This is a genomic window from Variovorax sp. V213 (assembly GCF_041154455.1).
GTDB lineage: Bacteria > Pseudomonadota > Gammaproteobacteria > Burkholderiales > Burkholderiaceae_C > Variovorax.
This window is the reverse complement of the sequence record NZ_AP028664.1, coordinates 4,926,479-4,983,039: the sequence shown is the minus strand read 5'-3', so window position 1 is coordinate 4,983,039 and position 56,561 is coordinate 4,926,479. Positions and strand designations below refer to the sequence as shown.

Below are 56,561 nucleotides of genomic sequence, written 5' to 3'. Positions count from 1 at the left end.
GCCGGCGCGTCGATGAGCCTGCGGCAAGTCGAGGCACTGCTCGATTCGAGCAAGGCCGACCAGATCGATTACCCGGGCGGCATCGGCCGACTGCGGGAAGCGGCGCGCCGCGCGCAGGAAAAAGCGGCAGCGCCGGTGATGGCATTGCATGCGGCGCTGGAGTTGCTGCAGCGGATTCGCGAGACCTCGGAGCGCGCGCTGGGGCAAAGCTGGGCGCCTGACTTCTCGCGCCTCGAACGTTCGCTTCGCACCGTGGTCCAGCTGCTGCCCGAGCAGGCGCAGCCGGCGCCGGCCGAAGCATCGCAGGCCGAGGGCGGCAACAAGCCGGCGCAAGCGGCCGCATCGGGACAAGGTATCGCGGACTCCCCGAACGGCGCGTCGGGCCAGCGGGTAGCAAGCATTAAAGATATTGAAATATCGAATCGTGATGATGTGCAGGTGTTGCTGGAAAAGGCGTGCCAATACATGGAGCGCACCGAGCCCAGCCACCCGGCACCGATGCTCATCCGAAGAGCGCAAAGACTGCTGGACCTCAACTTCTTCCAGATCATCGAAGAACTCGTACCCGAGGGCTTGCAGAAGATAGAAAGCCTGGCGGGACGTTCGCTCGGCAGCGGCACGGCCGAGTAGCGAGGCAGGCGCCAGCGCGAGAGCACAAGGACAGACAGTCAGGGCAGGTCCGACCCACACGCACAGAGATTCAAGAGGAAGCTTATGGCAGACAACCGTGTCAGAAACAGTGGTCAGAAGTTCATCGCGCGCAACCGGGCGCCGCGCGTGCAGATCGAGTACGACGTCGAGATCTACGGCAGCGAACGAAAGATCCAGCTGCCCTTCGTGATGGGCGTGATCGCCGATCTCGCGGGCAAGCAGGTCGACCCGATGCCCGACCTCGCCGATCGCGATTTCATGGCCGTGGACATCGACAACTTCGACGACCGCATGAAGTCGATCAAGCCGCGCGTGGCCTTCCAGGTGCCCAACACCCTCACGGGCGAGGGGCAGATGAATGTCGACATCACCTTCGACAGCATGGACGACTTCTCGCCCGCGCGCATTGCACGCCAGGTGGGCGCGCTGCAGCACTTGCTCGAAGCCCGCACCGAGCTTTCGAACCTGCTGTCCTACATGGACGGCAAGAACGGCGCCGAGCAGCTGATTGCCCAGGCGCTGCAGAACCCGGAGCTGCTCAAGTCGCTCGCGTCCGCACCCAATCCCGCCGTGGCCAAGGCGGTGGAAGCGGCGAACGAAAAGTCGGGCGCTCCCGGCACCTCTTCCGAGTAAGCCGACAGGACCTCCACCATGAGCACCGCATCCAAACAGACAGCAGCGCGCGCGCAGACCGCCACCATCGAGGCGCTCGAGCCCAACGAGTTCTCCGACCTGCTGCAGCGAGAGTTCAAGCCCAAGACCGACCAGGCCCGCGAGGCGGTGCAGAGCGCCGTCAAGACGCTGGCGGTACAGGCGCTCGAAAGCACCGTCACCATCTCGAACGACGCCTACCGCACCGTGCAGGCGATCATCACCGAGATCGACCGCAAGCTCTCCGAGCAGATCAACCAGATCCTGCATCACGAGGACTTTCAGCAGCTCGAAGGCGCATGGCGCGGCCTGCACTACCTGGTCAACAACACCGAGACCGACGAGCAGCTCAAGATCCGCGTGATGTGCGCCTCCAAGCGCGAAGTGGCGCGCTCGCTGAAGCGCCACAAGGGCATCGGCTGGGACCAGAGCCCGCTGTTCAAGAAGATCTACGAGCACGAGTACGGCCAGTTCGGCGGCGAGCCCTTCGGCGCGCTGATCGGCGACTTCCACTTCGACCACAGCCCGCCCGATGTGGAGATGCTCGGCGAGATGGCGAAGATCGCCGCGGCCGCGCATTGCCCCTTCATTGCCGGCGCGTCGCCCACCGTGATGCAGATGGACTCGTGGCAGGAACTGTCGAACCCGCGCGACCTGACCAAGATCTTCCAGAACACCGAGCACACCGCATGGCGTTCGCTGCGCGAGTCGGAAGATGCGCGCTACATCGGCCTGGCCATGCCGCGCTTCCTGGCACGCCTGCCGTACGGCGCGCGCACCAATCCGGTCGACGAGTTCGAGTTCGAGGAAGAAACCGACTCGGCCCTGCACAACCGCTACACCTGGGCCAACTCGGCCTACGCCATGGGCGTGAACATCAACCGCTCGTTCAAGCAGTACGGATGGTGCACTTCCATTCGCGGCGTGGAGTCGGGCGGTGCGGTCGAGAACCTGCCCACGCACACCTTCCCGACCGACGACGGCGGCGTGGACATGAAGTGCCCGACCGAGATCGCCATCAGCGATCGCCGCGAAGCCGAGCTGGCCAAGAACGGCTTCATGCCGCTGGTGCACCGCAAGAACTCCGACTTCGCGGCCTTCATCGGCGCGCAGTCGCTGCAGCAGCCGGCCGAGTACTACGACGCCGACGCCACGGCCAACGCCAACCTGGCGGCGCGCCTGCCGTACCTGTTTGCATGCTGCCGCTTCGCGCACTACCTGAAGTGCATCGTGCGCGACAAGATCGGTTCGTTCCGCGAGCGCGAGGACATGGAGCGCTGGCTCAACGACTGGATCATGAATTACGTGGACGGCAGCCCGGGCACGTCGTCCCAGGACACGAAGGCAATGAAGCCGCTGGCGGCGGCGGAGGTCCAGGTGGAAGCCATCGAGGACAACCCGGGCTATTACGCCGCCAAGTTTTTTCTCCGGCCGCACTATCAGCTCGAAGGGCTGACGGTGTCGTTGCGGCTGGTTTCGAAGCTGCCATCCAACAAGAAGGACAGCAGCTAGTTCAACGGTGTCCCGCAATCGGGCATATATAACTTTGGGGGTTAATCATGGCAGTAGACATGTTCATGCGCGTCGAGGGCGCAAACGGCGAATCCAAGGACTCGAACCACAAGGACTGGACGGATATCAAGTCGTTTGCATGGGGAGCGACGCAGCCTGGAAACATGGTCAGCGGCGGTGGCGGCGGTGTGGGCAAGGCGAGCTTCAACGACCTGCAGGTTCTTGCGCGCATCGACAAGGCGGCGCCGTCCGTGATGAAGAACTGCGCCAGCGGCAAGCACCTGAGCAAGGTGGAGGTGTCGGTGTGCAAGGCGGGGGGCTCGCAGATCGAATACACGCGCGTCACGCTGGAAGAAGTGCTGGTGACCTCGGTGCAGTACTCGGCCGAGCAGGGCGGCGATGCGGTGCTGGTGCAGTTCGCGTTCCAGGCCGCCAAGGTGAAGCAGCAGTACTGGGAGCAGACGGACAAGGGCGGCAAGGGTGCCGAGACCGTGCTGGCCTGGAACATCAAGGAAAACCGGGAAGCCTGATTCCCGCGAGTCCCGGCCGGACCCGCGCGCGCCGCTCTTGCGGCGTGCCGCGGGCCGGTCACCCGCAGATAGTCACCGGCGGCTTCGGGCCGTGCGCGAGTCAATGAGGAAGTTTCATGGGCGATGGGTTTGCAGTGCTGGGCGAGCGCTCCGTGGCCGAGCACACCGAATGGGTACAGCGGCAGATTCGCGCGAGTCCCCAGAACGCCAGCCTGCGGCTAGCCCTCTGCCACTTTCTTGCGCTCCGGGGCGAGTGGCAGCGGGCTGAAGACCAGCTCAAGCTGGCCGCGAGGATCGATCCTTCTTTCGCTCCTGCCAGCGCCACCTGCGCGATGGCGCTGGCAGCCGAGCGTCACCGAACCGAATTCTGGAGTGGCGGCCGTGCGCCGGCCATCATTGCCGGCGAGGCCGACTGGGTCGCGGGGCTGATGGCCGCCGCGGCGCTGCCGTTCGAGCGCGCCACGGAAGCGGCCGACCTGCGCGAGGCCGCGCGGCAGGCCGCGCCCGCATTGCAAGGCACCCTGAGCTGCGTCGACCGTTCGGATTCGCGCACTCTGCAGGCCATCGATGGCGAGCCAGTGGAAAGCAGCGAGTTCGCCTGGCTTTGCGACGGCGACGTGCGCATCGGCGCCGTGCTCGAACTCCTCACGCCTTCGGGCTATGCGTGGCTGCCGCTGCCGGCGGTGCGGCGCCTCAAGTTTTCCCGTCCGCAGCATCTGGTCGACCTGCTCTGGGCGCCGGCCGAGATCGAGCTGCATGACGGCCGCGGACTCAATGGCCTGGTGCCGGTGCGCTACCCCGGCGCGCTCGACGCGCTCGACGATGAAACGGCGCTGGGCCGCCGCACCGACTGGCAGCCGCTGGCCGGTGAAGAGCAGTACGCCGGCGTCGGCCAGCGCACGTTGATCAGCGAAGCCGGCGACCATTCGCTGCTCGATATCCGGCTCGTGGAGTTCGCTCCTGCAGAGAGTGCCGCGCAGTGAGTTCCGTTTTGCCCGCCAGCCGCCCGACCATGGAGGTCGACGGCGACCAGCAAGAAAGCGTTGCACGCGACCGCCTGCAGCCGGTGCTGCTCGACCGCCTGACCGACAAGCAGCCGCAAAGCCGCCAGGAGCGCGCGGGGGCGTTCCTTATGAGCGGCAAGCTGCTGCGCGATTCGGTGCTGCGCGATTTGCAGTGGCTGCTCAACACCACCAACTTCGGCGCCGGCCACACCATCAACGCCATGCCGCGCGCGCGGCGCTCGGTCGTCAACTACGGCGTACGCGGCTGGGCCGGCGGGCGCATGTCGGAGGTCGACTTCGCGGATGTGGAGGCGGCCATTCGCACCTCCATCATCGATTTCGAACCGCGCATCATGAAGGACAGCATCGACGTGCGCTGCGTCACCGATGCCACCGACCTGGAGCACCACAACCTGCTCGCGCTCGAGATCCGCGGGACGCTGTGGTCGGTGCCCTATCCCATCGAGTTCATCCTGCGTTCCGAGCTCGACCTCGAAAGCGGCCACATGGTCCTTCGCCCGACAGGGGGGCTCTGAATGGACGCCAGGCTGCTGGACTATTACAACCGCGAGCTCACCTACATGCACGAGCTCGGTGCCGAGTTCGCGCAGCGCTACCCGAAGATCGCGGGCCGGCTGGGCATGCGCGGCATCGAGGTCAGCGACCCCTACGTGGAGCGCCTGCTCGAAGGCTTCAGCTTTCTCACGGCGCGCATCCAGCTCAAGATGGACGCGGAGTTTCCGCGTTTCTCGCAGCGCCTGCTGGAGGTGGTGTACCCGAACTTTCTCGCGCCGCTGCCGGCCATGGCCGTGGTGCAGATCGACGGCAACCTCAACGAAGGTTCGCTGAAGGCCGGCTACGAACTGCCGCGCCACACCATCCTGCGCGGCCGCATGATCAAGGGCGAGCAGACGGCCTGCGAATTTCGCACCGGGCATGCGGTCACGCTGTGGCCCGTCAAGATCACCGAGGCGGGCATCGGTCCCGTGCCCGCCGAGATCGCGCATGCGATGCCGGCCGTTGCGCGGCAGGCCAAGAGCGCGATCACCATCAAGCTCGAAGCCGTGGGCGGCGCCAGGTTTGCGGACATGCCCCTCGACCGGCTCGAATTCTTTCTTTCGGGCGCCGAGCTCCATGCGTTGCGCGTGCTCGAACTGGCGGTGCACCACAGCGTGGGCACCGTGTGCCGCAACGGCCCCGGCAGCACTGCGCGCATCGTGCCGCTCGGCGATGAGGCGATTCGCCACGAAGGCTTCGACCCCGAGCAAGCGCTGCTGCCCTACGACGCGCGTTCGTTCCAGGGCTACCGGCTGCTGCACGAATACTTCGCTTTTCCCGACCGCTACCTGTTCTTCAGCGTGAAGAACCTGCGCGCGGCGGCCGCGGCCATGGGCGGCACCACGATGGAAATCGTGATCCTGCTCGACCGTGCCGAGAGCGATCTGGAGCGGCTCGTCGATGCGCGGCATTTCTCGCTCTTCTGCACGCCCATCATCAACCTGGTGCCGCGCCGCAGCGACCGCATTCCGGTCGGGCCCGGACAGCACGAGCATCATGCGGTGATCGACCGCACGCGTCCGCGCGACTTCGAAATCTTCACCGTCGAGCGCGTCACGGGCCACATGAGCAGCGGCTCGGAAGAGCGCGAGTTCAGGCCGTTCCTGGGGTCGTTCGCGGCCGACGACGGCGACTTCGGTTCTTACTTCTCTCTGCGCCGCGAGCCGCGCCTGGTGTCCGACCGTGCGCGCGCGCAGGGCACCCGCACCAGCTACACCGGCAGCGAGGTGTATGTGTCGCTGGTCGACCAGCACGACGCCCCCTTTCCGCACAGCCTGCGGCACATCACGATCGATGCGCTGTGCACCAACCGCGACCTGCCGCTCTTGCTGCCCACCGGGCTGGAGTCTGATTTCACCTTGCGCGTGTCGGCGCCCGTGCGCGCCGTGCGCATCTTGCGCGGGCCGTCGCGGCCGTATCCCGCGTTGGCGGAAGGCGCGCTCACCTGGCGCCTCATCAGCCATCTGGGGCTCAACTACCTCAGCCTGACCGACGTCGACGCGGCGCAGGGTGCCGCCGCGCTGCGCGAGATGCTCGACCTGTACGGCAACCTGGCCGACCCGGCGGTGCGCCGGCAGATCCAGGGTGTGCGCTCGATGGCGCTGGCGCCCGTGTTCCGCCGCCTGCCCGAACCCGGGCCCATCGTCTTCGGGCGCGGCGTGGAAATTGCGCTGAAGATCGACGAGGTCGCCTTCTCGGGTTCGAGCCCCTATCTTTTCGGTGCCGTGCTGGAGCAGTTCTTCAGCCGGCATGTGTCGCTCAACGCGTTCACCGAATTCGCGCTCTCCAGCCTGCAGCGCGGAGAAATCGCACGCTGGATGCCGCGCATCGGACGCCGCCCCGCCGTATGAGTGCAGTCGATGTCACCGGCGATTCGCCGGCGCTGCAAGCGGTGCCGGATGTGCCGGCCGCCATCACGGCCTCTGCGCGGCGCGGCGCTTCCGAGGCCGACCCGGTCTTGTGGGCCGGCCTGATCGACCAGCCTTTCGAGCATGACCTGTTCATGCTGCTGCGCCGGCTCGATGCGCAGGGCGGCCACCCGCTGCTGGGCCGCGCGCCGCGCCCCCTCGACGAGCCGCTGCGCCTCGGACAGGAGCCCTCGATGGCGTTTGCGCCGTCGAACGTTTCCGGCGTCGATGTCGACGGCGACGGACCGCCGCGCATCTCGATCTACGGCTTCGGCCTGTTCGGCCCCAACGGGCCGCTGCCGTTGCACCTGACCGAGTACGCGCGCGAGCGCAAGCGGCACCACAGCGACGACACGCTGAGCGCATTCGCCGACCTGTTTCATCACCGGTTGATCCTGCTGTTCTATCGGGCCTGGGCCGACGCGCAGTCGGTCAACAGCCTGGACCGCCCCGACGGCCACCGCTTCGTCGACTACGTGGCCAGCCTCATGAACATGGGGCAGCCGGGCCTCAAGGAGCGCGACCGCATCGCGGACCATGCGCGCACCTTCATGGCCGGGCACCTGGTGCGCCAGACGCGCAACCCCGAGGGCCTGATCCAGATCCTCAGGCTGTACTTCGACGTGCCCGTGCGCATCGAGGAGTTCGTGAGCGATTGGGTGATGATCGACGAGCGGCAGGTGAGCCGCATCGGCCTCTTCGGGCGCAACCACCAATTGGGCGGTGGCGCCACCATCGGCCTGGCCGTGCGCGATGCGCAGAGCAAGTTCCGCCTCGAGCTGGGGCCGCTCTCGCAAGGCGAGTTCCGCGAGTTCCTGCCGGGCAGCAAGCGGCTCCAGCAGGTGGTCGACTGGGTGCGCCAGTACGTCGGCATCGAGTTTGCCTGGGAGCTCCGGATCGTCCTCAGGAAGCAGGAAGCCCGCGGCATGCAACTGGGCAGCGATCACCGCCTGGGCTGGGGCAGCTGGCTCGGCACGCGCCTCTCGGACACCGACGCCGGCGACATGGTGTTCCAGCCCGAAGCATTGTTTTCCCGTTCCGCATCGGCAGCTTCCGTGGCGGATGAAGTTTCTTCCATGGCCTTATGACCGATATTCGCCGCGTCTCACTTTTCTCGAAATTGAACCCGATGCTCTACAAGGCATTGGAGACTGCCACTGCGTTCGCCAAGCTGCGCGGCAATGCCTATGTAGAGCTGGTGCACTGGTTGCACCAGATCCTGCAATTGCAGGACAGCGACCTGTTGCGCATCGTCAAGCGCGCGGGCCTCAACATCGATGCGGTCGAACAGGACCTGGTGCGCGCGCTCGACCGCCTGCCGCACGGCGCCACCTCGATCAGCGACATCTCCGAGCATGTCGACAACGCCGTCGAACGCGCCTGGGTCTATGCCAGCCTGCGCTTCGAGGCCACCTCGATCCGCGGCGCCTACCTGCTCGCGGGCATCGTGAAGACGCCGGGGCTGCGGCAAGTGCTCTCGGGCATCTCGCGCGAGTTCGACAAGATCGTGCCCGACGTTCTCATCGCCCAGCTTCCTGCGTGGACCGAAGGGTCACCCGAGGACGATTTCGACGCCGCGCCGCAGGGCCATGCAGGCGGCGGCCACGCGCCCGCCGCGGCGCATCAGGGCGATGGTGCTGCCGCGGGCGGCTCCGCGCTGGCCAAGTATGCGAGCGACCTGACGGCCAAGGCGCGCGCAGGCGAGCTCGATCCGGTCTACGGTCGCGACGACGAGATCCGCCAGATCATCGACATTCTGATGCGGCGGCGGCAGAACAATCCGCTGCTCACCGGCGAGGCGGGCGTGGGCAAGACGGCCGTGGTCGAGGGCCTGGCTTCTCGGCTCGCGGCGGGCGACGTGCCGCCATCGCTCAAGGACGTGTCGCTGTGGGTGCTCGACCCCACGCTGCTGCAGGCCGGCGCGGGCGTGAAAGGCGAGTTCGAGCAACGCCTGCGCCAGGTGATCGACGAGGTCGAGAAGAGTCCCAAGCCCATCGTGCTGTTCGTCGACGAGGTGCACACGCTGGTGGGGGCGGGTGGCACCGCCGGCACGGGCGATGCGGCCAACCTGCTGAAGCCGGCGCTCGCGCGCGGCCGGCTGCGCACCATCGGCGCCACCACCTGGTCGGAGTACAAGAAGTACATCGAGAAAGACCCGGCGCTCACACGGCGCTTCCAGACCATCCAGGTGCACGAGCCGACGGAGCCCAAAGCCGTGGTCATGCTGCGCGGCATTTCGGCCGAACTGGAAAAACACCACGGCGTGCTCATCCTCGATGCCGCACTCGAAGCGGCCGTGAGCCTGTCGCACCGCTACATTCCCGCGCGTCAGCTGCCCGACAAGGCCGTGAGCCTGCTCGACACGGCATGCGCGCGCGTGGCCCTGAGCCAGCATGCGCTGCCCGCCGCCATCGAAGACCTGCAGCGCCGCATCGAGGTGCTGGGCATCGAGTCGGGCATTGCCGGGCGCGAGGCTGCAATCGGCGTGGGTGAGCACCAGCGTGTGGAAGACATTGCGGCCCAGGTGGCCGCGGCGCAGGACGAACTCGACCTGCTGGAAAAGCGGCGCGTGGAAGAAGCTGCGCTGGTCGAGCGCATCGTCGCGCTGCGCAAGCGGCTGTCGCCCGCGGCCGTGCCCGCGCAAACCGAGGCGAAGGACGACGGCGACGAAAGGGCGGCAGGAGCGGCGCCGTCCGCCATCGATACCGAGCCGGCCGAGCCGGAGCGAACGCCCGAAGAGATTCGCGCCGAACTCAACGAGGCGCAAGACAAGCTCGCGCAGCTGCAGGGTGAATCGCCGCTCATCCTCGCCGCCGTCGATGCGCAGGCCATTGCCACCGTGGTGGCCGACTGGACCGGCATTCCCATCGGCCGCATGGTGCGCGACGACGCGCAATCGGTGCTGCGCCTCGGCGAGATTCTCTCGGCCCGCGTGGTGGCCCAGCCCGATGCGCTGGAGACCATCTCGCGGCGCATCCGCACCGCGCGCGCGCGGCTCGACAACCCGAACAAGCCGGTGGGTGTGTTCCTGCTCTGCGGCCCTTCGGGTGTCGGCAAGACGGAGACCGCGCTCGCGCTGTCCGAAGCGCTCTATGGTGGCGAGCAGAACCTCGTCACCATCAACATGAGCGAGTTCCAGGAGTCGCACACCGTCTCCACGCTCAAGGGTGCGCCGCCCGGCTACGTGGGCTACGGCGAGGGCGGCGTGCTGACCGAGGCGGTGCGCCGCCGGCCCTACAGCGTGGTGCTGCTCGACGAGATCGAGAAGGCACACACCGACGTGCACGAGATCTTCTTCCAGGTGTTCGACAAGGGCTGGATGGAAGACGGCGAAGGCCGCCACATCGACTTTCGCAACACCGTGATCATCATGACCTCCAACGTCGGCACCGACCTGGTCATGCAGCTGTGCGAAGACCCGACCCTGCGCCCCGACCCCGAACCGCTGGCGGCCGCACTGCGCGAACCGCTGCTCAAGGTGTTCGCACCGGCGCTGCTGGGCCGGCTGGTTGTAGTGCCTTATTACCCGTTGCAAGCCGATGCGTTGCATCGCATCATTCGCCTTCAGCTCGACCGTATCGCCGCTCGCCTCGAGGCGAACCACGGCATTGCCCTGGACTACGACGACAGCGCAGTCGACCTGGTGGCGCGCCGTTGTACCGCCATCGAGTCGGGCGGACGAATGATCGACGCGATCCTCACGCACACCATTCTTCCGCGGCTGAGCGAAGAGGTCATCGGCGCCACCGTCAGCGCGCGCAAGCTTGCCGGCGTGCGATTGCGCGCGGCGGGCGACGACTTTCACTACGAATTTTCTGAACGCTGAGCGAAGAAAGGGAGCAAGCCATGGCCACCAGAGTCGTCAAAGCCCACACCCCACTGGCAGAAGACCAGTTGATGTTCCGCTCGATGCACGGCACCGAGGGGTTGTCGCAGCTCTTCGAGTTCGAGGTGGATCTGGTGAGCCCGAGCGTGTCGCTCGACATGAAGTCGGTGCTGGGCAAGCCGCTCTCGCTCGAAATACTGACGGCCGGCGAGCCGCGTTTCCTCAATGGGCAGATCGTCCGCTTCACGATGGTCGGCAAGGAGGGGGGCACTTCGCGCTACGTGCTGTACCGCGCCACCGTGCGGCCCTGGCTCTGGTACCTGACGCGCACCAGCGATTGCAAGATCTTCCAGAACAAGTCGGTCGTGGACATCCTCGAGGAGGTGTTCGCCGACTACAACTTTGCGTTCGAGAAGAAGCTGAGCGGAACCTACCGCCAGTGGGAGTACTGCGTGCAGTACCAGGAAACCGATTTCGCCTTCGTGAGCCGGTTGATGGAGCACGAGGGCATCTACTACTACTTCAAGCACGACAAGAACCAGCACACGCTGGTGCTCGCCGATGACATTGGCGCACACGACACCCTGCCGGCCTATCCGAAGATCAGCTATCTCGCGGCCGACCGCGACCCGGACCCGTTCCAGGAGGTGATCGACCAGTGGCAGGTGACCGAGGAAATCCGCCCCGGCACCTACGTGGTGGACGACTACGACTTCAAGAAGTCGAAGGCCGACCTCATGGGCATGCGCAGCCAGCCGCGTGGAAATCCTCATGACACCTATGAAATCTACGAATGGCTGGGCGGCTTCAGCGAGGCCGAGCAGGGCGAGCACTACTCGCGCATCCGGCTCGAAGAGGCGCAGTCGCAGGCCGAGCGCGACATCGGCCATTGCAGCGTGCGCGGAATGGCGCCGGGCTATCGCTTCACCATGCAGAACTGTCCGCGGCAGGACGACAACCGCGAATACCTGATCGTCTCGGTGTCCTACGCGCTGCGCGAAGGCGGCTACGAGAGCGGCGCGCCCGACAGCCACTACAGCTTCAGCTTCGCGGTGCAGCCGACCTCCTACGCATTCCGCCCGCCGCGCGTGACGCCGATGACCCGGACCAACGGGCCCCAGACCGCCACCGTGGTGGGCAAAGCGGGCCAGGAGTATTGGGTCGACCAGTACGGCCGGGTGAAGGTGCAGTTCCGCTGGGACCGCTACGGCAAGAGCGACGAGAACAGCTCCTGCTGGGTGCGCGTTTCCAGTGCCTGGGCCGGCTCGAACTACGGCGCCGTCAATCATCCGCGCAAGGGCCAGGAGGTGATCGTCGATTTCATCGGCGGCCATCCCGACCGCCCGATCATCATCGGCCGCGTCTACAACTCCGACCAGATGCCGCCGCTGGAACTGCCGGCGAAAGTCACTGTGAGCGGTTTCGTGAGCCGCAGCCAGGACGGCACCCCGGCGAATGCCAACGAGTTCATCCTGGACGATGCGCCGGGCTGCGAGCTCGTGCGGATCCATGCCGAGAAGGATTTCGAAATCGACGTGGAAGCGGACGAGCGCGACACCATCGCCGGCGATCGGACGACCACGATCACCGGAAACGACACGCTGACCGTCGGAAAGGCGCGCACCACGACCGTCAAGGCGGGTCTGGACCATGCGATGTACCAGACCGGCTCGAAGCTGGAGGTGTCGGGCGGGCTGACGGAGCACTTCTTCAACGACAGGATCGAGATCACGACCAAGGGCGGTGCCAAGGAAACTGTCGAGACCGGCACCTCCGAAGTCATCGTGACGGCCGGACAGCGGCACGAGACTTTCAAGAGCGGATTCCTGGTCGAGGTCGAAGGTGGCATGGAGGAAAAAGTCAAGGGCGAGTCCAAGCTCACGGCGGAGGATTCGCTGCGCACGGAAAGGTACAAGTCAGGCTGGGACCGGGAGATCACCGGCACAGGGGTCGACCACATCACATCGACGCTCACCGAAACCATCGATGGCACGCACACATCGACCGTGACGGGCGGCGACTACGTGGGCAAGGCGAAGAGCGTGTACATCGAATCGACGTCGGGCAACGTGGAGATCACGGCCAAAGGCGACGTGATCATCGAGGGCGAGCACGTCAAGCGCATCAACCGGGCAAGCATCTGGGACTCGGCGCCAACGCGCTTCACGAGCTCGGGCCTGAACGTCGGGGCCAACATCGCGCTCACCAGCAGCTCGGGCGTCGCCAACTTCAACAACGGAATCCAGATATCGACCAATGGCGCCAAGGGCGAACTGTTCGGTATCGCCTATGCCTTCGGCCTGTACACGACCACGCAGACGATCGCCCATACGGGCAATGCCGGCTATGACGTCAACATGGGCGGTGTGCTGCTGTACTTCAAGATGCTGACGGGCATTGCCTGATGGTCCCTTGCCCGTCGTACCGACTTCCCGCCTGACGGCCATGGCTTCGAGCAATTTCTGGTACTTCCTCATCCCGCTGGCCGCGCTGGTCGTGGTGGTGTCCGGCGCGTTTGGCATTCTCAAGCTGCAAAAGGCATCGAATGCCAAGGCAGCGGGCGCCGATCGCGCCGCGCATGTGCTGCGTGTCGGCTTGCCGACGACCGCCAAGGTGCTGGACAGCACCGATACCAGGACACGCATCGACCGCATCTACATACTCACCCGCCTGCGCCTGCATGTCGATGCAGTGGGAGGGTTGCCGGATTTCGAGGCGGAGCTCACGGTGCCCCTGTCGCCAGTGAAGATGCCGCAGTTCGCACCGGGCCGCACGGTCCAGGTCAAGGTGGACCCAGCCACGCGCGACATCGCCATCGACGAGCCGAGGCAATGAAGATCCCGCAGATCCTGTCCGCCGCCGAGCCATCGTCAAAGGGCAGCAGCGCGCCATGAAAACGGTCAAGCCCTTTCGTCTCAGCACATTGACGCGTCCCTACCGTTGGCAGGGGCGTGACACGCTGGGCGTTTCGGTGCTCGGGCTGGTCAGTCTGGAGGCGCAACCGATGCTGCTGCCCGAGCAGGAGCTCTGGCAGCTGGCGGCCGAGGAGATCGGGCCCGGCAACGTATTGGATCTGGGGATTCCGAAGCTGCTGCCTGAAATGCTCGTGAGCGGCCATGCGTACACCGCCCACCAGCAAGAAAAGACAATCTGCGCCGTCAAGGTTCGGCTTGCCGAAAGGGAGAAGGCGCTGACCGTATCCGGCGACCGTTTCTGGCTCGACGGCCGCGCCACCGCGCCGCAGCCGTTCGACAGCATGCGACTCGACTGGGCGCATGCGTACGGCGGTCCGGACGTTCCAGAGAACCCGCAGGGAATGGGCCGGGTCGACGAAATGGTCAACGGGGTGCCCGTGCGGCGTGTGCCCAACGTGGAGGCGCCGGATGCACGCATGGCCTCTCGCGGTCAGCACGTCCGCCCCGCCAGCATGGGCGCGATTCCACCGGACTGGCCCCAGCGCATGCGACTGCTGGGCACCGCATATGGACAGCAGTGGCTGCAGGAGCAGTACCCGGGCTTCGCCGACGACATGGACTGGCGGTTCTTCAATGCCGCCCCGCCCGACCAGCGCTGGCCCGATGTGGGCGAACTGCCGGCAGGCGCCGGCTATGAAATCTGGAACATGCATCCCGCCGAGCCGGTGCTGCGCGGCGCCTTGCCGCGCTGGCGGGCACGGTGTTTCGCGAGTTGGCAAAAGGACGGCGGCGACTTGCAGGAAGCGCCGCTGCGCCTGACCACCGCATGGTTCTTCCCCCATGTGCGGCGCGCGATTCTGATCTGGCATGGAAGCTTCGCGATTGCCGAAGACGATGCGGCCGATGTGAAGCATCTCATGCCGGCGCTCGAACTGGAGGCCGAGTCGAGGCCCTTCTCGCATTACGAGGCGGTGCTGCGGCTGCGCCTGGCCCCCGAGACTGCGATTCACGCAGTGCGCGACAGCGACCTCGTACCCAAGGCCGTCATGGGCGCGTGGGCGGCAGACCAGATGCCCGACGTGGCGAATCGTCCCATGGTGCGCAACCAGCGGGCCGGCCAGCTCCGCGACTACGAAACGCGGCGCGCAAAGCTGGAAAGCGAAGGGCTCGATCCCGCGAAGTTTCTGCCGCCCCCGGTACTGCTCGAGGGCACGCTGCAACTGGAGGATCTGCCGGAATACAGTGCGCGGGCCGAGCAGAAAATCACGCAGGCCCGCGACGAGCTCAAGGCCCGCAGCGAAAAGGCGATGGCGGAATTGGGCGTCGAAGGCGCCGATCTCGCCGACGCGGCAGGGCGTCGCCGCTTCGATCCCGACCAGATGATCGAGGAGCTGGCCCGGATCGAGGAGTTCGGGCGGCAGGGCCGGCCCGAGGGCGTCGAGGAGGCGGCCCAGGCGGCGCTGGCCCGCGAGCGCATGGCCTCGCAGATTCGCCAGGGGCATCTCTATACGGCCCATCTGCTCGATCCGGCCCCGGCGATGACCACCTTCCGCGCTGCCAAGCTGCGCCGGCGCCTGGGTGCCGCCGAGCCGGGGCAGCGCCGGTTCGCAGGCGCGAATCTCACAGGCGCCGATTTGTCGGACATGGATCTGAGCGGTGCCGATTTTTCGGGCGCGAATCTCGAGGATGCCAACCTTGCCGGCGCACGCCTGGATGGCTGCGACTTCACCCGGGCCGTGCTCGCGCGCGCCCGGCTGCAGCGTGCGACGCTCACCAACGCGCGGCTCGACCACGCGAATCTCGGGGGCGCGCAATGCGACGGCGCGAACTTCAGCGGTGCGAGCCTGCGCCATGCGAACTGCCACAAGACGGTCTTTCGCGCCTGCGTGCTGGCCGGTGTGGAGTTCGAGGCAACCAACACCCACGAAAGCGTCTGGCAGCAATGCGACTTGCGGCGTTCCCGCTGGCAGCAGGTCGCGATGATGAAGATGACGCTGGAAGATGTCTCTTTCGACGAAGCGCACTTCCGGCAGATGGGATGGATCGAATGCACGCTCAAAGGCGTGTCCTTCGCACATGCCACCCTGGCCAGTTGCGGCTTTGTTGCAATCAGCGGGCCGGAGGGTCTCGATTTCACGGGCGCCACCTTCACCGCCTGCAGTTTCTCGAGCGACAGCACGCTGGCCGGCGCGGTGTTTCGCGACGCGGTCTTCAAGCATTGCGGTCTGCGCGGCGTGACGCTGACGGGCGCGGATCTCAGCGGCGCGCGGCTCGAGGGGTGCGACTTTTCCAGCTGCGATCTGCGTCGCGCGCGGCTCGATCGGCTGGACGGCGGTGAAAGCCTCTTCGTGCGCACCGACTTCTCGCAAGCCTCGCTGATCGGTGCGAACTTGATCGATGCCAATCTTTCCAAGGCGGATCTGCGCATGGCGGACTTCCACAACGCGAACCTGTTCCGCGCAGACGTGTCGCAAGCCGTGATCGATGGTTCGACGCGGCTGGACAGTGCCTATACCCACAACGCCAAGGTGTTGCCTGCCCGGCGCACCGAGACGACTCGATGACGCGTGACGAACTGCTGGACAACATTCACCATGGTGTGGCTGTGACCGATCTGGACTGCAGGGGCTGGGACCTGCGTGGACTCGACCTTTCGGGGGCGATGTTCGAGCGCGTGGATTTCAGCGGCGCACAGCTTGCGGGCTGCAGCCTGGAAGACGGCACCCTGTCCAACTGCGCATTCGTGCGCAGCGACCTGAGCCATGCGCGGCTCAAGGACGCGCGCTTCTTCCGAAGCCGCCTCGAGGCGGCGCGCCTCGATCACGCGTTGGTGCAGGACGCCTCATTCATGGAGTCGGCCCTCGACGAAGCCGTATTTGCAGGCGCGAGCCTGGAGCGGGTGGCATTCTTCAAATGCCGGATGTCGCAGATGAACCTGCGCACCCACCGGTGCGATCGCGTCACGGTGGGCGAATCCCAGGTCGATGGGCTGGACTGCACAGGGGCATCGCTGACATTCGCGACCTTCTTCCGGATGGATCTTCGCCAGGTGGAACTGGGTGGCGCGCGGTGCGAGAGCTCGACGTTCATGGAGTGCGATCTCACGGGCCAGCGTCTCGCGGGGCAGGAGTTCGTGCTCTGCCAGTTCACCGACAGCCGCATGGACGGCGTGGATTTCAGCGGCGCGGTGCTGACCCAGAGCAATTTCAAGGGGGCGCTGCTGCGCAAGGCGAACTTCTCCGGCGTCGATGCGTGCCACACCCTTTTTCCCGAAGCCGACATGAGCGACGCGAACTGCAGCGGCGGGCGCTTCGATCAATCGATCTGGGTCGACGCAAGAATCGAACGCGTCGACTTCGGCGAAGCACGGCTGCCGCTGAGCGTGTTTCATCGCGCACGCTGCAGCGGCGCAAATTTCCATGGCGCCGCGCTGCAGGACGCCGACTTTTCCCATGCGGAGCTCGTGGACGCCGACATGCGCGGCGCACACTTTCTTCGCACGCGCTTCCACCGCGCGATGCAGCAGGGGGCTCGTTTCTCGGGACGCGGCGGCATCATCGAGAACGATCCGGACCTGTTCAAAGCCCAGGCATGGAGCGACGCCCATTGAAGCGCCGCCCTGTGCAATGCCAACCCACGTCGAAAAGGAAATAGATCATGAACGTCGTTTCACTGCGTGCAGCCCCGAACGAACCGACTCCGGTCCATTTCATGGGGCGGCTCTCCACGCTGATGCCGGACGGGCGGATCGCCGTCGAGGACGAGCAGGGTGCGGTGCGGCTGTGCCGTCGCGCTGCCAGCTGTCTGCTCAGGCCCGGTGTCGGGGACCTTGTGCTGGTATCGGGCCCGGACAGTACCAGGGCCTATTTGATTGCGGTGATCGAACAGGCCGATGGGGCGGTAAGCCACATCGACTCGGCCGGGGAACTGAAGCTGGGCGGCCAGGCCGGCGTATCCATCGAGAGCGCTGGAGACGTTCGCATCCAGAGCGGCGCCACGCTGGAAATGAAGAGTCTTCACTGGGGCCTGCGAGCCGGCCAGGCGCGCTGCCACGTCGACGAGATGCGCTATACGAGCCAGGCGGTCGATGCGACGGTGGGGCGTTTTCGCCTCGTCGGGAAGGTGTTCGAGGTCGTGGCAGATCGCATCGTCCAGATGGCGCGCAATGCGCTGCGGCTGGTGGACGAGATCGACCAGGTTCGCGTGGGCCATCTGGACTGCAAGGCCACCGAAACGATACGGATTCATGGCAACCACACCGTGGTAACCGGCAAGGACCTCGTCAAGGTCGATGCCGCGCAAATCCACATGGGCTGACAGGGGAGTTCAAGCGATGTTTGCCAATTGCCAGCTGATGGGAATGGACCTGGCCTTTCCGGACGTGTGCAGGACACCCGTTCCCATTCCGTTTCCAAACATGGCCCTGGGCCCCATGGCCATACCCAACGCCTGGAACATCCTGTTCATGGCGATGCCGGCCCACAACATGGCCACCACCACGCCCATCACCCTGGGCGATCAACCTGGAGTGCTGGGGGGCGTGGTGTCGCAGACCTTCATGCAGCAGTCACGCCATATCACCGGTGCGTTCACCGTGCTCCTCAAGGGAACACCCGCGACGCGCGTGACAAGCATCACCGTGCAAAACCGCTGCAACATCGTCGGCATGCGGATCGTGCCGAGCCAGTTCAAGGTATTGATCCTCGCGGCCTGACTGCTCGCCCTATGCGGCAATGCGCACCGTTGCCGTACCCGCGAGCGTCACCTGCTGTGGAAACCCCACCCACACCGCCAGCGCCGAGTAGTTGTCGCGCGACTCGTCGGCCTTGGCTTCGGCCGCGCGGCGCAGCAGCGCGAGCCATTCCTCGGCGCTGTCCGCGAGCTGCAGCGAGCGTTCCATCACCTGCTGCGAGATGAGCTGCCACAGGCCGTCGGTGCACAGCAGGAAGGCATCGCCGTCGGCGAGGCGCTGCGGCGTCGACACCGTGGTCTCCGCCGTGGCCCTGGCGCCGAGCGCGCGGTACAGCAGGTTGGTCTTCACCAGGCGTTCGCCGCCGTTGGCACCGTTGCCCAAGGCGGCCTCGCCCGAGCGCTCGGACAGGCTGTGGTCTTCGGTGCGCTGCATCAGTGCGCCGCGGCGGAACCAGTAGAGGCGGCTGTCGCCCACATGGGCCCAGCAGGCCTCGCCGCTGGTGCGGTCGACAAAAAGCGAGACGATGGTCGCGCTCATCCGGCTCTGGTCGGCGAGCTCGCGCTGCTTGGCAAGGATGGCGTCGTTGGCGGCCTTCACGGCCTGCTGGATGTCGTGCTGCGCCACCGACGGGTTGTCGACGAAGGTGTTGAGCGCGGTATCGACCGCGATGCGCGCGGCCAGCTCGCCGCCCGCGTTGCCGCCGACGCCGTCGCTCACGACGAAGCAGGCGTTGTATTCGTCGAGGTGATAGCCGATGGCATCCTGGTTGCCGCTGCGCTCGCCCACGCAGGAGAACTGAGAAGTCGAAATGGGGACCGCGAAAGCACGGGTGGTTTCAAGCACGGCGTGCCTCCTTCAGTCGCTCCATCTCCTTGTCGTAGGCCTGCTGGAACGCTCGGCCGAAGACGGCCTGGAAATCGTCCTCGACCGCCGCCGTCGTTTCCGCATGCAGCTTCTGGAGCTGGCGCCACAAACGCGCCTCGCGGCCGCCGGGCAGCAGCTTCTCGCCCAATCCGCCATCGTGCGGCGTGGCGGTGTTCAGCGCCGCGGGATCGAAGCGCTTCAGCACCGTGAGCAGCGCCGCGCGCATGCCGGCCACCATGCCGAGCTGGTGCGATTGCAGGTCGCCGAGCGCATCGTGCACGGCGGCCTCGGGCGCAAGGAAGCCGGGCATGCGCGCCCCGAACATCTGCATCAGCACGGCGCGTCCGTTGGGAAGTATCTTGAAGGGGTTGTTTTCCTCGTCGACGATCATCGTGATCTCGGCGCGCACTTCGCGCTTGAGCATGGCGCGCGACGAGAGCAGTTCGATGGTGCCGTCGGTGAACGCGCGCATGAGCCGGCCGAGCCGGCGCATGGCCTCGGCGTCCAGCGGCTGCTGGCCGGCCACGTCGGGAACGCCGGCGCCTTCGAGAAAAGCCTTGAAGAGTTCGTCCGACGAGGCATTCGACGATGGCGATGCAAGTGGAACCGCGGCGGCACGCGGCGGGGTCGCCGCAGGCTTGGGCTCCGGTGCGGCCGGTTCAGGCGCCGTGGCCTTCGCAGGCGGCGCAGTCTCCATGCGAACGGCCGTAGCCGCCGCCGAAGCAGGAGGGGTCACGGGCTCGGCAGGCGATGCTGCTGGTGGCGACAGTACAGGCGCCGGAGGTGAAGCAGCCACCTCTGCCATCACCGGCTTCGCAACAGCCGGCGGATCGAAGGCCACCGGGGTCGGCGGCCTGAACTGAGCGGACATTTCGCGCGCATGGTTCGAATGGCTGTGCCCCTGCGGCGCGGCCGGCTTGGCCAGCAGGTCGAGCGCCGGATGCACATCGCTGAGCGGGTCTTCGTGGGTCAGCGCGGTCGGGCGCGGATCGGAAAGCGGCGAGGGCGCGTTGCTGTCGGCGGCAAAGAAAGAGAGCGGGTCCACGCCACGCTTCAGCGCCACGTCGGACATGTCGTCGGCTGCCCGCGGGTTCAGTTCTGCCAGCGGATCGACCGGATTCCTGCGCGCCTGCGATGGAAGCTCGAATGGCTCGTGCGCCATCGGGTCGGGCATGGGTTCGGCCGCACTCTGTTCGCGGCGCGGCGCGTTCGCGAGGATGGCGTCCCAATCGGCGGCGGAGGGAATCTGCGATGCAGCCGAACGAACGCTGGCCCGCGATGGCGATGGCGATGGCGTTGGCGACGGCACCGATGCCGCCGCCGGTGCTGGCGGCGGAGCGAACACAGGCATCGCAGCGGGTGGCGGTTCCGACGCCGGCGGCGGCATGGCCACGGTGGCAGGCTGTGCATCGCCGATGGGCAGCGCGCCTGCGCCGAAGAGATCGGAGAACACATCGGACACCGGCGCGGCCGGCAGCAACGCATCCATGGACGTTGGTGCCATCGCATTCGCGGGTGCGGGAACATCGCGCACGGGTGCGATGGGCGGTGGTGCCGTGGCTGGCATCGGCGTTGCGGCCGCAGGGCGATGCCCGCCTGCCGCTTCCAGCACGTAGCTTCCGATGGTCACTCGGTCGCCATCGGCCACCGGCGATTCCTGCTCGTGCTGCAGCGTGCGTCCGTTGACGCCGATGGGAAGCACCGCGCTCATGTTGCGCAGCACCGCCACACCCTTGTCGTCGAAGCGCACGGTGGCCTGCAGGCGCGAGATCTGGCGCTGCTCGTCGGGCAGCACCAGGTGGTTGTCGGGGCTGCGTCCGATCGTTCCGCCGGGCGCCGCGAGAAGCGCCGAGGGCCCCGAGGCCACCGGCCTGCCGGCATGTTCGATCACCGTCCAACGCATGGCATCTCCGTGTTCATGTCGAGCCGCGGCTCACCGCTTGCGGCATTCAACGCTTCATTCGCTTGGCTGCCTCGAACGCCGGGCCCCAGACCGGGTGCTTGCGCTCGGCAACGCTCAGGTCGAAGTTGGGAAAGGCATCGAGAAGCTTGCGAAATTGCGCGCGGCATTCGGGCACCTGATTGGCCACGCAATAGCTGAACGCCTCGAGCTTCATGGCGTCGAGCCGCGTGCCCGGCTCTGCCGCGTCGAATACCGACACGCCGCCGCTCTTGAGCGTGGTGACGGCCTTGGCGTAGTCGCCTTCGTCATAGGCCTGCTGCGCGCGTTCGAGCGTGGTGCGCGCCACTTGCTGGCTCAATCGTTCGGGTTGCGGTGGCTCGGGCGGGGGCGTGGTGGTGCAACCAGCCACCAGAAATAACGTGAACGCCAAAGCAGGCAGACATGACTTCAATCTTCTCTCCTACCTCGCGAAAGGCAATGCTTGAGATAGTGTGCCGCTGTCATTGCGACAGGCACACGATGCGACGCGGTTCGTGCGCACGACTTCGATAATATAGGCCGCGAACCTCTGAGGAAGATCTCATGCATCGACGAACCTTGCTTCAAGGCGCACTTGCAACCGCACCGTTGTTTGGCGGCCTCAGTGGATGCGCATCGACAGCGAAGTCATTGCCCACACCTTACGCCGTCACCATTCGCATCGACGATGGCGTCAACCCCGACGGACGCGGCCAGCCGGCGCCGATTCTCGTCAAGGTCTTCGAACTGAAATCCTCCGGTAACTTCGAGACGGCAGACTACTTTGCACTACAGGACCGCGATCGCGAAACGCTTTCGACGGAACTCGTGAATGCCGACCAGGCCATCATGCGCAGCGGCGAAGAGCGCGTCTTCAAGCGAGAGGCGGGGCTCGATTCGCGCGCCATCGGCATCATCGCCGGCTACCGCAAGCTCGAGGCCTCTCGCTGGCGCATCGTGCTGCCGCTGAAGGAACCGAAGCAAACCAACCTGTACAAGGTGTGGCAGTTTTCGCCGAGCGAACAAGCCGTGCGGATCGCCATTCGAAAAACAGGCATCGAGTTACTACCAACTCGTTAATTTGCATACTTTGGGTAGTGCGAAAGTGCGAGAAATTCGCACGTGAAATACGGTGCAAAACGTAAGAAGCGCCGTGTAGCATCAAGAGAAAAAAATCGATCAATCGGGAGACGTCGAAAGACGCATCTCGCCGCTTCAGTGTGGGCACTCCCCAGGAGGTTCTTTGGTGACAGTTCGCAATTCGGGCGCCGGCAGGCAGGGCGTCCATCCGCAGGCGTTGGCGAATCGCGTGGTGTGGTCCGAAGGCATGTACCTGCGGCCCCAGCATTTCCAGCAGCTGGAGCGCTATGTCGAGCAGTACGTCACGCGCCGCACCGCGGGCCTGCAAGGCGCCTACTGGGGATGGCTTCACCTGGACATCGACCGCGATGCCTACGCGCTGGGCCGCGTGTCGCTGCTCGGCGGCGCGGGCGTGCTGCCCGATGGCACGCCGTTCTCGTTCGGCGCGGAAGATGCGCCCCCGCCTTATGAAGTGCCAAGCGACCTGACCGACGAACTCATCGTGCTCGCGCTGCCGCTGCGCCGCACCGGCAGCGAAGAGATCATCTTCTCGGACGACGAAGGCTCGGCTGCGCGCTTTGGCGTGATCGAGCGCGAGGTGGCCGATGGCAACGCGGTGGCGCTTGGTCCCGCGGTGCTGCAGCTTGCGAAGCCGCGTTTGCGCCTGGCGCGCGCATCGTCGCTCACGGCCGAGTGGCAAGCGATTGGTGCGGTGCGCGTGATCGAGCGCCGCACCGACCACAAGCTGGTGATCGACGCCAACTACATTCCGCCGGTGCTCGATGCCTCGGCCCACGCCATGCTGCGCAGCATGATCGCCGAGCTGCACGGGCTGCTCACGCAGCGTTCGGAGGCGTTGGCCTCGCGCCTGTCGCAGCCCGGGCGCGGCGGCGTGAGCGAGGTCTCCGACTTTCTTCTGCTCGAACTCGTCAACCGCTATCTCGCAACGACCTGGCATGCCCAGCAGGCGGTGCAGGTGCACCCTGAAGAGCTGTTCGTCGACTGGCTCAAGCTCGCCTGCCATCTCGCCACCCACACCTCGCCCACGCGGCGGCCAGTGGTGTGGCCGGTGTACGACCACGACAACCTCAACGAGAGCATCCGCCCGCTGATGGAAGAGCTGCGGCGCTCGCTCTCGGCGGTGCTCGAGCAGAGCGCCATCGCCATCGAACTCGAAGAGCGCAGCCACGGCGTGCGCGTGGGCCGCATGCCCGATCCGGTGCTGGTGCGCAATGCGGGCTTCGTGCTGGCGGTGCATGCCGACCTGCCCGCGGACGCCATACAGCAGCGCTTTCCGACGCAGGTCAAGATCGGCTCGGTCGAGCGCATTCGCGACCTGGTGCAACTGCAGCTGCCCGGCGTGACGGTGCGGCCGCTGCCGGTGGCGCCGCGGCAGATTCCATACAACGCGGGCTATCACTATTTCGAACTCGACAAGAGCGGCGACATGTGGCGCCAGCTTGAGAAATCGGGCGGCGTTGCAATGCACCTGGCCGGCGACTTCCCGGGGCTGGCCATGGAGTTCTGGGCAATTCGTCCGTGAGGGACCCTATGAACGGTGTCAACGACATGGCCGTCGGTCCGGGAGGCTTTGTGCCGCCGAATCCGGGCGGCAGCGGCAACAGCGATCACGCGGGCGTGCCGCCGGCGTCGCGCGGCCTCGGCCAGCAACCCCAGTCATTCACCGCATGGCACGACGCACGGCGTCCGCATGCGGGCGACACGGCGTTGGCGGGCAACAACCCGCTCGTCGCCGCGGCCAACCCGCTGCTCGATCTGATTCCGCAGATCCGCGCCACCGGCCACCACGATGCGCCCGCGCAATTGCGCGAGCACCTGGTCGACGAGGTGAGGCGCTTCGAAACACGCGCGCAGCAAAGCGGCATCGCGCCCGAGGTGATCATCGGCGCGCGCTACTGCCTGTGCACCGCGGTCGATGAAGCGGCCGCGCTCACGCCCTGGGGCGGCAGCATCTGGTCGTCGCAGAGCCTGCTCGTGATGTTCCACAACGAAACCTGGGGCGGCGAGAAATTCTTCCAGCTGCTGTCGCGCCTGGTGCAGAACCCGCAGCAGCATCTGCAGCTGATCGAGCTCATCTATTTCTGCCTGGCGATGGGTTTCGAAGGGCGCTTCCGCGTCATCGACAACGGGCGCACGCAGCTCGAAACGCTCAAGCAGCGGCTGCTGCAGATCATCCGACAGGCGCGCGGTGAAATTGCCGTGCCGCTGTCGCCGCACTGGCAGGACGCGAGCGCACCGGTGCGCCGCACGCGCAACTGGCTGCCGCTGTGGGCCGTGGGCGCCGTGGCGGCGGTGCTGCTGGTGCTGGTGTTCGGGGTGCTCACGTTCAGCCTGGCCGGCCGCTCCGACGGTGCCTTCGCGGCCGTGAATGCGGTGCGCCTGCCACAGGCCGCACGCGCCGTGGCGCTGCCCGCGCCGCAGCCGCGGCTGCAGCGCTTTCTCGAACCCGAGATCCGCGACGGCCTGCTGACGGTGCGCGACGAGGCCGACCGCAGCGTGGTGGTGCTGCGCGGCGACGGCCTGTTCGCATCGGGCTCCGACCGCGTGCTCGACCGCTATGCGCCCGTGCTCGCGCGCGTGGCCGACGCGCTCAACTCCGTGGAAGGCAACGTGCTGGTCAGCGGCTTCAGCGATGACCAGCCGATCCGCAGCGTGCGCTTCCCGTCCAACTGGCAGCTCTCGCAGGCGCGCGCCGATGCGGTCAAGAAAATGATCGCCACGCGCGTCACACGGCCCGAGCGCCTGCGCGCCGAAGGGCGCGGCGACGCCGACCCCCTGGCGCCCAACGATTCGCCGGCCAACCGCGCGCGCAACCGGCGGGTCGAGGTGACGCTGCTGGTGGCACCCGTGGCCGGCGGCGCCGCAGCGCCGCAGGGAGGAACCCGCTGATGTTGCGCGCGATTTTCCGTTTTCTCGTGAGCCGCGACCTGTGGGTCTTTCTCGGGCTCTTGGCCGTCGCGTTCCTGATCTGGGTCATCGGTCCCGTCATCGCGGTGGGCCGCTACCGGCCGCTCGAAGGCGAGTTCGTCCGCATCGTCGTCATCGCGCTGATGTTCGCGGTCTGGATCGCGCGGGTGCTCTACCGCAAATGGCGCGAGCGGCGCCTCAATGCGCAGCTGCTCAACCAGCTGCGCACGCCGTCCGAGAAAGGGAAGGCCGCCAAGCCCGAGGACGCGCCCGAGATCAAGGAGCTGCAAAGCGGCTTCACCGATGCCACCGCCATCCTGAAGAACATGCGCTTCGGCGCGGGGGCCGACGGCAAGGCGGCGGGCCGCTTTGCGGTGTTCGACCGGCAGTACCTGTACCAGCTGCCCTGGTACATCTTCATCGGCGCGCCGGGCTCGGGCAAGACCACGGCGCTGGTCAACTCCGACCTCGACTTTCCGCTGGCCGACCAGCTCGGCAAGGCCGCGGTGCGCGGCATCGGCGGCACGCGCAACTGCGACTGGTGGTTCACCAACGAGGCGGTGCTGATCGACACCGCGGGGCGCTACACCACGCACGAGAGCAACCGTGAAACCGACGAGAGCGAGTGGAAGGGCTTTCTCGACCTCCTGAAGAAGTTCAGGCCGCGCCAGCCGATCAACGGCGCGATCCTCACCATCAGCATTGCCGATCTTCCGCTGGCCGACGACGCACAGCGGGCGCGCCACGCCATGGCGCTGCGCAAGCGGCTGCTCGAACTGCGCAACGGCCTGGGCATCAACTTTCCGGTGTACGTGCTGGTCACCAAGACCGACCTCCTGGCCGGTTTCAACGAGTACTTCGGCTCGCTGGGCCGCGCCGAGCGTTCGCAGGTCTGGGGCTTCACCTTTCCGATCGACGCCAACCCGGCGGACCCGGCCAAGGCCGATCTGCGCGAGCGCTTCCACCAGGAATACAAGCTGCTGCACCAGCGCCTGGACGAGCGCCTGCCCGAGCTGCTGGCGGCCGAGCCCGACCAGATGCGGCGCGCGCAGGCCTACCTGCTGCCGCAGCAGTTCGCGAGCTTCGAGGACATCCTCGGCACCTTCCTGGCCGACGTGTTCAGCCTCTCGAAGTTCGAGGTTGCGCCCATGCTGCGGGGCGTGTACTTCACGAGCGGCACGCAGGAGGGCACGGCCTTCGACCGCGTGATGGGCGCCATCAAGCGCTACCTGCAGGTCAACGCGCCGCCCGCGCCGCCGCCCGGCCCGGGCAAGAGCTACTTCCTCAAGGAGCTGCTGCAGCAGGTGATCTTCCGCGACGCGGGCGTGGCCGGCACCAACCTGCGCTGGTACCGGCGCAAGCGGGCCATCGACCTCGCGGGCTACAGCCTCATCGGTGTACTGTTGGTGGTGCTGCTGGGGGCCGGCATCAACAGCTGGCGCAACAACCGCGACTACGTGGCCGAGGTCGACAACAACGCCAAGGCCTTCAACAAGGCGGCGGCGCGCGGCGAGCTCCCGACGGTGGTCGATTCGAACAGCGACATCGCGACCTCCTTGCCGGTGCTCGACCGCCTGCGCGACCTGCCCAAGTCGAGCCAGTTCGACATCGGCGACCCGCCCGTCGGCTACCGTTTCGGGCTCTACCAGGGCGAGAAGCTCCAGGCCGCGACCGACGGCGTCTACCAGCGCGCGCTCGAGAGCGTGCTGCTGCCGCAAGCGGCGCAACGCGTGGAGCAGGCACTGCGCGAGGCCTCGAAGACCGATGCCGAATACAGCTACGAGGCGCTCAAGGCCTACCTCATGCTGTACGACGCGGAGCGCTACGACGCCGACTTCCTGCAGGCCTGGCTGCTCACCGACGTGGACCGCAAGATCGGCGCCGCGCTCACCCGCGAGCAGCGCGCCAAGCTCGAGACGCACCTGCAGGCGCTGTTCGCGGGGCGCGTGGTGACCTCGCCGTTCGCCAAGGACGACCGGCTCGTGACCGAGACGCGCGGCCGGCTGGCCGGCGTGCCGCTGGCGCAGCGCTCCTATGCGCGGCTGCGGCGCATCCTGCTGCAGACCAGCCCGCCCAACGCCTTCAGCATTGCGGAGGCGGCGGGGGCCGAGTCGGGGCTGGTCATCAAGCGCGCGAGCGGCAAGCCGCTGACCGACGGCATCCCGACGTTGTTCACCTACCGCGGCTACTGGGACATCTTCGACAAGCGCATGGCGGAAACCACGCTCGCGCTCGAGCAGGAAGACCGCTGGGTGCTGCAGATCCGCGCGCCGGGCATCACCGACATCACCTCGCGCGAGCTGCTGCTGCGCGAGGTGCGGCGGCTCTATCTCACCGACTACATCCGCATCTGGGACGAGTACCTGACCGACGTTCGACTGGCCGACAGCCGCTCGCTGCTGCAGAGCATCCAGATGACGCGCGTGCTCTCGACCTCGGAGTCGCCGATGTCGCGCCTCATTCGCGGCGCTGCGCGCGAGACCGACCTGCTGCGCAACCACGACGAAGCCGCGCGCAGCCTGCTCGACCAGGCGCAGAACCGCGTGGCCAGCACGCGCGAGCGCATCGAGCAGCTCATCGGCCAGCCCGACGGCAGCCAGCGCCGCAACACCGCGCCGGACCGGCCCGAGTCGCTGGTGGACAACCACTTTGCGCCGCTTCGCCGCATGGTGACTGCGCCCAAGGCCGGGGGGCAGGCGCCCATCGACGCCACGGCCGCGCTCATCAACGAGCTCTACACCTTCCTCACGGCCACCGACACGGCATTGCGCAGCGGCAACATCCCGCCTTCGAGCGATGCGGTGACCAAGGTGCAGGCCGAGGCGGGCCGCCTGCCGGTGCCGTTCCAGGGCATGCTGAACGACCTTTCGGCCACCGCGTCGTCCAAGGCCGCAGCGGTGACGCGGCAGAACATCGGGCAGAACGCGGCCGCCACCATCGGCCAGTTCTGCAGCCAGGCCATCGCGGGGCGCTATCCGTTCTCCCGCGGCTCCAACCGCGACGTGGCGGCCGGCGACTTTGCGCAGCTGTTCGCACCGGGCGGCATGATGGACGACTTCTTCCAGAAGAACCTGGCCTCGCAGGTCGACACCTCCGTCAACCCGTGGGCCTTCAAGCGCAGCGTCGACGGCAGCTCGCAGGGCCGCTCGGCCTACCTCGATTCGTTCCAGAAGGCGCAGGCGATCCGCGACGTGTTCTTCATGGGCATGGCGGGCGGGCGCACGCCGTCGTTCAGCATCGACATCCGGCCCGAGGACATGGATGCCGCCATCAGCCAGTTCACGCTCGACATCGACGGTCAGACGGTGCGCTATGCGCACGGCCCGCAGGCCCCCAGCACCGTCAAGTGGCCCGGTCCGCGCAACAGCAACCAGGTGCGGCTGCAGGTGACCACCGCCAACGGCACGCCGGCCGGCGGCATCGTGACCGAAGGGCCGTGGGCACTGCACCGGCTTTTCGACAAGGCCTCGGTCTCGGCAGGCAGCTCACCCGAGTCTTTCAACGCGACCTTCGACCTGCAGGGCAAGAAGGTGGTGCTGGCGGTGACTGCGAACAGCGTCTACAACCCGCTGCGCCTGTCCCAGATGAACGGCTTCTCTTGTCCTGGAAAGTCCTGACATGAACAGCGGCATCCCTTTGCCCCGGGTGTGGGTACCGGCCGACGAGCAGATCGGCTGGTACGGCAAGCTGCCGGCGGCCGGCGACTTTCTCTACCGCCGCATGCCGCGCGAGCTCCAGGCCTGGTGGGACCGCTGGATGCAGAACGGCCTCGGCGCTTTCAAGCGCTGGCCCGACGCCATGACGCGGCACTACGTCGTGGCGCCGGTCTGGAACTTTGCGATTCCCGCGACGCAGGGCGTGGATGCGCTGCAGTTCGGCTGCATTGCGCCCAGCTGCGACCGCGTCGGGCGCTACTACCCCGTGTGCGTGACGCTGCAGGTGGCGGCGTCGAACTACCGCCCTTCCATGCTGGAGGGTTCCGCCGCGTGGTACTGGCAGTGCGGCACGGCCTTGCTGCAGGCGATCCGCCACAGCGTGGCGCCCGACCAGTTCGACCACCAGGTGCTGGCCGCGGCCCATGGCGGGTTCCACACTGCGAGCGGCGGCTCGGACGACATCCTTTCGATCCTCGGGCCCGCGGCCGGGGGCGCAGGTGCGGGCGCGCAGCAGCGCCTCGGCTGGCCCGAGCTTCCGCTGTGCTTCGATGCCTTCGGAAGCACCAGCTACTGGTGGACCAACCAGGCGGACGGCTCGCCGCTGCGAACCGCCGCGCACGGCGGAGGCCTCAACACGCCATTGTTTTCGAAGTTGTTTTCACAGGGGCATGTGCCATGGGCATGACGACGAACGCCAGCAGCAGTAGCAACAGCAGCAGCGCGCCGGCCGATCCGCAGGAGCGGCCCCATCCGCTGGCGGCGGGCCATCGGCTGGACGAGTTCGAACTGCTCGAGGTGATCGGCGAAGGCGGCTTCGGCATCGTCTACCGGGCCTACGACCACTCGCTGCAGCGCGAGGTGGCCATCAAGGAATACATGCCGTCGATGCTCGCGCGCCGCGTGGGCGACGACAGCGTGCATGTGCGTTCCGACCGGCTCACGGCCACCTTCCAGGCGGGCCTGCGCAGCTTCATCAACGAGGCGCGCACGCTCGCGCAGTTCAGCCATCCGGCATTGGTGCGGGTGCATCGCTTCTGGGAGGCGAACTCCACCGCCTACATGGCGATCCAGCTCTATCGCGGCCGCACGCTGCGGCGCCTTGCCGAGGAAGATCCGTCGAAGATTTCCGAGGCCTGGCTGCTCGGCGTGCTGGGCCCACTGCTCGGCGCGCTGGAAACGCTGCACCGCAGCCAGTGCTTCCACCGCGACATCGCCCCCGACAACATCTTCATCCAGCAGGACGACATGCCGGTGCTGCTGGACTTCGGCGCGGCGCGCAAGTCGATTGCCGACCTCGTCGACGAAGTCGCGGTGATGGTGAAGTCGGGCTATTCGCCGATCGAGCAGTACGCCGACGACAACACGCTGCTGCAGGGCGCGTGGACCGACCTCTATGCGCTGGGTGCCGTGCTGTACCGCGCGGTCACCGGGCATCCGCCACCGTCGGCGGTGGTGCGCAGCGTGCAGGACGCCTATGTGCCGCTGTCTTCGCTGGGGCGCGGCGACCTGAGTCCGGGCTTCTGCGCGGCGGTCGATCACACGCTGGCAGTGCACAGCAAGGACCGCACGCAGACCGTGGCCGCATTCGCGGCCGAGCTGGGCCTGGCCAAGCTTGGCGACACCTACGTGAGCGGGCTGCCGGCGCCGACGGTCATCGTTGCGCCGCCTTCGAAGGCGGCACCAGCCGTGGTGCCGCCGCGGCAGCAAGCAGCGGCGCCCGCGAAGCCCGCGGCGGCGCCGGACACCGCAGCATCGGCCGGGGTTGTGCAGGCCAAGGCCGCCGTGCCCGAACCGGTCGAGGCCACGTCAGAGCCCGAGGCCGAGGTCGTATCCACGGCCAGACCGGTTCCGGCGCCTTCGTCCAAGGCCGCCGCGCCGGCACGCGCGCCGTCGGCAGCTGCCAGGCAGAAGCAGCAACCGCCGTCGTCCGTGAGGAAAACATCGCGTCCGCCGTGGGTGCTGGTCGGCGCGCTGGTGATCGCGCTGGTGGGCGTGGGCAGCTGGATCGGACTTCGCCTGAGTTCGTGGAAGCAGGAGACCTCGACCGCGATGGCGCCGGTGCCTCCGCCTTCGGGCCCGATGTCCGCCAACGCGCCGCCTCCCGCCGCCATGCCGCCGGGCGATGGCGGCACGGCACCCGCAGGAGGCAACGTGGCCGCAGCCCCCGGCGGCGCCACGCCTCCCGCGGCGGCGGCCAGTGCGCCGGCCGCTTCGTTGACGCCGCTGGACAGCGTGCCGGTCATTGCCCCGGCGCCGGCAGCGCAGGCCAACGCGGCAACACCGGCGACGCCGCCGACTGCCACCACACCGGCAACACCGGCCACGCCGCCGGAGGCGGCCCTCGCCACCAGCGAAGTCGAAGACTGGAACCTGGCCCAGGCCGAGAACACGCGCGAGGGCTACGAAGCCTATCTGCGCCGCTACCGGCGCGGCCTGCATGTGCGCGAGGCCCGCAATGCGCTTGCCGAGCTGAACCGGCTCTCGACCACCGTGCCGGCGGCGCCCGGCACCACGCCGGCGAACGCCGTTCCCACCGTGGTGGCGGGCGGCGCCACCACGCCGCCGGCCGCACAGCCGGCCGCCCCTCCCGGCATGGGACGCGTGGTGCTCAACATACGGCCTTGGGGCCAGGTCCTGGTCGACGGCGCCGAGCGCGGCGTGAGCCCGCCGCTCAAGTCACTGTCGCTGCGCCCGGGCATCTACAACATCGAAGTGCGCAACGGCGACCTCGACGTGTACCGGCAGCGCGTGACGGTGCAGGACAGCCGCTCGGCGCCCGTGGTGAGCCACGAGTTCAAATAGCGGCGTCGGCCGCCCGGCGCCAGCGCTGCGCGGCGACCAGCGCCAGCACCGCGGCGTGATGCAGCGCGAGGCTGAAGGCCAGCGATGACTGCGCCCGGCCGAGGCCCAACTCGCGCTTGACCGGTTCCATCAACAGCGCAAAGGCGTAAAAGACGCTGCCCAGGTGATGAGCTGGCCGACAGACAGCCAGCCGACCATGCGACGGCCGTAGAGGGTGGGAGCGGGTGGGTTCACTGCGGATCGGCTTCAGTGCCGCAGTGCCCGACGGTACTGCACCGCCTCCGCCACGTGCTCCGCCCGCACCGACTCGGCACCCGCCAGGTCGGCCACCGTGCGCGCCACCTTGAGCGCGCGGTGCGTGCTGCGTGCCGACCAGCCGAGCTTGGCGGCGGCATTCACCATGAACTTGCGCGCCGCATCGTCCAGGGCGGCGTGTTCGTCGATGGCACCGGCCTGCAGCGCCTGGTTGGCGCTGCCCTGGCGCTGCAGCGCGAATTCGCGCGCGGCGACCACGCGGGTGCGGATGCTGCCGGTCGATTCCCCGGCGGGCGCCCCGAGCAACTGCTGCGCCGAGACCGCGGGCACTTCGATGTGCAGGTCGATGCGGTCGAGCAACGGGCCGCTGAGCTTGCCCTGGTAGCGCAAGATCTGGTCGGGCGTGCAGCGGCAAGCCTTCAGCGTCGAGCCCAGGTAGCCGCAAGGGCACGGGTTCATGGCCGCAATGAGCTGGAAGCGGGCGGGAAACTCGGCGCGCCGGGCGGCCCGCGCAATGGTGATGGTGCCGGTTTCGAGCGGCTCGCGCAGCGCCTCGAGCGCGGAACGCGCGAACTCGGGAAATTCGTCCAGGAACAGCACACCATGGTGCGCCTGCGAGATCTCGCCCGGCCGCGGGGGCGAGCCGCCGCCGCCCACCAGCGCGACGGCGCTCGACGTGTGGTACGGCGCTGAGGTGGGCCGGGTCATCCAGCGCGCGGTCGAGAAGCTGCCGCCCAGGCTGGCGACCGCCGCACTCTCAAGCGCCTCGTCCACGCTCATGGGCGGCAGCAGCCCGGCAAAGCGCTGCGCGAGCATGGACTTGCCCGAACCGGGCTCCCCGACCATCAGCAGGCTGTGTCCACCCGCGGCGGCGATTTCAAGGGCGCGCCTGGCGCCTGCATGCCCCTTCACGTCGGCCAGGTCGGCGTACGTCGGCATGGTGGCAGCGGCCGCGGCGTGGACCCGGGCCCAGCCGTCCGCGGCGGGTGGCTCGGCCTGCTGCAGCGCCGCGTCCTCGGCCATGAAGCGCCGCACCACGTCCAGCAGGTGCCTGGCGCCATACACCTCGCCGCCGGGCACCAGCGCGGCTTCCTGCGCGCTTTCGGTGGGCAGCACCAGGCGCGTGGCGATGCCGCGGGTGTGCAGGGCAAGCGCCATGGCCAGCGCGCCGCGTACGGGCCGCAGCTCACCCGAAAGAGAGAGTTCGCCGGCAAATTCGTGGCCGGCGAGGCGGGCGGCCTGGATCTGCTCGCTGGCGGCGAGGATGCCGAGCGCAATGGGAAGATCGAAGCGGCCGGAGTCCTTTGGCAGGTCGGCCGGCGCCAGATTGACGGTGATCCTCTTGTTGTTCGGAAACTCGAGGCCGGCGTTCTGGATGGCCGAACGCACGCGTTCGCGCGCCTCCTTGACTTCGGTTTCCGCCAGCCCGACGAGCGTGAAGCTCGGCAGGCCGTTCGCCAGATGCACCTCAACCGTGACACTGGCCGCTTCCAGCCCAAGCAAAGCACGACTTTGCACCAAAGACAGGCTCATTTTTATTACTCTCCCCATTGTGGTGCGCCCATTTTGGGTTGGGCTCGTGCACCGCCGGGGCCTGGGAGCCCCGCACATGAAACGTTTGTAATTTTTCATCGGGGGTTTGTGGATCGGCGGGCCCCAGGCGCGCAGCAGGGGGAACGAGCACTTTGGCACGCTCCCTGCTACGAAACGATGTCCCCTAACTATCCAATCAACCCCGAGGAGTCTCGATGATGCACCGTAAATTCGCCCAGGCAATGGCCGTGGCCGCCCTTGCCGCACTGCCGATGCTGGCGAGCGCCCAACTTACGGGCAACGTGGCCCTGACCAGCAACTACAAGTTCCGCGGTCAGGACCAGGACATGATCGGGAAGAACGACTACGCCAAGACCAAGGGCTTCAAGCCCGCCATCCAGGGCGGCTTCGACTACGCATTCGGCGAAAGCGGCTTCTATATCGGTAACTGGAATTCGAGCGTCAACTGGCTGCAGGGCAACAGCATCGAGAGCGACATCTATGGCGGTTACAAGTTCAAGGCCGGCCCGTTCGACCTGGACGTGGGCGCACTCAGCTACATCTACCCGGGCAACAGCCGCGGCAACACCACCGAGCTGTACGGCGCCGGCACCTGGGCCGACGAAGCGATCGGGTCGTTCACGCTGAAGTACTCGCACACCGTGTCCAAGGACTACTTCAACTACGCGGGCAACAAGGACGGCTCGGGCCTGAAGGGGCGCAACACCGGCTACCTGAACCTGTCGTACAGCAAGGAAATCGTGCCCAAGGTCACGCTGAAGGCCGCCGTGGGCTACACCCACATGTCCAGCGACATCCGCAGCCTGGGCTACAAGAGCTACGTGGACTACAACGTGGGCGCGTCGTATGACTTCGGCAACGGCCTGTCGCTGGCGGGCTCGGTGCAGGGCGCCAACAAGAAGAGTTCCTACCTCGCGCTGAGCAACCCGGGCTACGACTTCGGCTTCGGCACCTTCGGCCAGCAGTACTACTCGCCCAACAAGGCGCGCTTCATCGTCACCCTCAGCAAGACGCTGTAAACACAAAAACAAGGTGCGGCCCAAGCTGCCGCACCATTCATTCCATCCAAGAAGGAGAAAGTCATGAAGCTGGTCACAGCCATCATCAAACCGTTCAAGCTCGACGAGGTGCGCGAAGCACTGTCGGCCATCGGTGTGCAAGGCATCACGGTCACGGAAGTCAAGGGTTTCGGCCGCCAGAAGGGCCACACCGAGCTGTACCGCGGCGCCGAGTACGTGGTCGACTTCCTGCCCAAGGTCAAGATCGAAGCGGCGGTGTCCGACGATCTCGTCGACCGCGTGATCGAAGCCGTCGAGGGTGCTGCCCGCACCGGCAAGATCGGCGACGGAAAGATCTTTGTCTACAACCTCGAGCAGGTGGTCCGCATCCGCACCGGCGAAACGGGCCGTGAAGCCCTCTGACCAGCCAAGGCCCGAAAGAACAACGACTATGAAAAAACTGCTTGTCTCTCTTGCGCTCGGCTTGAGCGTGTTCACTGCCGCTTTTGCGCAGGCACCCGCGCCCGCCGCGGAAGCGCCGGCCGCTTCGGCACCGGCTGCCGCCGCTCCGGCGCCCGCGGCTGCGCCCGCTGCCGCGGCACCCGCTGCCGCAGCGCCTGCCCCTGCCGAGGCAGCGCCCGCCGCGGCTCCCGCTCCTTCTTTCAACAAGGGTGACACCAGCTGGATGATGCTGTCCACGCTGCTCGTCATCATGATGACCGTCCCCGGCCTGGCCCTGTTCTACGGCGGCCTGGTGCGCAGCAAGAACATGCTGTCGGTGCTCATGCAGGTGATGGTCACCTTCTCGATGATCGTGGTGCTGTGGCTCATCTATGGCTACAGCCTTGCGTTCACCGAGGGGAATGCCTTCTTCGGCGGATTCGACCGGCTCTTCATGAAGGGGATCTTCGATCCGGCCACCGGCGTGTTCGCGCCCGGCGCCACCTTCAGCAAGGGCGTCTACATCCCCGAACTGCTGTTCGCCGCCTTCCAGGCCACCTTCGCCGGCATCACCTGCTGCCTGATCGTGGGTGCTTTCGCCGAGCGCGCCAAGTTCTCGGCCGTGCTGCTGTTCATGGTGATCTGGTTCACCTTCAGCTATGCGCCGCTCGCGCACATGGTCTGGTTCTGGATGGGCCCGGACGCCTACACCGCCGCCAACGTGGTGGATGCACAGAACGCCAAGGCTGGCCTGATCTGGCAATGGGGCGCCCTCGACTTCGCGGGCGGCACCGTGGTGCACATCAACGCAGCCGTGGCGGGCCTGGTCGGTGCCTTCGTGATCGGCAAGCGCGTCGGCTACGGCAAGGAAGCCTTCACGCCGCATTCGCTCACGCTCACCATGGTCGGTGCCTCGCTGCTGTGGGTCGGCTGGTTCGGTTTCAACGCAGGTTCGGCCCTCGAAGCCGGCACCAGTGCCGTACTCGCCTTCATGAACACCTTCACCGCCACCGCCGCAGCCGTGCTCGCATGGTGCATCGGTGAAGCACTGATGCGGGGCAAGGCCTCGATGCTGGGTGCTGCTTCGGGCGCCGTTGCAGGCCTCGTGGCCATCACCCCGGCCGCCGGCAACGTCGGCCTGATGGGCGCCATCATCATCGGCTTCATCGCCGGCTTCGCCTGCCTCTGGGGCGTCAACGGCCTCAAGAAGCTGCTGGGCGCGGACGACTCGCTCGACGTGTTCGGCGTGCACGGTGTCGGCGGTATCGTCGGCGCGCTGCTCACCGGCGTGTTCAACACCCAGGCACTCGGCGGCCCCGGCCTCGTGGGCGACTGGGTCACGGCCAGCGTGGTGTCCAACGGCATCGGCGCCCAGGTCTGGATCCAGCTCAAGGGCGTGCTGCTGACCATCGTCTGGTCGGGCGTGGTGGCGTTCATCGCCTTCAAGATCGCCGACCTCACCATCGGCCTGCGTGTGTCGGAAGAAGAAGAGCGCGAAGGCCTCGACATCTCCTCGCACGGCGAGACTGCATATAACAGGTAACCCCAAAGCAATAGGCAACCCCCCAGTCTTCGCGCACTTCGTGTCGCTTCGCCAACCCCCCTGCCGGGGGCAACACCAGAGGCCCGGCAAAGCCGGTTCCTCGGTGTTCCACGAAGAAGGCATACGGCGCAAAGGCTGGTTATAAGAACCACAAGAAGCGATCCTTTTTCAGCAAGGTCTCCTTTGGATGTTCAGCCCGCGAGCGCTTCGGCGCCAGCGGGCTTTTTTTTGTCTTCGGGGCCGCGGATGCACAATCCGCAGATCATGTGGACCACCCTCGAAAACAGCCTCTGCGAGCTCGGCGAATCGCCGTTCTGGCACCCGCAAGAACGCGCGCTTTACTGGCTCGATATTCCGGGGCGCGCGGTGCTGCGCACGCGCGGCGAAATCGGCACGCCGTCGGCCAGGGTGGAGCGCTGGGCCTTGGCCACCGAGCCCGGCTGCATGGCGCCGGCCAGGAGCGGCGGCTTCGTGATCGCGCTGCGCGACGGAATCTACCGGGCCCGCGAATGGGGTGGTGAACTGGTCGCGATGGCGCGCGTGGCGCATGACGTGCGCACCATGCGGTTCAACGACGGCAAATGCGATGCGCTCGGCCGTTTCTGGGGCGGTTCGCTCAACGAGGCCAAGGACCGGGCCAACGCCGCGCTCTACTGCTTCGATGCGCGCCCCGGCACCGGCGTGGCGCCCACATTGGCGCAGATGGCCAACGAGTCCACCACCGCCAACGGACTCGCGTTTTCGCCCGATGGCCGCACCCTCTACTGGGCCGACACCGCCGCGCACGTGGTGCGTGCGTGGGACTGGGACGCCGAGGCCAACTCGCTCTCGCGTGCGCGCGTGTTCCACCAGTTCGAGGCCAAGCCCGAAGGCTGGGCACCCGAGTCGCCCGTGCGCTACGAAGGCCGGCCCGATGGCGCCACGGTCGATGCGCAGGGCCACTACTGGGTCGCGATGTTCGAAGGTGCACAGCTGCTGCGGTTCGCGCCGTCCGGCGAGATCGTCGCCTCGGTGTCCGTCCCCGTTCAGTGCCCGACCATGCCCTGCTTCGGCGGCGACGACCTGAAGACGCTCTTCGTCACCAGCGGGCGCAAGGGGCGGCCCGCCAGCGAGATCGAGAGGCTCCCGGCCTCGGGCAGAGTGATTGCGATGCAAGTCGACATTCCTGGCCTGCCGGTCAATTTCTTCGAAGATTGAGAGGCCACGCGATGGCCCTGCAGCACATCCCGCCGATCCAGTGCCTGCTGACCTTCGAGACCCTGGCGCGGCTGCGGCATGCAGGCCGCGCGGCGGACGAGCTGTGCGTCACGCCCAGCGCGGTGAGCCACCGCATCCGCCAGCTGGAATCGCATGTGGGCTTCAAGCTCTTCGGCCGCAGCGACTTCAGCCTCACGGCCGACGGCGCGGCCTACCTTGCCAACGTGCGCACCGGCCTTGCGGCGCTGCAGGCCACGCCGGGCGGCCATGCGGCGCAGCAGCGCGCAACACGCCTGCGCATCGCCGTCACGCCCACCTTCAGCCGTGTGTTCCTGATGCCGCGACTCGAATTGTTCCGCAACATCTGCCCGGACATCGAACTGGTGCTGCAGGTGTCGATTCCGCTGCTCGACGTCACGGCCGAGCAGGCCGATCTCGAAGTCCGCTATGGCAGCGGCGCATACGCCGACTGCGAACACCGGCTGCTGCTGGAGGAAGAGGTGGTGCCCGCCTGCAGCCCGAGCTATCTCAACGAGTTCGGACCGTTCAATGGTTTCCGCACCGCGGCCGAGATCGCGAGCGCACGGCTGATCCGCAGCCCGCTGGAGCCCTGGGGCACCTGGTTCGCGAGCTGCGCAATCGACCAGCCCGAGCCGCACGTCGGCTCCCAGTTCAACGACCTGGGCCTGGTCTACGACGCGGCCGCGAGCGGCTTTGGCGTGGCGCTGGTGCGCCTGAAGATGGGCGCCGCCTGGTTCGAATCGGGCCGGCTGGTGCCGCTCTCCGACCGGCCCGTGCCGTCGCCGCACCGCCACACCATCTGCTGGCAGCCCGGCACTCTGGAGCGCTGGGAATGCGCCGCCTTTGTCGACTGGCTGGCGCAGAGCATGAATTGAACGCCCCCGGGGCCCGGCGGAGCCGATTCCGCGGCTGCACTCGGCTGGGCTCGGCCTGAGCCGGGCGCGGATGGCCGGCGAAGTTCTCTCAAGCCCGACGCGAAAAAGCTTCAACCCGGCCGCGCCGCATTTGCGTAGAGTGCGAGGCACCACGAGACATACACATGAACGCGCCGCTCACCGCCGTCCAGCACGATTCGCTGCAGAAGACCGACCGCCAGTCGCAGATCGTGCGCGCCCTGCAGGCCCACCTGCCGGCGCACGCGCTCATCTGGCATGCCGAGGACACCACGCCCTATGAATGCGACGGCCTCACCGCCTACCGGCAGCGGCCGCTGGTGGTGGCGCTGCCCGAAACCGAGGTCCAGGTGGCGGCGGTGCTCAAGACCTGCCACGGGCTCGGCGTGCCCGTGGTGGCGCGCGGCGCGGGCACCGGGCTCTCGGGCGGCGCGATGCCGCATGCGCTGGGCGTGACGCTCTCGCTCGCCAAGTTCAACAGCATCCTGAAGATCGACCCGCTTAGCCGCACGGCCGTGGTGCAGTGCGGCGTGCGCAATCTCGCCATCAGCGAGGCTGCCGCGCCCTTCAACCTCTACTACGCGCCCGATCCATCGAGCCAGATCGCCTGCACCATCGGCGGCAACGTGGCCGAGAACTCGGGTGGCGTGCATTGCCTGAAATACGGCCTCACGCTGCACAACGTGCTGCGCGTGCGCGGCTTCACCGCCGAGGGCGAGGCCATCGAATTCGGTGGCGAGGCGCTCGACGCGCCGGGCCTGGACCTGCTCGCGCTGGTCATCGGCAGCGAAGGCATGCTGGCCGTGACCACCGAGGTCACTGTCAAGCTCGTGCCCAAGCCGCAGCTCGCGCGCTGCATCATGGCCAGCTTCGACGACGTGCGCAAAGCCGGCGATGCGGTGGCCGCGGTGATCGCCGCCGGCATCATCCCGGCGGGTCTCGAGATGATGGACAAGCCGATGACCGCCGCGGTCGAAGACTTCGTGCGCGCCGGCTACGACCTCGATGCGGCAGCGATCCTGCTGTGCGAATCCGACGGCACGCCCGAAGAAGTGGAAGAAGAAATCGGCCGCATGACCGCCGTACTGCGCTCCTCCGGTGCCACCGCCATTGCGGTGAGCACCAGCGAAGACGAACGCATGAAGTTCTGGAGCGGCCGCAAGAACGCCTTTCCGGCCTCGGGCCGCATCAGCCCCGACTACATGTGCCTGGACTCCACCATTCCGCGCAAGCGGCTGGCCGACATCCTGCTGGCCATCCAGGAGATGGAGAAAAAATACCAGCTGCGCTGCTGCAACGTGTTCCACGCGGGCGACGGCAACCTGCATCCGCTGGTGCTGTTCGACGCCAACGACCCCGACGAGCTGCATCGCTGCGAGCTGTTCGGCGCCGACATCCTCGAGACCAGCGTGGCCATGGGGGGCACCGTGTCGGGCGAGCATGGCGTGGGCGTGGAGAAGCTCAACAGCATGTGCGTGCAGTTCACCGCGGCCGAGAACGAGCAGATGTTCGGCGTCAAGCGCGCCTTCGATCCGGCCGGGCTGTTGAACCCCGGCAAGGCGATTCCCACGCTGCAGCGCTGCGCCGAATACGGCAAGCAGGTGGTGCGCGGCGGCAGGCTGCCGCACCCCGATCTGCCGCGTTTCTGAATAACAAAAGAAAAAGACATGGAACCTGCCCTCAGCCAGATCGCCGAGCGCATTCGCGCCGCGGCCGCCGAGGCCGCGCCGCTTCGCATCCGCGGCGGCGGCACCAAGGATTTTTACGGCGAGCCGCCGCATGGCGAGGCCTTGAGCACTGTCGGGCTCACCGGCATCACGAGCTATGAACCGAGCGAACTGGTCGTCACCGCGCGCGCCGGCACGCCGCTCGCTGAACTCGAGGCCGCGCTGGCCGAAAAGGGGCAGTGCCTGCCTTTCGAGCCGCCGCATTTCGGCACGGCCGGCGCGGGTACCGTGGGCGGCATGGTGGCCGCCGGGCTCAGCGGCCCCGCGCGCGCCAGCGTGGGCGCGGTGCGCGACTACGTGCTGGGCGCCACGCTGGTCAACGGCCGCGGCGAGGTGTTGGGCTTCGGCGGCCAGGTGATGAAGAACGTGGCGGGCTACGACGTCTCGCGCGTGCTGGCGGGCTCGCTCGGCACGCTGGGCGTGATTGCCGAAGTGAGCCTCAAGGTGCTCCCCGTTGCGCCCGCCGAGGCCACGCTGGCCTTTTCCTGCAGCCAGGCGGACGCCCTGCGCCTGCTCAACGAGTGGGGAGGCCGGCCCCTGCCATTGAATGCGAGCTGCTGGTTCGAGGCTGCGGGCACCGGCACGTTGCGGCTGCGGCTGCGTGGCGCCGCCGCGGCGGTAGAAGCCGCCTGCGCGCACCTGGGCGGCGAGCGCATGGATAACGTCGTCGCCGCTGCCGGATGGCAATCGCTGCGCGACCAGCAGCATCGGTGGTTCGCCGCCGCTGACGGCTCAGTCGCACTCTGGCGCCTGTCGGTGCCGCAGACGGCACCGGTGCTCGCGCTGCGCGATGGCGGCGTGCCCTTGATCGAATGGCACGGCGGGCAGCGCTGGTACAAGGCTCCGCTCGAACGCGCCTCTCTCATTCGCGAAGCGGCGCATGCGGCAGGTGGGCATGCCACGCTGTTCAGGATGCCCCCTGCCTCCACAGCAGGCGCCGGTGCCCGACGCTTCGATGCGTTGAGCGCACCCGTCGCGCGCATCCACCATGCCCTGATGCGCGAGTTCGACCCCCACGGCATCTTCGACCGGGCCCGGCTTCTCGCGGCCGCCTGAAGCCCAGCGACCCGACACGTTCAACTTCCATGCAAACCGAGCTCGCCCCCGAATTCCGCGACACCGACGACGGCCGCGAGGCCGAAGCCATCCTGCGCAAGTGCGTGCACTGCGGCTTCTGCACCGCCACCTGTCCCACCTACCAGCTGCTCGGCGACGAGCTCGACGGACCGCGCGGCCGCATCTACCTGATCAAGCAGGTGCTCGAAGGCAAGGCGCCGACGCGCAGCACGCAGCTGCACCTCGACCGTTGCCTGACCTGCCGCAATTGCGAAAGCACCTGCCCGAGCGGCGTGCAGTACGGCCACCTGGTCGACATCGGCCGAAAGATCGTCGACGAGAAAGTGCCGCGCCCCGCCATGGAATCGGCCACGCGCTGGCTGCTGAAGGAAGGGCTGCCGTCGCCGCTCTTCGGTCCCGCGATGGCGTTCGGCCAATCGGTGCGCGGGCTGTTGCCCGAGGCGCTCAGGGCCAAGGTGCCCGCGAAGCAGGAGGCCGGCGCCTGGCCCACAGCCACGCATGCGCGCAAGATGCTGATGCTCGCGGGCTGCGTACAGCCGTCGATGATGCCCAACGTCAACAGCGCGACGGCGCGCGTGCTCGACGCCGCGGGCATCCAGGCCGTGATCGCGAAGGAGGCCGGCTGCTGTGGCGCCGTGAAGTTCCACCTCAACGACCAGGAGGGCGGCAAGGCGCAGATGCGCGCCAACATCGATGCTTGGTGGCCGATGGTGGAGCGCAACGAGGCCGAGGCCATCGTGATGAACGCCTCGGGCTGCGGCGTCACGGTGCGCGAGTACGGCCATATCCTGCAGCACGACCCGGCCTATGCCGCCAAGGCGGCGCGCATCAGCGAGTTGACGCGCGACCTGAGCGAGCTGCTGCCCGATCTGGTGCCGGCGCTGAAGGCCCGGGTGCACGCGCCGCAGGGCGTGGTCGCCTACCACCCGCCCTGCACGCTGCAGCACGGCCAGAAGCTGCGCGGCGGGGTCGAGACGCATCTGCGCGCGCTCGGCTTCGACGTGCGCGTGGCCATGAACGAGTCGCACCTGTGCTGCGGCTCGGCCGGCACCTACTCGGTGCTGCAGCCCGAACTGGCCTACCCGCTGCGCGACCGCAAGCTCGGGCATCTGAAGCAACTGCAGCCGAGCGTCATCGCCTCGGCCAACATCGGCTGCATCACGCATCTGCAAAGCGGCAGCCAGGAAACGCCGGTCCGCCACTGGGTCGAGCTGCTGGACGCTGCCCTGGCGACGGCCTGATCGCACACCGAAGAGCGCTCTGGTCCGACTCGCGCGGGGTCCGTTCGCACGGCATCATGGCCGCACCGATCTTCCCAGGAGTCAGCCCCATGTCTTCCGTTCAAGCTTTTATCGTTTCGAAGAACTTGCGGCGTGCCCTGCTGGCCTGCGCCTGCGCGGCCGGCGCCTTCGGAGCACAGGCCCAGTCGGCCATGCCGCAGTGGAAGGGCGAGGGCGCGGTGCGCTATGTCTGCGGCGGCATCGGCTCGGACGAATCGAACGCCATGCGCGCCGCCATGAAGGAGCATCCGCTGGCGCTGCTTTTCGCGCGCGCCGACGGCGCCTACCTGGCAGACGTGCAGGTCGACATCAAGGGTGCCGATGGGGCGCCTTCGCTGGCCTTGCGCGCCAGCGGGCCGGTCTGCCTGGTCGACATTCCGGCCGGCCGCTACACCATCGATGCCACCACGACCGGCGGCAATGCCAAGAGCCAGTCGGTGACGGTGGGCGGCGGCTCCAAGACCGCCAGCTTCCGCTTCTGAGCAGGAGCCTCAGCCCGCAGCCAGCGCGGCCTCGATGTCGCGCGTGAGCGAGGCGGGCGTGTCGAGCGGCGCATAGCGCTTGCGCACCTGCCCGTCGCGCCCGACCAGGAACTTGGTGAAGTTCCATTTGATGGCCGTGCTGCCCAAAAGGCCCGGCTTTTCCTTGGTGAGCCACTGGTAGAGCGGCGTGGCGTTGCTGCCGTTGACGTCGATCTTTTCCATCATCGGAAAGCTCACGCCGTAGTTCGTGGTGCAGAAGGCGCCGATTTCCTCGTTGGTGCCCGGGTCCTGCGAGCCAAACTGGTTCGACGGAAAACCCAGCACCACGAGCCCCTTGTCGGCGTACTTTTCGTGCAGTTCCTCGAGCCCCGCGAACTGCGGCGTGAAGCCGCATTGGCTGGCCGTGTTGACGATCAGCAGCACCTTGCCCTTGAAGGCGGAAAGCTTCACGTTCTTGCCGTCGATACGGTTGGCTTCGAAGTCGTAGATGCTGGCCATGGAAGTACCTCAGGTGGGAGACGAAAGCCGATCATCGCCCTCTGCCGGCGTTCGCGCAAACGCCGACCACACGGCCGCCAGCACGATCAGTGCGCCGCCGGCCAGGATGCGCGGATCCATCTGGGCCGCGCCGAGCGCCACGGAAGAGACGCTTGCGAACAGCACCTCCGACAGCATGATCACCGCCGTCGCGCTGGCCGCCAGCCGTGCTGCGCCATATTGCAGGCAGATGTTGGCCACCACGAAGCCGGCGCCCAGCAAGGCGGCCCATCCGATCCAGCCCGGCGTGGCCGACAGGGGGGAGGCGAAGGCGTCCAGCAGGGTGCCGCTCGCCGCGGCGATGCCCGCCACCAGCGCGCAGCCGCAGAACATCGCCAGCGCACGCGATTCGCCGGGCGCGCCGTGCAGGTGGCGCAGCAGGATGTTGGTCACGGCAAAGCTGAAGCCGGCCGCCACGCCCAGCCAGTCCGGCAGGCTCGAAGGCACGGGCCAGTCGACACCCGGCGCCTTCAGCACCACGACCACGCCGGTGAGCGCCAGCGCCACCCGCGCGAGCGCGCCCGCCGTGGGCCGCTCGCCCAGCACCGCCCAGCCCAGCAGCACGCTCCACAGTGGCATCAGGTAGAACAGCAGCACCACGCGCACCACGTCGCCCTGCGTCACGGCCCAGTTGAAACCCAGGTTGGTGAAGCCCGCCGCCAGGCCCAGTGCCGCCAGCATCGGGAACGCCGCGAAGCCGCGCCAGGCATGCCGGCGAAAGAGCCCCATCGCGAGCGAGATCGCCACGTAGATGAGGCAGGTGGTCCATACGGGATGCAGCCCGTGGCTTTCGATGTGCCGGAATGGGAACCAGGAAACGCCCCAGACAAAGGCATTAAAAATCAGTGCAAAGGCAGGCATGGGGGGCGGAATTTTCGTGGAACACCGTGGAACCGGCTTTGCCGGGCCACCGGTGTTGCCCCCGGTGAGGGGGTGGGCGAAGCGACACGAAGTGCGCGCAGCCTGGGGGAGGTCAATGATGCTTGTCGCTGCGGGCGATGGCGAGCAGGTGCTCGACTTCTTCGGGGTATTTGCGCAGGTTGGAATGATGCCAGCGCTGGATGAGCCACATGCAGCCGGCCACCACGCCGCCGAAGGCGCCGATGGCCGCGAAGGCCGACAGGCCCAGGCCGGTGCAGGCGCTGTAGAAGCCGCCGAGCAGCAGGATGCAGGCCTGCTCGTTGAAGTTCTGCACGGCAATCGAGCGGCCCGCACCCATCAGGTTGTGGCCGCGGTGCTGCAGCAATGCGTTCATCGGCACCACCAGGAAGCCGCCCAGCCCGCCCAGAAGAATGAGGAAGGGCACGGCGATCCAGACGTTGCTGATCAGGTTCATGCTGATCACCAGCAGGCCCATGCCGATGCCCATGGGAATCACGCGCGTGGCCATGTCCAGCCGCATGCGCATCGAGGCGACGATGGCGCCCACCGCCATGCCGATGGTGACCACGCCGGTGAGCGCCGTCGCCTGCGTGGTGTTGTAGTTGAGCGCGAGCGCGGCCCAGGCCAGCACGATGTACTTGAGGTTGGCTCCGGCGCCCCAGAAAAGCGTGGTGGTGGAGAGCGAGATCTGGCCGAGCTTGTCGCGCCACAGGCGGGCGTTGCAATGCCAGAAATCGGGCAGCAGGAAGAACATGTTGCGCGCCAGGCCGTGCGCCGGATCGGCACGCAGCGGCCGCATCTCGACGCCGGTGTGCGGAATGCGCGTGTTGAACCAGGCCGCCAGCGCATAGACGAAGATCAGCACCGAGATGGCCGCCTCGGCCGGCGAATCGACGCCGGTGTTGATCAGCGGGATGTCGATGGACAGCAGCTGGCTCGAGACCGCATGGCCCACCAGCGAGCCGCCGAGCACGATGCCCAGGAGGATCGATGCGATCGTCAGGCCTTCGATCCAGCCGTTGGCTTTTACCAACTGCGAAGCCGGCAGCAGCTCGGTCAGGATGCCGTACTTGGCGGGCGAATAGGCCGCGGCGCCAAGCCCCACGATCGAATACGACAGCAGCGGATGCGAGCCGAACAGCATCATCAGGCAGCCGATCACCTTGATCGCGTTGCTGATGAACATCACCCGCCCCTTGGGCAAGGCGTCGGCGAACGCGCCAACCAGCGGCGCCAGCACCACGTAGAAGACCGCGAAGATCGGCACCAGCGCCGCGCGCTGCCATTCGGCCGCTCCCGTACTTCGCATGAGCTCGACAGCGACGACGAAGATCGCGTTGTCGGCCAGCGACGAAAAGAACTGGGCCGACATGATCGTGTAGAAACCGCGCTTCATCGATGGGCTGGCTGGCCAGGAAGATTGCTGGCAGTAGTGAGAAAGTGTCGCGACTTTTGGCGAATGGGCGGTTATAGCATGGGGGTACGACGGCGAAATCAGCGTTGCCACCGTGGACGGCCCTGCTTGCGAAGGTGCTAAAACCCCGTCTTCACCATTCGACATTTCCCATGCCGCGCCCCATTCTCGCCACTGTTCACACCGCCGCGCTTCGCCACAACCTCGATCGGGCGCGCCGCGCCGCGCTCGATGCCCGCGTCTGGGCGGTGGTCAAGGCCAATGCCTACGGCCATGGCATCGAGCGCGTATATGAAGGCCTGCGCGGTGCCGATGGCTTTGCCCTGCTCGACCTGGCCGAGGCCGAACGGGTGCGCGCACTCGGCTGGCGCGGCCCGGTGCTGCTGCTCGAGGGCGTGTTCGACGCGCGCGACCTGGAGCTGTGCTCGCGGCTGGACCTGTGGCACACAGTGCACTGCGACGAGCAGATCGACATGCTCGCGGCCCACAAGACGCTCAAGCCGCAGCGCGTGTTCCTCAAGATGAATTCCGGCATGAACCGCCTGGGCTTCGCGCCCGAGCGCTTCGGCTCCGCCTGGACGCGCCTGAACGCGCTGCCGCAGGTCGACGAGATTTCGCTGATGACGCATTTCAGCGACGCCGATGGCGCGCGCGGCATTGCGCACCAGCTGGCGGTGTTCGAGCGCGCTACGCACGACCTGCCGGGGGAGCGCTCCATTGCGAACAGTGCCGCCACCCTGCGCCACGCCGAGCAGACCCGCGGCGACTGGGTGCGCCCCGGCATCCTGCTGTATGGCAGCGCGCCCGACTTTCCCCAGCACGACAGCGCGCACTGGCAGCTGCAGCCCACCATGACGCTGTCGACCAAATTGATCGGGGTGCAGACGCTCCAGGCCGGCGACACCATCGGCTACGGCTCCAACTTCACGGCCGACGGACCGCTCACCATCGGCGTGGCGGCGGTCGGCTATGCCGACGGCTATCCGCGCCACTGCAGCACCGGCACACCGGTGCTGGTGAACGGCGTTCGCACCCGCATGCTGGGCCGCGTGAGCATGGACATGATCACCGTCGATCTCACGCCGGTGCCCGATGCGAAGTTCGGCACCGAGGTCACGCTGTGGGGCCGCTCGGCCGTGACCGGCGCGGTGCTGCCCATCGACGAGGTCGCGCAGGCGGCCGGCACCATCGGCTACGAACTCATGTGCGCCGTGGCGCCGCGCGTACCCTTCGCTCCGGCCGACGGCGAATGAAGGTGCTCTCCAACTGGCGCTCGGTGCGCCTGTGGGAGACGCAGCTCGAGCGCGACCTGCACCGCAACTACAGCCTGCGCACGCACGGCATCCTCATCGGCACCTTCACGCTGCTGCTGATGTGGGGCGTGTCGGCATTGCAGATGCATGTGCTCGACGTGCAGTCGCTGGCGGTGCGCTATCTCCTCACGCTGGGCGTGGGATACCTCGGCTACCTGCTGGTGCTGCGCTGGTGGGCCAGACGGCTGGTCGAAGGACGCCGCTTCGAAGGCGATGTCGACGTGCCGGACATGGATCTTGGCGGCGGTGCAGGTTCGCACGACCACGTGAGCGTGGCCGACCCGGCCGACGGCGGCAGTGTGCTGTCCGACGTGGCCGGCGGTGCGCTCGACGTGGCGGGCGGCGCGGACGAAGGCGCCATCATCGTGGTGCCAGTGGTCGCGATCTTCCTGATCTGCACCGCCATCGTGCTCGGCGCCGGCTCGCTCGTGCTGCTCTACTTCAGCTGGGACGCGCTGCTGGCCGTGGCCGTCGAGGTGGCGTTCTCGTACGTGTCCGCCCGCGCCGCGGTGCGCGTGGCGCGCGAAGGCTGGTTGATGGCGGCCGTGCGTTTGACCTGGAAGCCGCTGCTCGGCGCAGTGATCTGTGCCGTGGCCCTCGGCGCCGTGCTCGACCACTTCATGCCCCAGGTCAATTCCTTGCCCGAGGCCGTGCGGGCCCTGCTGAAGAAGCACTGAGCTTCTTCCGGCTGCCGTCCTGGGTGGCCAGCGCGTCCAGCAGGTGGTCGATCAGCACCCGGCACTTGGGCACGGTGAAGCGGCTGGGCGGATAGAGGATGTAGGCGTGCCCGCGGTAGTTTCCCTGGAACTCCCAGTCGGCCAGCACCCGCACGACGCGGCCGTCCTCCAAGGCCTCCCGCGCCATGAAGGCCGGCACGCAGGCCACGCCCAGTCCCACGACCGCGGCTTCGAGCCGCACCTCGCTGTGGTTGGAGACATAGCGGCCTCGCACCACCACCTCGGCTTCGTCTTCATCGCCCTTCCTGAAGCACCAATGGTTGTCCCGCTCGTGCTCGCCGAGCGAGAGGCAGCTGTGCGCGAGCAGGTCGCGCGGGTGTTCGATGGCGTTGCCCTCTGCCAGGTAGCGCGGCGAGGCGCACAGGATGTGCGCGACCGGCATCAGCCGCCGCGCCACCAGCCCTTCGGGCGGCTTCGTCGTCAGCCGCACCACCAGGTCCACGCCTTCGCGGATCGGATCGATGTCGCGGTCGTCCACGATGAGCTGCACGTCGACCTCGGGATGGCGCTGCAGGAAGTCGAGGATGTGCGGATGCAGCACGCGCCGCGCAAAGGCCTTCGGCGCGCTGATGCGCACCAGCCCGCTCGGCGTCTTCGAGAACTGCTGCGCGATGTCCATCGTGCCTTGCGCCGCCAGCACCAGCTCGCGGCACCGTGCGAAGGCCTCGACGCCGGGCTCGGTCAGCCGCAGCTGGCGCGTGGTGCGCTGGATCAGCTGCACGCCGATTTCCTTTTCCAGGCGCTTCACCTGCCGGCTCGCGGCCGACGGTGTCATGCCCAGCAGATCGGCCGCCGCGGAGAAGCTGCCCAGCTCGGCGACCCGCAGGAAGGTCACCATCTCCGGCAGCACTTTGAGAAATGAATTCGTTCCCACGGCGCAATGGTCCTGTTCCGGCCGACGGCTGTTCGGCCCATGTGATGCCCGGAACAATTCTTTTCTTTGTTGTTCAGGACGGTGGGCCGACAGTATGGATTCAAAGCAGGTGCGCGGCATCGCCCCGGTCGCATGGGGCAAGAGGAAATGGGCGGGCATCGGCGCCGCCGAGATCATGCTGCTGCTCGTGGCGGCCGTGTGGGGCGGCAGCTATGCGGTGGCCAAGCAGGCCACGCAGCAGTTGCCCGTGCTGGAGTTCCTCGCGCTGCGCTTCGGGTTGACCTTCGCCGTGCTGCTGCCGGCGCTCCGGCCGCTCTTCAACGCGCAATGGCGGCAAGGCGTTGCGGTGGGCGGCCTGCTCGGCGCCAACCTGCTGGCGATCTTCGTCTGCGAGACCTTCGGCGTGTCGCTCACCACGGCGAGCAACGCCGCGTTCCTGATCAGCCTGTGCGTGGCGCTCACGCCTTTTGTCGAATGGTGGCTGCTCGGGCAGCGGCCGGAACGGCGCGTGTTCTGGGCGGCGGGCCTGTCGGCGGTGGGCGCGGCCATGCTGTCGGCCACCTCGCCCGCGGACATTTCGGTGGGATGGGGCGACGGCCTGATGGTGATCGCCGCCTTCCTGCGCGCCGTGATGGTCTGCCTGACGCGGCGCCTCGCCGGCCGCCATTCGATGCCGGCGCTCACGCTGACCGCGGTGCAGTCGGGCGTGATGGCGCTCGGCGCGATGGCACTGTCGCTCGCCGCATCGAAGGGGGCGTGGCACATGCCGCCTGCCACGGCCTCCTTCTGGTGGGGCATGGCCTACCTCGTGCTGCTGTGCACGGTCTTCGCGTTCTTCGCCCAGAACCATGCGGCCTCGCATTCGAGCCCGAGCCGGGTGTCGCTGCTGATGGGAAGCGAACCGGTGTTCGGGGCGTTGATCGCGGCGTATGGGTTCGGGGAGACGGTCGGGGCCTGGGGCTGGGCCGGTGGGTTGCTGATCGTGGTGGCGGCCTGGTGGGTGACCGTGCCGCAGTCCTACGCGCCGCGCGCGCATTCCGTGAATTTGTAGCGCGAATCTGTCGAACGGACCCCGTCCGGCCAAGGACAATCCCGGCCGGAGGAAGAACTGTTCACATGAAATTCAAGAAGCGACCACATGCCGCTTTCGCCTGCGGCATTGCGCTGGCCATCAGCGGTTTTTCGGCACATGCCGTCGAGCCAGAGGCTTCGGCGGTCCCATCCGCGACGGCTGCTGCAGACACCCCTGTCCCCCCACAGCCATCGGCCGCCCCGCAGACCCGGCTGCTTTTCAATCGCGGCTTCTACAGGCCCGGCATTGAGCGACTGCGCGTGGTCCGGCGCGACGGCACGATCACGAACATCGTCGGGCAGGTCGCATTGAGCGTTGCGGTCTCGATGCTCACGGGCACGACGACCGTCGGCGCGCAGGGCTTCACGAAGGACAACCTTGCCGGCGATACGCTGGAAGAACTCAAGGACGATCCCCTCGGCGTCAATCCGGCCATCAGCGACCTGAACGATGCGTTGAGCAAGGTCGCCACGGACATCTATCGCAAGCGCGCCGAAGCCGCGTATGCGACGGCCCTGAAGGATGGCTCCACGCGCGAGGAAATCGAAGAGGCGCGGCAAGTCCAGAAGGAGGCCGACACGCCCCTGCATCCGGGCCCTTGGCATCTGGTCTACGAAAACCTGGCGGGCTCGGATGAGCTGTTCCGCCTGAAGTTCGGCGCCGAACTCGGCCGTGCGGGCTTCATGCGTCCGCCGTTCGCGTGCCTCTATCAGTCGGAGCCCGTGGCGTGGACGCAATGGAAGGCCGATAACTGGCAGCGGCTGCGAGAGGAGCGCGCGAAGGCTGTGGCCGCCTGCACCGAGACGCTGGCAGCCACGCCCGAGAAGCGGTGGTGAGCCGGGCGCTCGGGCTCAGTACAGCCCGAGCTGCCGCAGCTTCAAGCGGGCGAGGCCCAGCAGCGCATCGGTGAACGGCGTGGCCACCCCGGTCAGCTCGCCCAGTTCGCGCACCACGGTCACCAGCGCATCCAGCTCCACCGATCGCCCGGCTTCCACGTCCTGCAGCATCGAGGTCTTGAACGCGCCGAGCTTCATCGTCACCGCGTGCCGGTCCTCCGGGCTCTGCGTGATCTCGATGCCGATGCGCCGCCCGATGTCCTTCGCCTCCAGCATCACGGCCGAGATGAAGCCGCGCACGTAGTCGTCGCCCATGATCAGGTCGGTGGTGACACCGGTCAGCGCGCTGATCGGGTTCACCGTCATGTTGCCCCAGAGCTTGAACCACACGTCCTTCTGGATCTGCGGCGACAGCGTGGTGTCGAAGCCGGCGCTCTTGAGCAGCTCGACGAGCTTCTGCACGCGTGGCGTGGCTTCGCCCGAAGGCTCGCCCACGATCAGCCCGTTGCCGAAGTGGTGCCGCACCACGCCCGGCCCGTCGAGCGAGCAGCTGGCGTGCACCACGCAGCCGATCACGTTGCGCGTGGGAATGGCCCTGGCAATCGCGCCATCGGGGTCCACCGCCGCCAGCCGATGGCCGGTGATGGCGCCGCCGAAGCCGCCTTCGAGGAACCACCACGGCACGCCGTTCATCGCGACCAGCACGATGGTGTCGGGCCCGATCAGCGGACCGATGCGTTCGGCCACGCCCGCCAGCGCAGGCGCCTTCACGGCGATGACCACGAGGTCTTGCACGCCCAGCGATTCGGGCTCGGCCTGCGCGTTGACGGGCACGCGCGTGCGCACGTCGCCGCGCATGAGCGAAAGGCCACCCTGCCGCAGCGCTTCGAGCGTGGCGCCGCGCGCCACCACGTTGAGGCGTTCACCGGCCCGTGCAAGGCCGGTGCCGATCCATCCGCCGATGGCGCCTGCGCCGTAGATGCAAATCTTCATGAAAGAGGCAGCCTCAGTTTCTGTAGCTCGGATCGATGCGGTCCACCTGTCGGACCAGTGCATCGAATACGTCCTGGCCCGCGCCATGCTCGGGGCTGAACTGCAGCGCATCGCGCGTGCAGCGCTGGGCGATTTCCTCGCTCACCGGAATGGCCGCGCCCATGGAGAAGGTCGCCATCTGGATCTCGCAGGCGCGCTGCAGCGTCCACAGAATCGCGAAGGTCTGGGGCAGCGTTTGCCCCCAGGCCAGGAGGCCGTGGTTGCGCAGGATCACGGCGTTGCGGTTGCCGATGCTCCTGAGCAGGCGCGGGCCTTCGTCGGCATGGATGGTGATGCCCTCGAAATCGTGGTACGCCACCATGCCGTGCAGCTGCGCGGTGTAGAAATTGGTCTGCTGCAGGCCGCCCTGCAGGCAGGCCACGGCCACGCCGGCCGTGGTGTGCGTGTGCATCACGCAATGCGCACCCGGCAAGCCGTCGTGGATGGCCGCATGCACCGTGAAGCCGGCCGGGTTCACCGGATGGGTCGAACCGTCGAGCACCTTGCCCTGCAGGTCGATCTTCACCAGGTTGCTGGCCGTGACCTCGCTGTAGTGCAGCCCGAAGGGGTTGATGAGGAACTGCTTCTCTCCACCCGTCACGCTGTCCGGCAGCCGCAGCGTGATGTGGTTGTAGATCATCTCGGTCCAGCCCAGCATCGCGAACACGCGGTAGCAGGCCGCAAGCTGCTCGCGCGCGGCGCGTTCGTCCGGATGGATCGAGGGATGGACCAGCGCCGATGGCGGCACGGGAGTCGCGAGTGTGTTCATTGCAGTTCCTTCATACGGTTAACCCTCTGCGGTGAAGCCGACTTCCTTGACGATCGGCGCCCACTTGGCGGTGTCTTTCTTCAGCAGGTCGGTCAACTCGCCGGGCGTGGAAGACATGGCTTCCAACCCGAAGGTGCCGAGCCCGTCGATCACGTCCTTCTGCGCCAGCGCGGTCTTCATGGAAGTGTTCAGCCGCGACACCAGGTCCGGCGAGGCCTTGGCGGGCAGGAAGAAGGCGAACCATTCGCTGTGCGCCATGTCGTTGATGCCCTGCTCGCCGAAGGTCGGCACGTCGGGCGCGAAGCGGCTGCGCTTGGAACCCGAAACCCCCAGGATGCGCACCTTGCCCGAGGCCAGGTGCTGCGTGATGTCGCCGATGGGGCCCGACACGGCCGAGATGTTGCCGCCCAGCAGGTCGAGCATGGCCGGCTGCGTGCCGCGGTAGGCCGCGTGCTTGAGTTCGGCGCCGCCCTTCTTGCCCAGCAGCGCGCCGATGAAGTGCGGCGTGGAGCCCGCCGCGGGCGAACCGAAGTTGGCACCGGCAGGGTTGGCCTTGGCCCAGGCGAGGAACTCGGGCACGGTCTTCACGCTGGCCGGCACCGCGGGCCCGACCGCAAAGCCGAAGTCGAAGATGCAGGCGATGCTGACCGGCGTGAGATCGACCATCGGGTCGTACGGCAGCTTCTTGTAGATGTGCGGGTAGATCGTGAGGATCGAGGTCGGCGTCTGCAGGATGGTGGTGCCGTCGGCCGGCCGGCCCTTCACGTAGCTCACGGCGATCTGCCCGCCCGCGCCGGTGCGGTTTTCCACCACGGCCGCCTTGGCGTACTCGGGGCTGAGCTTCTGCGCGATGCGGCGGCAGGTGGTGTCCGAGGTGCCGCCGGCCGCAAAGCCGGTGACGATGGTGGCGGTTTCGATGCTGGCTTGCGCGAAGGCGTGCTGGCCCAGGCTCGCGAGCAGCGCCGAGGCGCCGGTGGTCTGCAGCATCTGGCGGCGGGTGAAGGTCATGGTTCTTGTCTCCGGGTGTTGGTGATTGCGGGTTACGACTCGTCGCGCAGCCAGGTGACTGCGCCCGAATGGGTCACTGCGCCCAGGTAGGCGGGGCGCACGGTGAGGGCGTATTTTTCCAGCAACCCACGGTGCGCCACCCCCGCGTTTACCTGACGTTCGGAGAGCCGGAGTGCGATTTCCTCCGCCGTCAGTTCGACCGAGATGCTGCGCGCCTCGGCCCGCGCGTCGATGGCCACGATGTCGCCGCCCTGCAGCGCCGCAATCGGCCCGCCGTCGGCTGCTTCGGGCCCCGCGTAGCCGATGCACAGGCCGCGCGTGGCGCCCGAGAAGCGCCCGTCGGTCAGTAGCGCCACCTTGTCGCCCATGCCCTGGCCGTAGAGCAGTGCGGTGATGCCCAGCATCTCGCGCATGCCGGGACTGCCGCGCGGGCCTTCGTTGCGGATCACGATCACGTCGCCGGGTTCGTAGCGGCGGTTCTGCACGGCGGCCTGGGCTTCTTCCTCGGACTCGAAGACGCGCGCCGGACCGCGGTGCACCAGCGTCTGGAGGCCCGCGGTCTTGAGCAGCGCGCCGTCGGGGCAGAGGTTGCCCTTGAGCACCGCCAGCCCGCCGTCGCGCGATATCGGGTTGCCGGCCGCGCGCACCACGCGGCCGTCGGGCTCGGCGGCATCGGCCAGCTCCTCGGCCATCGTGCGGCCGGTGAAGGTGAGCGCGTCGCCGTGCAGGAAGCCTTGCTCCATCAGCGTGCGAAGAATGACGCCCGCGCCGCCGATGTAGAACACGTCGCGCGCCAGGTACTGCCCGCCCGGCCGCAGGTCGGCGATGAGCGGCGTGCGCGCGAAGATCTCGGCCACGTCGTCGAGGTGGAACCTGATGCCCGCTTCGTGCGCGATGGCCGGCAGGTGCAGCGCGGCGTTGGTCGAACCGCCCGTGGCCGACACCACGGCGCATGCGTTTTCGAGCGCCTTGCGCGTGACGATGTCGCGCGGCAACGGACTGTCGCCCATCACCGCCTTCATGAGGGTTTTCGCGGCGCGGCGCATCAGCGGCGCTCGCTCGCTGAATACCGCCGGCACCATGCTCGAGCCAATGGGCGCGAGGCCCAGCGCCTCGGACACCATGCCCATGGTGTTGGCCGTGAACTGGCCCGCGCAGGCACCCGCGGTGGGCAGGCAGGCGCGGCTCATGGCGTCGAGTTCGTCGTGGGTGGCGGTGCCGGCCAGCACCTTGCCGATGGTCTCGTAGGTGTCGACCACATTGAGATCGCGCCCGTCGGGGCCGGGCATCTGCCCCGGCAGCGCCGAGCCGCCATGCACGAACACGCTCGGCACGTTGCAGCGCACCATGCCCATCATCAAACCCGGCAGGTTCTTGTCGCAGGCGCCGATGGCGAAGATGCCGTCCCACTGGTGGCCGCGCGTCGAGGCCTCGACGCTGTCGGCGATCAGCTCGCGCGAGATCAGCGAGAAGCGCATGCCCGAATGCGCCATGGTGAGCCCGTCGCTCACCGACACCACCGGGCATTCGTGCGGCGTGCCGCCGCCGGCGTAGATGCCGGTCTTGGCGTGCTGCGCCTGCTCGCGCAGGTTGAGGTTGCAGGGGCTCATTTCGCCGCCGGTGTGGAACACGCCGATGTGCGGCCGCGCGATGTCCTCGTCGTCCTGGCCCAGCGCATGCAGAAAGCTGCGCGTGGTCGCGCGGATCGTGCCCTCGCGGATGGTGGCCGAGCGGAAGCGCTTGCTGTTCGGATCGGTGGGGGTGGTCATCGGCGGGCGGAATCAGAACATCGTGTTGCTGTTCGCGGCCGTTTCAGGCACCGGCTGCACCACGTCCCAGTGCTCGACGATCTTCCCGTTCTCCAGCCTGAAGATGTCGACGATGGCGCTGCCGCGCGTGCCCGGTTCGCGCACCGAGTTGACGTGCAGGATCACATAGTCGCCGTCGACAAAACTGCGCTTGATGACGCTGCGCGAGTTCGGAAACTTCTCGCGCAGGAACGCGATGAACTTGCGGAAGCCCTCGGGGCCGTCGGCCGCCGTGGGGTTGTGCTGCACATAGCGGTTGCCCACGTACTGCAGGGCCGCGTCGGCGTCCTTCTGGTTCAGGCCCTTTTCGTAGAAGGCGAGCACGGTCTGGCGGTTGGCTTCCTGCCGGGCGGCGGCGGCTTCTTGCGATTTGCCGCCGCCCATTGGCGCACAGGCGGCGAGGAACAGGGTGGCTGTCGCGGCCACGGCCGCCAAGGTCATGCGTTGCATCAGGGGTGCTCCGGTTTCAAACGAGTCAATAGCCGCTGGGGGAGGCAGCGCCCGCCGCGCCTTTGTACTTGGCCAGCAGCTGCTTGGCTGCCGCCGTGAGCAGGACGGTGTCCACGCCCACGGCCACGAACTGCGCGCCCGCCGCGAGCCATTTGCGCGCCTGCTCCTCGGTGGTCGAGAGAATGCCCGGTGCCTTGCCGGCCTTGCGGATGCGTGCAATGGCATCGGCGATCACGGCCTGCACCTCGGGGTGGTTCGGCTGGCCCACGAAGCCCATCGACGCCGACAGGTCGGCGGGCCCGATGAACACGCCGTCCACGCCCGGCGTGGCGGCGATGGCATCGAGGTTCTTCATCGCTTCCACGGTCTCGGCCTGCACCAGCAGGCAGGTCTGTGCGTTGGCTTCGTGCAGGTAGCCCGGATAGGCCTGCCAGCGCGAGGCGCGTGCCAAGGCGCTGCCCATGCCGCGGATGCCTTCGGGCGGGTAGCGCATGCCCTGGACCATGCGCGCCGCCTGATCGGCGGTGTCGACCATCGGCACCAGGATGGTTTGCGCGCCGATGTCCAGGTATTGCTTCTGCAGCGTGGTGTCGCCCACGGGGACCCGCACCACGGGGTGCGAGCGCTCGGCCTCGGGCTGTGCCGACCATGCGCTGGAGATGCCCTGCAGCTGCGCGAGCACCGAGCGCACATCATTCGGCGCGTGCTCGCCGTCGATCAGCAGCCAGTCGTAGCCGGTGCCGGCAAGAATCTCGGCCACGTAGCCGTCGGCCAGGCCGACCCAGAGGCCGATCTTCTGCTCGCCGGCCTGCATGGCCTGCTTGAAGGTGTTGAGAGGTGTGTGCATGGAGCGTCTTTCAGAC

The 56,561-nt window shown here is 67.4% G+C and carries 50 protein-coding genes (2 of these 50 running past the window's edge); 34 read left to right on the top strand and 16 right to left on the bottom strand.

All coding sequences use genetic code 11. From position 1 onward, the window contains the following. The 15 genes from tssA to ACAM55_RS23435 all read left to right on the top strand — a co-directional run. On the top strand, nt 1-630 hold the 3' portion of the coding sequence (gene tssA, locus ACAM55_RS23505) for a type VI secretion system protein TssA (protein ID WP_369653828.1). Its footprint begins 426 nt before the window's first position; 630 of the gene's 1,056 nt are visible here — the last part of the coding sequence; its start codon lies beyond the left edge, outside the window; its stop codon occupies nt 628-630. Between the two features lie 84 nt (nt 631-714). After that, nucleotides 715-1,284: a type VI secretion system contractile sheath small subunit gene (gene tssB / locus ACAM55_RS23500; protein ID WP_354371196.1), complete on the top strand. Its 570-nt coding sequence runs from the start codon at nt 715-717 to the stop codon at nt 1,282-1,284. Nucleotides 1,285-1,302: 18 nt separating this feature from the next. Further along, nucleotides 1,303-2,814 (top strand): type VI secretion system contractile sheath large subunit, encoded by a 1,512-nt coding sequence (gene tssC / locus ACAM55_RS23495; protein WP_055806808.1) that lies wholly within the window; start codon nt 1,303-1,305, stop codon nt 2,812-2,814. A gap of 47 nt (nt 2,815-2,861) precedes the next feature. Further along, nucleotides 2,862-3,344, top strand: a complete 483-nt coding sequence (locus ACAM55_RS23490) for a type VI secretion system tube protein Hcp (protein WP_012745360.1) — start codon at nt 2,862-2,864, stop codon at nt 3,342-3,344. Between the two features lie 116 nt (nt 3,345-3,460). Further along, the gene (locus tag ACAM55_RS23485) at nt 3,461-4,327 is read left to right on the top strand and encodes a type VI secretion system accessory protein TagJ (protein WP_369653827.1); all 867 of its coding nucleotides are present in this window, start codon (nt 3,461-3,463) and stop codon (nt 4,325-4,327) included. A gap of 29 nt (nt 4,328-4,356) precedes the next feature. Next, a complete protein-coding gene (tssE, locus tag ACAM55_RS23480; RefSeq protein WP_369656466.1) occupies nt 4,357-4,884 on the top strand; it encodes a type VI secretion system baseplate subunit TssE in 528 nt (175 codons plus the stop codon). Then, entirely contained in the window at nt 4,885-6,756 is a 1,872-nt protein-coding gene (gene tssF / locus ACAM55_RS23475) for a type VI secretion system baseplate subunit TssF (protein ID WP_369653826.1), read from the top strand. Then, on the top strand, nt 6,753-7,901 hold the full coding sequence (gene tssG / locus ACAM55_RS23470; RefSeq protein ID WP_369653825.1) for a type VI secretion system baseplate subunit TssG: 1,149 nt from the start codon (nt 6,753-6,755) through the stop codon (nt 7,899-7,901). The genes tssF and tssG overlap by 4 nt, the downstream gene beginning before the upstream one ends. Then, nucleotides 7,898-10,639 (top strand): type VI secretion system ATPase TssH, encoded by a 2,742-nt coding sequence (gene tssH / locus ACAM55_RS23465; RefSeq protein ID WP_369653824.1) that lies wholly within the window; start codon nt 7,898-7,900, stop codon nt 10,637-10,639. The genes tssG and tssH overlap by 4 nt, the downstream gene beginning before the upstream one ends. Nucleotides 10,640-10,659: 20 nt before the next feature. Next, nucleotides 10,660-13,044: a type VI secretion system Vgr family protein gene (locus ACAM55_RS23460; protein WP_369653823.1), complete on the top strand. Its 2,385-nt coding sequence runs from the start codon at nt 10,660-10,662 to the stop codon at nt 13,042-13,044. 40 nt (nt 13,045-13,084) lie between these two features. Next, on the top strand, nt 13,085-13,474 hold the full coding sequence (locus tag ACAM55_RS23455) for a hypothetical protein (RefSeq protein ID WP_369653822.1): 390 nt from the start codon (nt 13,085-13,087) through the stop codon (nt 13,472-13,474). A gap of 55 nt (nt 13,475-13,529) precedes the next feature. Continuing rightward, on the top strand, nt 13,530-16,118 hold the full coding sequence (locus ACAM55_RS23450; protein WP_369653821.1) for a DUF2169 domain-containing protein: 2,589 nt from the start codon (nt 13,530-13,532) through the stop codon (nt 16,116-16,118). Then, entirely contained in the window at nt 16,115-17,164 is a 1,050-nt protein-coding gene (locus ACAM55_RS23445) for a pentapeptide repeat-containing protein (protein ID WP_369653820.1), read from the top strand. The genes ACAM55_RS23450 and ACAM55_RS23445 overlap by 4 nt, the downstream gene beginning before the upstream one ends. A 47-nt stretch (nt 17,165-17,211) precedes the next feature. Beyond that, nucleotides 17,212-17,871 carry a DUF3540 domain-containing protein gene (locus ACAM55_RS23440; protein ID WP_369653819.1) on the top strand — a complete coding sequence of 220 codons (660 nt, stop codon included), beginning with the start codon at nt 17,212-17,214 and terminating at the stop codon, nt 17,869-17,871. Nucleotides 17,872-17,887: 16 nt separating this feature from the next. Beyond that, the gene (locus ACAM55_RS23435) at nt 17,888-18,268 is read left to right on the top strand and encodes a DUF4150 domain-containing protein (RefSeq protein WP_369653818.1); all 381 of its coding nucleotides are present in this window, start codon (nt 17,888-17,890) and stop codon (nt 18,266-18,268) included. A 9-nt stretch (nt 18,269-18,277) separates the two neighbouring features. On the opposite strand, the gene ACAM55_RS23430 is transcribed toward ACAM55_RS23435, so the two are convergent. Genes ACAM55_RS23430 through ACAM55_RS23420 form a run of 3 tightly spaced genes read right to left on the bottom strand, consistent with a single transcriptional unit; the run spans nt 18,278 to nt 21,372 of the window. Next, entirely contained in the window at nt 18,278-19,090 is an 813-nt protein-coding gene (locus ACAM55_RS23430; protein WP_369653817.1) for a PP2C family serine/threonine-protein phosphatase, read from the bottom strand. After that, complete coding sequence (tagH, locus tag ACAM55_RS23425) at nt 19,083-21,014, bottom strand: type VI secretion system-associated FHA domain protein TagH (protein ID WP_369653816.1); 1,932 nt, start codon at nt 21,012-21,014, stop codon at nt 19,083-19,085. Before tagH ends, ACAM55_RS23430 begins: the two co-directional genes overlap by 8 nt. 46 nt (nt 21,015-21,060) lie before the next feature. Beyond that, complete coding sequence (locus ACAM55_RS23420) at nt 21,061-21,372, bottom strand: TssQ family T6SS-associated lipoprotein (protein ID WP_254787528.1); 312 nt, start codon at nt 21,370-21,372, stop codon at nt 21,061-21,063. A 224-nt stretch (nt 21,373-21,596) separates the two neighbouring features. Here ACAM55_RS23420 and tssJ point away from each other — a divergent pair, with 224 nt between their 5' ends. From tssJ to ACAM55_RS23390, 6 genes are all read left to right on the top strand, one after another. Further along, nucleotides 21,597-22,112, top strand: a complete 516-nt coding sequence (gene tssJ, locus ACAM55_RS23415; protein WP_369653815.1) for a type VI secretion system lipoprotein TssJ — start codon at nt 21,597-21,599, stop codon at nt 22,110-22,112. 247 nt (nt 22,113-22,359) lie between these two features. Beyond that, the gene (gene tssK, locus ACAM55_RS23410) at nt 22,360-23,655 is read left to right on the top strand and encodes a type VI secretion system baseplate subunit TssK (RefSeq protein WP_369656465.1); all 1,296 of its coding nucleotides are present in this window, start codon (nt 22,360-22,362) and stop codon (nt 23,653-23,655) included. An 8-nt stretch (nt 23,656-23,663) separates the two neighbouring features. After that, complete coding sequence (locus ACAM55_RS23405; protein ID WP_369653814.1) at nt 23,664-25,022, top strand: DotU family type VI secretion system protein; 1,359 nt, start codon at nt 23,664-23,666, stop codon at nt 25,020-25,022. After that, complete coding sequence (gene tssM, locus ACAM55_RS23400; RefSeq protein ID WP_369653813.1) at nt 25,022-28,657, top strand: type VI secretion system membrane subunit TssM; 3,636 nt, start codon at nt 25,022-25,024, stop codon at nt 28,655-28,657. Before ACAM55_RS23405 ends, tssM begins: the two co-directional genes overlap by 1 nt. A 1-nt stretch (nt 28,658) precedes the next feature. Next, nucleotides 28,659-29,381, top strand: coding sequence for a type VI secretion system-associated protein TagF (gene tagF, locus ACAM55_RS23395; protein WP_369653812.1), 723 nt, complete (start codon nt 28,659-28,661; stop codon nt 29,379-29,381). After that, entirely contained in the window at nt 29,378-31,498 is a 2,121-nt protein-coding gene (locus tag ACAM55_RS23390; protein ID WP_369653811.1) for a serine/threonine protein kinase, read from the top strand. The genes tagF and ACAM55_RS23390 overlap by 4 nt, the downstream gene beginning before the upstream one ends. Here ACAM55_RS23390 and ACAM55_RS23385 read toward each other — a convergent pair. Both ACAM55_RS23385 and ACAM55_RS23380 read right to left on the bottom strand, forming a co-directional pair. Next, complete coding sequence (locus tag ACAM55_RS23385; RefSeq protein WP_369653810.1) at nt 31,491-31,628, bottom strand: hypothetical protein; 138 nt, start codon at nt 31,626-31,628, stop codon at nt 31,491-31,493. The genes ACAM55_RS23390 and ACAM55_RS23385 overlap by 8 nt on opposite strands. A 116-nt stretch (nt 31,629-31,744) precedes the next feature. Further along, nucleotides 31,745-33,286 carry a YifB family Mg chelatase-like AAA ATPase gene (locus tag ACAM55_RS23380; RefSeq protein ID WP_369653809.1) on the bottom strand — a complete coding sequence of 514 codons (1,542 nt, stop codon included), beginning with the start codon at nt 33,284-33,286 and terminating at the stop codon, nt 31,745-31,747. A 218-nt stretch (nt 33,287-33,504) separates the two neighbouring features. Between ACAM55_RS23380 and ACAM55_RS23375 the strand changes: the two genes are divergently transcribed. The 9 genes from ACAM55_RS23375 (at nt 33,505) to ACAM55_RS23335 (ending at nt 42,966) form a co-directional block, all read left to right on the top strand. Next, complete coding sequence (locus ACAM55_RS23375) at nt 33,505-34,326, top strand: TorF family putative porin (RefSeq protein ID WP_369656464.1); 822 nt, start codon at nt 33,505-33,507, stop codon at nt 34,324-34,326. Nucleotides 34,327-34,389: 63 nt separating this feature from the next. Continuing rightward, nucleotides 34,390-34,728, top strand: a complete 339-nt coding sequence (gene glnK / locus ACAM55_RS23370; protein ID WP_007833403.1) for a P-II family nitrogen regulator — start codon at nt 34,390-34,392, stop codon at nt 34,726-34,728. Between the two features lie 28 nt (nt 34,729-34,756). Continuing rightward, the gene (locus ACAM55_RS23365) at nt 34,757-36,289 is read left to right on the top strand and encodes an ammonium transporter (protein ID WP_369653808.1); all 1,533 of its coding nucleotides are present in this window, start codon (nt 34,757-34,759) and stop codon (nt 36,287-36,289) included. 264 nt (nt 36,290-36,553) lie between these two features. After that, nucleotides 36,554-37,486: an SMP-30/gluconolactonase/LRE family protein gene (locus tag ACAM55_RS23360; protein WP_369653807.1), complete on the top strand. Its 933-nt coding sequence runs from the start codon at nt 36,554-36,556 to the stop codon at nt 37,484-37,486. An 11-nt stretch (nt 37,487-37,497) separates the two neighbouring features. Next, nucleotides 37,498-38,382, top strand: a complete 885-nt coding sequence (locus tag ACAM55_RS23355) for a LysR substrate-binding domain-containing protein (RefSeq protein ID WP_369653806.1) — start codon at nt 37,498-37,500, stop codon at nt 38,380-38,382. 164 nt (nt 38,383-38,546) lie between these two features. After that, nucleotides 38,547-40,049 (top strand): FAD-linked oxidase C-terminal domain-containing protein, encoded by a 1,503-nt coding sequence (locus ACAM55_RS23350; RefSeq protein WP_369653805.1) that lies wholly within the window; start codon nt 38,547-38,549, stop codon nt 40,047-40,049. A gap of 18 nt (nt 40,050-40,067) precedes the next feature. Continuing rightward, nucleotides 40,068-41,183: a glycolate oxidase subunit GlcE gene (gene glcE, locus ACAM55_RS23345; RefSeq protein WP_369653804.1), complete on the top strand. Its 1,116-nt coding sequence runs from the start codon at nt 40,068-40,070 to the stop codon at nt 41,181-41,183. A gap of 29 nt (nt 41,184-41,212) precedes the next feature. After that, the gene (glcF, locus tag ACAM55_RS23340) at nt 41,213-42,445 is read left to right on the top strand and encodes a glycolate oxidase subunit GlcF (protein ID WP_369653803.1); all 1,233 of its coding nucleotides are present in this window, start codon (nt 41,213-41,215) and stop codon (nt 42,443-42,445) included. 89 nt (nt 42,446-42,534) lie between these two features. Next, a complete protein-coding gene (locus ACAM55_RS23335) occupies nt 42,535-42,966 on the top strand; it encodes a carboxypeptidase regulatory-like domain-containing protein (RefSeq protein ID WP_369653802.1) in 432 nt (143 codons plus the stop codon). A gap of 9 nt (nt 42,967-42,975) precedes the next feature. Here ACAM55_RS23335 and ACAM55_RS23330 read toward each other — a convergent pair whose 3' ends face one another. The 3 genes from ACAM55_RS23330 to lplT form a co-directional block, all read right to left on the bottom strand. Continuing rightward, on the bottom strand, nt 42,976-43,464 hold the full coding sequence (locus ACAM55_RS23330) for a glutathione peroxidase (RefSeq protein ID WP_055800360.1): 489 nt from the start codon (nt 43,462-43,464) through the stop codon (nt 42,976-42,978). Nucleotides 43,465-43,473: 9 nt separating this feature from the next. Then, nucleotides 43,474-44,364 (bottom strand): DMT family transporter, encoded by an 891-nt coding sequence (locus tag ACAM55_RS23325; RefSeq protein ID WP_369653801.1) that lies wholly within the window; start codon nt 44,362-44,364, stop codon nt 43,474-43,476. A 112-nt stretch (nt 44,365-44,476) separates the two neighbouring features. Further along, nucleotides 44,477-45,781 (bottom strand): lysophospholipid transporter LplT, encoded by a 1,305-nt coding sequence (gene lplT / locus ACAM55_RS23320; protein WP_369653800.1) that lies wholly within the window; start codon nt 45,779-45,781, stop codon nt 44,477-44,479. A gap of 170 nt (nt 45,782-45,951) precedes the next feature. On the opposite strand from lplT, the gene alr reads away from it, so the two are divergent. Then, a complete protein-coding gene (alr, locus tag ACAM55_RS23315; RefSeq protein ID WP_369653799.1) occupies nt 45,952-47,052 on the top strand; it encodes an alanine racemase in 1,101 nt (366 codons plus the stop codon). Further along, the gene (locus ACAM55_RS23310; protein ID WP_369653798.1) at nt 47,049-47,789 is read left to right on the top strand and encodes a hypothetical protein; all 741 of its coding nucleotides are present in this window, start codon (nt 47,049-47,051) and stop codon (nt 47,787-47,789) included. The genes alr and ACAM55_RS23310 overlap by 4 nt, the downstream gene beginning before the upstream one ends. Here ACAM55_RS23310 and ACAM55_RS23305 read toward each other — a convergent pair. Then, complete coding sequence (locus tag ACAM55_RS23305; protein WP_369653797.1) at nt 47,743-48,723, bottom strand: LysR family transcriptional regulator; 981 nt, start codon at nt 48,721-48,723, stop codon at nt 47,743-47,745. The genes ACAM55_RS23310 and ACAM55_RS23305 overlap by 47 nt on opposite strands. A gap of 94 nt (nt 48,724-48,817) precedes the next feature. On the opposite strand from ACAM55_RS23305, the gene ACAM55_RS23300 reads away from it, so the two are divergent. Continuing rightward, nucleotides 48,818-49,774, top strand: coding sequence for a DMT family transporter (locus ACAM55_RS23300; RefSeq protein WP_369653796.1), 957 nt, complete (start codon nt 48,818-48,820; stop codon nt 49,772-49,774). Between the two features lie 65 nt (nt 49,775-49,839). Next, nucleotides 49,840-50,631 carry a hypothetical protein gene (locus tag ACAM55_RS23295; protein ID WP_369653795.1) on the top strand — a complete coding sequence of 264 codons (792 nt, stop codon included), beginning with the start codon at nt 49,840-49,842 and terminating at the stop codon, nt 50,629-50,631. Between the two features lie 15 nt (nt 50,632-50,646). Here ACAM55_RS23295 and ACAM55_RS23290 read toward each other — a convergent pair whose 3' ends face one another. From ACAM55_RS23290 to hpaH, 7 genes are all read right to left on the bottom strand, one after another. Next, complete coding sequence (locus ACAM55_RS23290; RefSeq protein WP_369653794.1) at nt 50,647-51,624, bottom strand: 2-dehydropantoate 2-reductase; 978 nt, start codon at nt 51,622-51,624, stop codon at nt 50,647-50,649. A gap of 13 nt (nt 51,625-51,637) precedes the next feature. After that, on the bottom strand, nt 51,638-52,432 hold the full coding sequence (locus tag ACAM55_RS23285; RefSeq protein WP_369653793.1) for a class II aldolase/adducin family protein: 795 nt from the start codon (nt 52,430-52,432) through the stop codon (nt 51,638-51,640). 18 nt (nt 52,433-52,450) lie between these two features. Then, the gene (locus tag ACAM55_RS23280; protein ID WP_369653792.1) at nt 52,451-53,440 is read right to left on the bottom strand and encodes a Bug family tripartite tricarboxylate transporter substrate binding protein; all 990 of its coding nucleotides are present in this window, start codon (nt 53,438-53,440) and stop codon (nt 52,451-52,453) included. Nucleotides 53,441-53,472: 32 nt separating this feature from the next. Next, on the bottom strand, nt 53,473-55,209 hold the full coding sequence (gene ilvD, locus ACAM55_RS23275) for a dihydroxy-acid dehydratase (RefSeq protein WP_369653791.1): 1,737 nt from the start codon (nt 55,207-55,209) through the stop codon (nt 53,473-53,475). Nucleotides 55,210-55,221: 12 nt separating this feature from the next. After that, nucleotides 55,222-55,632 (bottom strand): nuclear transport factor 2 family protein, encoded by a 411-nt coding sequence (locus ACAM55_RS23270; RefSeq protein ID WP_369656463.1) that lies wholly within the window; start codon nt 55,630-55,632, stop codon nt 55,222-55,224. A gap of 91 nt (nt 55,633-55,723) precedes the next feature. Beyond that, nucleotides 55,724-56,545, bottom strand: a complete 822-nt coding sequence (locus ACAM55_RS23265) for an aldolase/citrate lyase family protein (RefSeq protein WP_369653790.1) — start codon at nt 56,543-56,545, stop codon at nt 55,724-55,726. 10 nt (nt 56,546-56,555) lie between these two features. Next, on the bottom strand, nt 56,556-56,561 hold the 3' end of the coding sequence (hpaH, locus tag ACAM55_RS23260; protein ID WP_369653789.1) for a 2-oxo-hept-4-ene-1,7-dioate hydratase. 798 nt of this gene lie beyond the right edge of the window; 6 of the gene's 804 nt are visible here — the last part of the coding sequence; its start codon lies off the right edge, out of view; its stop codon occupies nt 56,556-56,558.

What these genes read in the sequence shown, in the direction of transcription:
- tssB (WP_354371196.1), top strand. Translation starts at nt 715, where the DNA reads ATGGCAGACAACCGTGTCAGAAACAGTGGTCAGAAGTTCATCGCGCGC.
- tssC (WP_055806808.1), top strand. Translation starts at nt 1,303, where the DNA reads ATGAGCACCGCATCCAAACAGACAGCAGCGCGCGCGCAGACCGCCACC.
- ACAM55_RS23490 (WP_012745360.1), top strand. Translation starts at nt 2,862, where the DNA reads ATGGCAGTAGACATGTTCATGCGCGTCGAGGGCGCAAACGGCGAATCC.
- ACAM55_RS23485 (WP_369653827.1), top strand. Translation starts at nt 3,461, where the DNA reads ATGGGCGATGGGTTTGCAGTGCTGGGCGAGCGCTCCGTGGCCGAGCAC.
- tssE (WP_369656466.1), top strand. Translation starts at nt 4,357, where the DNA reads ATGGAGGTCGACGGCGACCAGCAAGAAAGCGTTGCACGCGACCGCCTG.
- tssF (WP_369653826.1), top strand. Translation starts at nt 4,885, where the DNA reads ATGGACGCCAGGCTGCTGGACTATTACAACCGCGAGCTCACCTACATG.
- tssG (WP_369653825.1), top strand. Translation starts at nt 6,753, where the DNA reads ATGAGTGCAGTCGATGTCACCGGCGATTCGCCGGCGCTGCAAGCGGTG.
- tssH (WP_369653824.1), top strand. Translation starts at nt 7,898, where the DNA reads ATGACCGATATTCGCCGCGTCTCACTTTTCTCGAAATTGAACCCGATG.
- ACAM55_RS23460 (WP_369653823.1), top strand. Translation starts at nt 10,660, where the DNA reads ATGGCCACCAGAGTCGTCAAAGCCCACACCCCACTGGCAGAAGACCAG.
- ACAM55_RS23455 (WP_369653822.1), top strand. Translation starts at nt 13,085, where the DNA reads ATGGCTTCGAGCAATTTCTGGTACTTCCTCATCCCGCTGGCCGCGCTG.
- ACAM55_RS23450 (WP_369653821.1), top strand. Translation starts at nt 13,530, where the DNA reads ATGAAAACGGTCAAGCCCTTTCGTCTCAGCACATTGACGCGTCCCTAC.
- ACAM55_RS23445 (WP_369653820.1), top strand. Translation starts at nt 16,115, where the DNA reads ATGACGCGTGACGAACTGCTGGACAACATTCACCATGGTGTGGCTGTG.
- ACAM55_RS23440 (WP_369653819.1), top strand. Translation starts at nt 17,212, where the DNA reads ATGAACGTCGTTTCACTGCGTGCAGCCCCGAACGAACCGACTCCGGTC.
- ACAM55_RS23435 (WP_369653818.1), top strand. Translation starts at nt 17,888, where the DNA reads ATGTTTGCCAATTGCCAGCTGATGGGAATGGACCTGGCCTTTCCGGAC.
- tagH (WP_369653816.1), bottom strand. Translation starts at nt 21,014, where the DNA reads ATGCGTTGGACGGTGATCGAACATGCCGGCAGGCCGGTGGCCTCGGGG.
- tssJ (WP_369653815.1), top strand. Translation starts at nt 21,597, where the DNA reads ATGCATCGACGAACCTTGCTTCAAGGCGCACTTGCAACCGCACCGTTG.
- tssK (WP_369656465.1), top strand. Translation starts at nt 22,360, where the DNA reads ATGTACCTGCGGCCCCAGCATTTCCAGCAGCTGGAGCGCTATGTCGAG.
- ACAM55_RS23405 (WP_369653814.1), top strand. Translation starts at nt 23,664, where the DNA reads ATGAACGGTGTCAACGACATGGCCGTCGGTCCGGGAGGCTTTGTGCCG.
- tssM (WP_369653813.1), top strand. Translation starts at nt 25,022, where the DNA reads ATGTTGCGCGCGATTTTCCGTTTTCTCGTGAGCCGCGACCTGTGGGTC.
- tagF (WP_369653812.1), top strand. Translation starts at nt 28,659, where the DNA reads ATGAACAGCGGCATCCCTTTGCCCCGGGTGTGGGTACCGGCCGACGAG.
- ACAM55_RS23390 (WP_369653811.1), top strand. Translation starts at nt 29,378, where the DNA reads ATGACGACGAACGCCAGCAGCAGTAGCAACAGCAGCAGCGCGCCGGCC.
- ACAM55_RS23385 (WP_369653810.1), bottom strand. Translation starts at nt 31,628, where the DNA reads ATGGAACCGGTCAAGCGCGAGTTGGGCCTCGGCCGGGCGCAGTCATCG.
- ACAM55_RS23380 (WP_369653809.1), bottom strand. Translation starts at nt 33,286, where the DNA reads ATGAGCCTGTCTTTGGTGCAAAGTCGTGCTTTGCTTGGGCTGGAAGCG.
- ACAM55_RS23375 (WP_369656464.1), top strand. Translation starts at nt 33,505, where the DNA reads ATGCACCGTAAATTCGCCCAGGCAATGGCCGTGGCCGCCCTTGCCGCA.
- glnK (WP_007833403.1), top strand. Translation starts at nt 34,390, where the DNA reads ATGAAGCTGGTCACAGCCATCATCAAACCGTTCAAGCTCGACGAGGTG.
- ACAM55_RS23365 (WP_369653808.1), top strand. Translation starts at nt 34,757, where the DNA reads ATGAAAAAACTGCTTGTCTCTCTTGCGCTCGGCTTGAGCGTGTTCACT.
- ACAM55_RS23360 (WP_369653807.1), top strand. Translation starts at nt 36,554, where the DNA reads ATGTGGACCACCCTCGAAAACAGCCTCTGCGAGCTCGGCGAATCGCCG.
- ACAM55_RS23355 (WP_369653806.1), top strand. Translation starts at nt 37,498, where the DNA reads ATGGCCCTGCAGCACATCCCGCCGATCCAGTGCCTGCTGACCTTCGAG.
- ACAM55_RS23350 (WP_369653805.1), top strand. Translation starts at nt 38,547, where the DNA reads ATGAACGCGCCGCTCACCGCCGTCCAGCACGATTCGCTGCAGAAGACC.
- glcE (WP_369653804.1), top strand. Translation starts at nt 40,068, where the DNA reads ATGGAACCTGCCCTCAGCCAGATCGCCGAGCGCATTCGCGCCGCGGCC.
- glcF (WP_369653803.1), top strand. Translation starts at nt 41,213, where the DNA reads ATGCAAACCGAGCTCGCCCCCGAATTCCGCGACACCGACGACGGCCGC.
- ACAM55_RS23335 (WP_369653802.1), top strand. Translation starts at nt 42,535, where the DNA reads ATGTCTTCCGTTCAAGCTTTTATCGTTTCGAAGAACTTGCGGCGTGCC.
- ACAM55_RS23330 (WP_055800360.1), bottom strand. Translation starts at nt 43,464, where the DNA reads ATGGCCAGCATCTACGACTTCGAAGCCAACCGTATCGACGGCAAGAAC.
- ACAM55_RS23325 (WP_369653801.1), bottom strand. Translation starts at nt 44,364, where the DNA reads ATGCCTGCCTTTGCACTGATTTTTAATGCCTTTGTCTGGGGCGTTTCC.
- lplT (WP_369653800.1), bottom strand. Translation starts at nt 45,781, where the DNA reads ATGAAGCGCGGTTTCTACACGATCATGTCGGCCCAGTTCTTTTCGTCG.
- alr (WP_369653799.1), top strand. Translation starts at nt 45,952, where the DNA reads ATGCCGCGCCCCATTCTCGCCACTGTTCACACCGCCGCGCTTCGCCAC.
- ACAM55_RS23310 (WP_369653798.1), top strand. Translation starts at nt 47,049, where the DNA reads ATGAAGGTGCTCTCCAACTGGCGCTCGGTGCGCCTGTGGGAGACGCAG.
- ACAM55_RS23300 (WP_369653796.1), top strand. Translation starts at nt 48,818, where the DNA reads ATGGATTCAAAGCAGGTGCGCGGCATCGCCCCGGTCGCATGGGGCAAG.
- ACAM55_RS23295 (WP_369653795.1), top strand. Translation starts at nt 49,840, where the DNA reads ATGAAATTCAAGAAGCGACCACATGCCGCTTTCGCCTGCGGCATTGCG.
- ACAM55_RS23290 (WP_369653794.1), bottom strand. Translation starts at nt 51,624, where the DNA reads ATGAAGATTTGCATCTACGGCGCAGGCGCCATCGGCGGATGGATCGGC.
- ACAM55_RS23285 (WP_369653793.1), bottom strand. Translation starts at nt 52,432, where the DNA reads ATGAACACACTCGCGACTCCCGTGCCGCCATCGGCGCTGGTCCATCCC.
- ACAM55_RS23280 (WP_369653792.1), bottom strand. Translation starts at nt 53,440, where the DNA reads ATGACCTTCACCCGCCGCCAGATGCTGCAGACCACCGGCGCCTCGGCG.
- ilvD (WP_369653791.1), bottom strand. Translation starts at nt 55,209, where the DNA reads ATGACCACCCCCACCGATCCGAACAGCAAGCGCTTCCGCTCGGCCACC.
- ACAM55_RS23270 (WP_369656463.1), bottom strand. Translation starts at nt 55,632, where the DNA reads ATGGGCGGCGGCAAATCGCAAGAAGCCGCCGCCGCCCGGCAGGAAGCC.
- ACAM55_RS23265 (WP_369653790.1), bottom strand. Translation starts at nt 56,545, where the DNA reads ATGCACACACCTCTCAACACCTTCAAGCAGGCCATGCAGGCCGGCGAG.